A 57,671-nucleotide genomic window follows, 5' to 3' on the forward strand; every position below is an offset into this window, starting at 1 on the left:
TCATGGACACGATCATTCCCTCGTTCAACATCTCGGGCACGTCAGTCGTCATCGAGGCGGCCACCAAGCGAGGCATCGAATCGGGGCGCGCCACGGGCGCCGCCCTGCTGCGTCAGGTCTCGATCAGCGCCGCCTTCGTCATCATCATGATCGTGGGATTTGCCATCCTGCTCGTCATGGGAAAGCTCGAGACGGGTTGGCTCGTTCTCGGCATCGGCGCCGTCGTGGCCGTAGGCGCAATCGTCGCCGCCATGGCGCTCGCCGCGCTGCATCCACAGTTCCTGCTCAAGATCATCGCACCCGTCGAGCACGTCATCGACAAGATGCTCGCACGGCTACACCGCCACGATATCGACGCCTCAGTCAAGAAGCTCGTGAATACCTACTCGTCATCGGCCAAGGGCATGGTGCACAACATCTCGAGCATCGTTATCGAGCTTGTCTGGGCCGTGCTCGCCAACATCTGCGAGATCATCTGCTTCGCCTTCGTGGGACTCGCTTTCGGCGTGAACGATTTCACGGCCGTCATCTGCATCTACGTCGTCGTCACGCTCGCGGCAATGGCCTCTCCCATTCCCCAGGGCGTGGGTGTCGTCGAGGCAGCCGCACTCGTCGCGTTCACGATCTTCGGCATAGAGCAGGCAACTGGACTAGCCGTCATCATGGTCTACCGCGTCATCTGCTTCTGGCTTCCCTTCGTCCTGGGAGCCATCCTCATGCGAAAATGAGACAGGCGCCGAACCGGGCGTGACGGGGAGGACGGGGGTTCTGTCACGCCTTCCTGCCTGTCTTATCTCGAGCCACGTGGCTCGAGCCACGCCAGCCAGGCTTCGGCATCCTCTTGCGTCGCATCGATAAGCGCGTAGGTGGTACCGCCAACACCGGCCGCCGTTCGCGCCTTGATGGTCGCGGTATGCGCCATGCGCTGCAGCGGATTGGTCTTGGTGTAGCCATACTGGATCTTCTGACGCGGGAAGGTCACGGTCGACGTCGAGAAGCCGCCGTTGGTTACCTGCATAAAGCGGTGATTGAAGGCGAAGCTCGACGACCGTGCCCATAGAACGGCGCCGATGGCGCTCACGATCGTGATGACGACGGCGAGCACGTAGCAGATCATGCAAATCGAATTGCACAGCCCGTATACATCCATGGTTACGTATCCGCCGGGAACGTGCATGCGCACAATCCCGTCATCGAGCCAGAGCCCCATGGTGAGCTGGAAGACGGCCACGATGACGGCGAGCCAGAACCCGGTGCCCTGCACGACGCAACGTCGCGTGAGGGCGCGGCGCAGCGCGACGGGAGCGACCTTGCGCCGGTCGGTCGGGACGTCCTCGAATTCGGGGACGAGCCCGGCGAGAATCTGCGGGACCTTGGCGAGCTTCACAAAGGGATGGATGACGATGCCGCGCTTGGCCCGGGCGTTCTTGCCATCATCGCCCTCGACATTCGCATCGACTTTGGCAAGCGACACCTCGCAATAGCCAAAGAGCCTGCGAATGAACGACTGGGTGATCACGACGGCCTGAACGCGCTCGATATCGACGCCCTGAAAGGTGTGCTGCAACAGACCGTACTCGACCTCGATGCGACTCTCGCGGCGACGCGCCCTGAACCCACCGTAGCCAATGCACGAACCGATGACCGAAAGAATCCAGACGACGAGGATGATGCCGATGACGGTGGCGGCAAGCGCGAACATGCCCGACTGGATGACGTGCATGCCCGTATCCCGCACCATCGTCGAAAACACATCGACCTCATCAGCGGGCAAGATGTCGAGAGCCGAGCCGATGAGCTCGACGATGCCGATGACGATGCCCATGAGCAGAACAGCGAAGCTCGTGTTGTTGGAAAGCCCTGCCAGGACGAGCTCCTTGTTGGAAAGACCGTACTCGTAACTCACGCGCCCACCATCATAGGCCTCGCCGGCAAACACGCCGCCCAGCTCGTCCCATGCTTCCTGGCCTACGTCGAGTATGTTGCATCCCTCGCGTTCGTCTTGCGGTGGCACGGGGGCTTGCGGCTTCTGGGGACACGTCGCTTGCGTCTGGGGACGAACGGATTCCTGATAGCTCACTCCGCGAATCGAGGCATCCTTGCGGGCGAAGAGCTCGCTTCTGAGCCATTCTGCATCGTGTTTGGTGACGTAGGGAACGACGATGGCCTTGTTGTTGGCGCCGCCGGCCGTGTCGATGTAGAGTGTGCGCACGCCGGCGATACGCTGCAGAAGCGACGCCTTCTGGTCGACCGACTGCACCTTGTTGTACGGCACGTGCACGCGTTTCTTGGTGATGATGCCGCTGTAGAGATTGAACTCGTCGGGACCTAGGACGTAGTACAGGCGCTTGTAGGCCAACCAGTGAACGAGGAAGACTAGGCCGGTGAAGACGACAAACGCGGCGAACGAGATACCCGCCGTCACCGCGATCACGAAACCGACTTCGGCTTCCCCACCATGCATCCCTTCGGAAATGGCGCCGATGATGCTCGAGAACATCGAGATGACCACGGCGACGAACACGACGAGAACGACCCGCAACGTCCCAAGCCAGATATAGCTATGGTGCACCTGATGCCTGACGGGCTCCGAAGCCGTCATGGTGTCTTGGCTCTGCATATCCTGCTCGCCCATTACACGTCCTCGCGAGCCAGGCGCGCAAGCTCGGCGGCACGATCACGCAACGCCTCCGCGCTCTGGGTGTCCAAACCGGGAATCTCGTGCGACCCGGCTGCGGTGGAAACCGTGACCGAGGCGAGCCTGAAGGCCCGCAAGATGGGCCCTTGGCGCGTGTCGGTGTTCTGCACGCGAATGAACGGGATGATGTAGCGCTTGCGCCAGATGATGCCCTTGGCGATGTCGAGGTATTCGTCAGAGAGCTCGTAGCGCCAGCGAACGTAGCGAATCGGCGGCAGAATCACGAGGAAGATGACGAGCATGACGACAAGTGCGGCTATAAGCGCGATGCACACGGTAGCTACCCACCCTTCGCTGGGGTCAACCGCGGCGATGATCGCGAACGGGACGAAGCAGCAGAGAAACGCCAGAACGATCCAGATAGCGTCGTTTATACGCCAAACATTCTTGATTCTCGGATCCAGCTTCTGTTCTGGCAGCGCACGCATGATTTGCCCTTCACTCGACGACGGGATTGTTCATGAATCGAGAGTATAACAGGACGGGGAATGAGACAGGGGGCCAGACTGGTGACGCAGGGTGACGCAGGACGGGGATAATGTCACCTATAAACGGTGACATTATCCCCGTCCTGCGTCACCCTGCGTCACCAGTCTTGAGATTCAGCTCACTCAAACCTGACACGCCAATGAGACAAAAGTGCTCTGGCGCGTTTTGTCACATTACAGATTTCAATAACATTCTCATATTATTCCGTGAACGGATACAAATAGCCCATAAACGTGCTATTCTATCTATAGAATATATATGGCGAGAGAAGGAGGCTCCCCATGAATAAGGAAAGAATGCACGAGCTCGTCGAGGGCATACACATGATAGACGAGGTCGATCCCGCGGACTTCAAGACCATCAAAACAGACTTCGAGTTCGAGGAGCCACCCGCCGTCTCCATCTACATGCCCGTCCAGCACACCGAACGTGACATGCGCCGCAACAACTGGGATCGCATCGAGTTCAAGGACCTGGCAAAGGAGGCCAAGCGCCAGCTGCTCGCCAGCTGGGATGAGCGCGAGGTCAAGCCCATCCTCGAAAAGCTCGACTACATGTCCAAGCGTCAGGACATGGAGCTGTGGCTCGAGGCCAAGAAGGGCCTCGCCTTCTTCCTCAACGTCAAGACCTGCTACGTCTACAACATGGACATGACGCCCAAGGCCCAGGTCGTCGTCGGCGACGATTACGACTTCGCCCAGCTCAACGGCGAAATCATCGAGGACACGGCATCGCGTTTCAAGCTTCTGCTCCTCAACGCCGATTTCTTCGCCGTGCTCGACGGCAACGACCAGGGCGTGCACTTCGAGGAGTTCCCGGAAGACGTCAAGCACTACTTCGCCGAGACCTTCCCGGAGTTCGACGGAGAGGTCACGGCGCTTGACTACTACAGCCTCGAGGACCATCTGCCCCCCTATCACGGGTGGAAGTCTCGCAATGACGTCAAGCAAGAGGAAGCGCGCAAGTTCTTCCGCTATGTCGACAAGGTGATGAACGACGAGATCGTCCGTGACGAGACCGACATCCCCGTCATCCTCGTGACCGCACCGGAACATCTCCACGACTTCCGCGAGGTGTGCACCTTCAAGGCCCTGTACCCCAAGGCAATCGAGAAGGACCCGCGCGGCCTCACGGGCGGCGAGCTCGTCGCCGACGCGCTCGAAGTGCTCGGCAGCTAATTCGCGGGTAGGCAATCATGACGAAGGGCAAGGGCAAGCGCATCGCACTGTGGGCCATCGGCATCGCGGCGGGCGTGCTCGTCCTCGCCCTCGTCGTCATCAACGCGTACGTGCGCGTCGCGTACCACACGTACTACTCCGAGGCGCAGCGCGAGTTCAACATTCCCGGCATCCATGACGGGTTCGTGTGCCAGGACCTCGATTATTACGATGAGGGCAGCTGCTGGTTCTTCAGCGGCTATGACGCAAGCGGTGGCCCTTCGTATGTCTATCGTCGCGATGCCGATGGCACCGTCGCCCGTCTGCTCGTGACGCTCCCCGACGGCTCGATCTACGATGACCACGGCTCGGCCATAACGACGAACAGCCAATATGCCTTCCTGGCGAGCGAGGATGGCTACTTCGTCCTCAGTGCATCAGACCTCGCCTCGGCAAGCGCCGGCAGCGCGGTGCAGACCATCTCCGCAGTCGATCTCGACATCACGCCGGCCTTCATGAACATCGAAAACGACACGCTTTACGCGGGTACCTTCCACCTCATTCCAAGCTATCCCGCCCCTGCGGAGCATCACCTCATCGTGCCTGACGGCAGCGAGAATGCCGGGGTCATACTCGCCTATCCGGCAGATGCAAACGGCGCATTTGGCTACGCCACGCAGGCAGCCTACGTCTATTCCATCCCGGATGCCGTCCAGGGCATGGCAGTGCTTCCCGATGGCAATATCATGCTCTCGAGCTCATACGGGCTCACCTCCTCGCACCTGCGCACCTACGACGTGCACGATGCGCAGCAAGGTGCGGCCTTCCTCGTCGATGGGCGCGAGGTGCCTCTATACTTCATCGATTCGACCAACCTCGTGGCAGACCTCGTTGCCCCGCCCATGAGCGAGGGCATCGAAAGCCACGACGGGCGCATCTGGATATCGGAGGAATCCGCAGGTAACAAGTACCTCTTTGGCAAGCTCTTCGGTGCCGGCTCCGTGTACTCGATCCCGGCTCAACAGCTCTAATGCCCGATCTCGTCCTCGTAGAAGGCGAAGTGTCCCTTATCCAAGCGCTTGACCTTGTAGAGCGCTTCATCGGCCTGCGCGTATAGATCGGCAAAGCTAGCCTTGCCCTCCGATGGATCATGGACGCGAATGCCCACCGAAACGCTCACCGCCATGTCACCCGCAGGCAAATCGTCGATGCGTTCGAGGCTCTGGTCGATGCGTTCGAGAATGGCATGCAAGGTATCCTTGTCAGTCGTCCCGGAGATGGCAATGGCGAACTCGTCACCGCCCATGCGGCAGGCAATGTCGGAAGAGCGGATGACCTTGCTGAAGACCCTGGCAACGCTACGCAGGACCTTGTCCCCCATCGCATGACCATAGGTATCGTTGATACCCTTGAGATCGTCGAGATCGATCATGAGCAGGGCGAAGGGTTCCTCGCGCTCGATCATGGCGTTGACCTGCATCGTGAAAGCCTGGCGACGCATGAGATGAGTCAACTCGTCAAGATATAGACAGTCTGACCAAAAATGGTTGTAGACATCCCGCAGGGCGTAGCGGACCTGATGGACATCACGTACATCCTCGAGCGTAAGCACCTGTGCCTCGCAGCGCACCTCTTCGTCGAGCTTGCTCGGCATGGGCAGCGACTCGGGCATGGACGTCGTGCCCCGCCAGCGTGGCACCGGCAACACGAGCAGCACGTTATCGGTGAAGGTGCCGCACATGAAGCCACTGCCCGCATACGCGACCTGCTCGTTGACCGCCTTCATTGCGCGCACGACCTCGGATTCCTCGCCAAAGAAGAGGTAGCAGCCCAGTTTGACCTCGTCAGACTGGGCGATACGCTCCTGGAGCATGGTGCTGCAGGCCAGAAAATTGTAAAGCCCCGTCTTGGGCGAGATATAGAGACGCGCATCCTCCATGGTGACCATGAGCCCAATCATGATCATGACAAGACCAGGGCTCGTGATGAGGATGTAGGGCCAGATCACCTGCACGATGGCGACGGCGATGAGCACGAGGAAGGATGCGAGAAGCACGAGATTGTTGATGTGCCCGAGCACCGTGCGATAGCGCACAAGCAACACGATGAGCAGGATGATCGTATAGGCCACCATGATGTAGAGCACGTAGGCCTTGGGTCCGAGCGAATACGAGCCTTGTGGCGTGTCGACGTACTCGATGGGCAGGACAAGCTGCGCTGCGATGATGAGCGCGCAAATCACGCAGCTGAAGATGATGAGGTTTCGCTGGCTTCCCCCGCCCATGCGCTCGATGAGCATGAGCACGTAGATGAGCAGCAGGGCGCACCACAGCGCGAGCGTGACGAGGAAGACGAGATGCCATCCGTAGTTGAAGGCATCAGGAACGAGCGTACGATTGTTGACGGTGTACTCCGTCACCGAGGCGGCGCAGAGATTCGCGATGCTCACATAACCCATGCAGGAAAACACGCGAGACGCCTTCGTGGGCAGGCGGCGCTTGCGCAGGAAGAGCGGCAGGCAATAAAGCATGATGACGAGGCACGCCAAAGGCAGGCGAATCTGCATGTACATCCCGTGCCCCTCCCCTCGTGAACGCCAAGAGAATCAAGCGCAGATTATACCATCGCGGCCGCTCTACGCGCCTCGAGGGGAACGCCGACGCGCTGCCGTCATGCGGCGGCGGACTCGACCCTGATGCCCGGTGCCCCGAGCTTCACGAGCATGCAGGCCCCGGTGCCAAGCAGGCTCTCGATGCGCTCCACGAAGGGCTCGACCTTGTCATTGGGCACGACCACCTGGATGGTGCCGCCAAAGCCACCACCATGAATGCGTGCCGATCCACACAGCGTGCCATCGACGGGGACGGTGAGCTCCGCGAGCACGCGTTGACACAGGGCAAGCGTGACCATGGCGTCCTCGTGATCTCCGGGGAAACCAACGTTTTGCAGGTGTTCTGCCGACACGATGCTCGAGCGATTGGTCAGGTATACGAAACTTTGGGCATCATCGCGACGCAAGGCCTCGACGCGCCGCTGCACGAGACGAAACTCCTCGAAGAAAGCCAGGCCGCGCAAGGCAACGAGATCGCCGTACTCCGCACGAACGCGGCCGATGTCGTTGACATATTGGTCCATGGAGATGTCACGAAGCTGTGCGACGTCGAAGGCGTCAGCCGCATCCTGCATGTCCTGTGCGACGCTCGCGAAGGAGCTCGTCGCGTCCTCGTGCCCACTTCCGCAACTTACGAGAAGATAGGTATAGCCATCGCAGGAAGGCGGCAAGATGACTTTGCTTATCGCAGGATTCACGCGATTGGCGAAATCCATGAGAATGACGCCGCCAAACGCGCAGGCGATTTGGTCCATGATGCCACAGGGCTTGCCAAAGAAAGCCCGCTCGGCATGCAGGGCCATCTGAGATAGATGCAAGGGCGTAAGGCGCTTCTCGCGAATGTCGTCCTCGAGTGAGACGCCATCCCTGTGCGCGATGATGCGCCAGCCACCGATAACGGCAAGTGCGGCACCCACGCAAAGCTCGAAGGCAGCCGAACTGGAAAGCCCTGCCCCAGAAGGGATATCCGAATGGATATCGAGCGTACAACCTTGCAACTCGACGCCCTGCTGCATGAGCTGGGCAGCCATTCCGCGCACGAGCGAGACGGTCGTGTTGCGCTCACTTGCCCGCGAGGTCCAGCAATTGGGATCGGCAAGGTTGATGGAGCATTCTCCATGTCCGTAGGAACGCACGCGAATGCGGCTACCGGCATCCACATACGCATCGCAGACGATACGCCTGTCGACGGCCGAGGCAATGACACAGCCACCTTGATGATCTTGGTGGTTTCCTGCAACTTCGGTTCTGCCGGGAACGCTTACGCGACAGTGGTCGGTGAATCCAGACGCCTGATGGTGCTCGGGTGACACAATATCCATGGCCGGCCCTTCCACACGTATTTTGATTTTTGAATTGTTCGTCTGGCAAATAATCTATATCGCGTATGATTGTACCACCAGACGTTCCGAATTGCCTGCAGGCGAGATAAAAAGGATGGGGCACCAAAGATGTTCGATTTCAGACGCGCGCTCAAGAGCGCCCTGCAGACCCATCCCGATGACGAGCTCGTGCAGCTTCTCACGCCTTGGGGCGAGACACTTGACCCCCATGACCTGCTCCAGGAATATCCGCGTCCCCAGATGCGCCGCGAATCATACGCGAACCTCAATGGCTGGTGGGAATGCACGATACGCACGGACCAGCAAGAGGGAAACGAAGCCGACTCCGTCTATAGCGGGCAAATACTCGTTCCCTTCTCCCCCGAATCAGCGCTCTCGGGAGTGGGCCACCAGCTGCTTCCCCACGAGACCATCTGGTATCGCCGTAGCGTATCGATGCTCAAGCGCCCGGGCAAACGCTATCTCCTGCACTTCGGAGCAGTCGACTTCGCGTGCGAGTGCATCGTCAACGGACATCCTGTCGGAAGCCATCGCGGTGGCTACACGCCCTTCAGCTTCGATATCACGGACGCCCTGCAGGCCTTCGGCGACGCAGAGTCGGTCGCCACGATCGACCTTGCCGTACGCGACCCGAGCGAGACAGGCACGCAACCACGCGGCAAGCAGCGCCTCGACCGTGGCAGCATCTGGTACACCGCACAAAGCGGCATCTGGCAGACCGTCTGGATGGAAGAGGTCAGCGACCCGTATATCGAGAAGCTCGACATACGCACCAGCGAGGACATGCTGCAGCTGCGCGTGCACGTGGCGGGCAGCATCGACGATGCCGAGCGTGCGCTCTCGGTCGACGTCTTCGACGAAGGTGAGCTCGTCGCCTCTGCAAGCACACCCGTGCAAGGCATTGGCCCCCATGATATCGAGCTTGCGCTCGAGGACCCCCATCTCTGGAGCCCCGCTGATCCGCACCTCTACGACCTTGGCATCTCCTATGGCGAGGATGCCGTAGGCAGCTATTGCGCATTTCGCAGTTTCACCATCGAGCACGTCGAAGGCAAGAGCATGCCGGTCTTCTGCTGCAATCACGAGCCACTCTTCCTCAAGGGCGTGCTTGACCAGGGGTACTGGTCCGATGGCTTGCTCACCGCGCCAAGCGACGAGGCTCTGCGCTACGACATCGAAGTGGCTCGCAGCCTCGGCTTCAACATGCTGCGCAAGCACCTCAAGGTTGAGCCGGCACGCTGGTACTACCATTGCGACTGCCTCGGCATGATCGTATGGCAGGATATGGTCAACGGAGGCGCCCAGAGCTATCCCGCATTTTGGACCAGCCAGCTACCCACGGTCTTTCCCGGCATCGCACGTCATGTCGATGACACGAAGAAGCTCGCTCGCTTCGGTGCCGAAGACGCATCTGCGCGCGAACTCTGGCTTGAGCAGGCGCACGCCACCATCGAGAACCTGCGCAACTTTGCCTGCATCGCGAACTGGACCGTCTTCAACGAAGCCTGGGGACAGTTCGAAGCGAACAAGATGACGGACGCATTGGCACAGCTTGACGACACGCGCCCCTTTGACCAGGCAAGCGGTTGGTACGACCAAGGCGGCGGAGATTACGTCAGCGAGCACAACTACTTCCGTGATCTGCACCTGCCCAAGGGCCATGGATGCGATGACGAGCGTGCACGCGTCATATCGGAGTTCGGCGGCAGTGCGTTTCGCGTCGAAGGACATAGCGCGATCGAGCGATCCTACGGCTACGATACCCACGAAGACGCGGAAGAATTCGCCGCGGCCGTCAGACATGAGCTCGAAAAGGCCAATGCGCTTGAAGCCGAGGGGCTTTCCGGTTACGTCTACACGCAGCTCACGGATGTCGAGGAAGAGGTCAATGGGCTCATCACCTATGACCGGCGTGTCGTGAAGGCACGGCCCACATCCGTTGACGAGGCGTAACGTTTCGGGCCCGAATCTTGGGGCTATGTTTCAAAAAGTGTGTCCGGCGGGACATCACTGACGGTACCTCGTCGGCATGTGAAACTCGTTCCAGTCGATGGCCTTCCCATACCTCTCCGGGCTTCCATCCGAATGCCGGCCCTCGCCCGAGACGGTTGCGAAAAGCCCGTCGACGTCTTCGTCCCTCGGCATGCGGCGCAGGATCTCCGCCGGGCTCTCGGGCTCTTCGGTGTGCATGTAGCACCACCACATGACGGCCTTCACGCGGTGCAGCAGCGGCAATCCCCGATGCAGCCTGAGCATCTCCCTCAGTTGCGCGTTCAGGCTCTCGATCGGGTTGTTGGTGGAATCCCAGCGCCCGCCGCGCTCCCTTTGCATCTCGATGAATGTGAAAAGCGTCCCTTCCTTCACCAGGCGGTTGAGGCTTCCCCTGGCCCGCCGCAGCCTCTCGTGCGTGTAGACCCTCCTGCCGTCTTTCACCGTGAACTCCTTCAGGAACTCGCTCCAATCGGAGCACCACTGCGCGTAGTCGACGAGCCACTCCCTCATCGCGTCCTCGTCTTTGGCCCTCGTCAGGCGGTTCGCGATGCCCAGGAGCTCGCGGCCGCACTCGAGCTTGGGACTCTTGGTCGTGTAGCGCTTGACCTGGCGCGCGGCATGCACGACGCAGCGCTGTATCCTGGTGCCGGGCCATACGGTGCGCGCCGCCTTCGCGAGCCCGGTGGATCCGTCCGACACCACCAGCATCGGAGCGGGTATCCTCATCATCAGCGCCGCCCAGGAGCTCGAGCACTCCCTTTGCGCCAGGTGCCATGCGATCACGTGCTCCTTGGAGCGCGCGACGAGCACGACGGCGTCGTGGGAAAACCAGATGCCGTCGAGAAAGACCGTGTCGAAGACCTCGCCGGTGAAAGGGGCGATGGGCCAAAGCTCCCAGAACCCGGCGCACTTTCGCCAGAAGGTCGACCTGCTGTATCCGAGATCGGCGATCGACCTCTTGGAGAGGATCCAGGCAAGGAAGGCCCGGAGCAGCTTGGCGGCGTTGTCAATCCTTCTCGTCTTGGAGGCACCGCACGACTTGCACCGCCAGCGCTTGGTCCCTGCCTTCGTGTATCCGTTCCCCTTCATCTCGCTTCCGCAAACGTCGCATCTCGGGCTACTCAAGGCGTCATCCTGTCCACTAGGCAACTTTTCCCTTCGGAAAGCTTGCCTGAACAGGCACGTCAAGAGGAAAGCGGACACACTTTTTGAAACACCTTCGAGTTGGGCGATTCCAACTCAAGGACCTGATTTGCTTGTGTTCAACTGGGGTAACGGGTCTTATTCGGACACACTTTTTGAAACATAGCCCGAATCTTGGCTATCATAGGTAGTCACAATCCAATTTAGACGAATAGCAACGAAGGGCTGATGAAGCATGGCACTGGATGTGAGCAGAAGAGACATGGTAATGATCGGCGTGCTGCTGGCGGGCACGCTACTGGCGGTGCTTAACCAGACGCTGCTCTCCCCCGCGCTTCCCGCCATCATGGCAAGCCTCTCGGTCGATGCGACCACCGTGCAGTGGCTCACGAGCGGCTACTCCCTCGTCGCGGCCGTCATCATCCCGCTTTCGGCTTTCCTCATCGGACGCTTCACGACGCGCCAGCTCTTCAACACGGGCTTCGTCATCTTCGCCGTTGGTAGCCTCGCTGCCGCGCTCGCGCCCAACTTCTGGGTGCTGCTGCTTGGCCGCGTGCTGCAGGCCACGTGCACGGGCATGGTCATGCCCATGGTGTTCACGGTGATCCTGCTCGTCTTCCCTCGCGAGAAGCGTGGCACCGCCATGGGCGCCATCGGATTGATCATCGGCTTTGCCCCGGCCATCGGCCCCTCGGTTGCGGGCTTGCTCGTCGACTCGGTTGGTTGGCGCTGGCTGTTCGGCATCGTCACGATCCTGACCGTCGTCGTCCTCGTGCTCTCGCTCGTGTTGCTGCGTAACTACGGCGACTTCAAGCGCACGAGCTTCGACCCTCTCTCCGTCCTGCTCTCCTCCGCGGGTCTCATCTGCCTGCTCTATGGCCTCTCGACCTTCTCCTCGAGCGATAACCTCCTCGTGACGGGCGCGCTCATCATCGTCGGCCTTGTGCTCGTGGGCCTCTTCGTGCGCCGCCAGCTCAAGCTGCCCGTCCCGATGCTCAAGGTCGACATCCTCAAGACGCGCAAGTACGCGACGACCGTCATCATCATCGTCATCGTGCAGGCCGCCCTCATGGGCACGGGCGTCATCACGCCGCTGTATATCCAGGGTGTCTGCGGCTACTCGGCCACGATGTCGGGTGTCGCCATGCTACCCGGTGCGGTCATCGGTGCCTTCATGGGTCTCGTGAGTGGCCGCCTCTTCGATCGTTTCGGCGTGCGCAAGGTCGTCGTGCCCGGCTCCATCGTCGCGCTCTTCGGCGCTTTCTGCCTCACGCTTCTGGGTATGGATACCGACTTCATCTTCATCATGCTCGCCTACACGATTCTCACCATCGGCCTGCAGTTCACGATGACCCCGCTCAACACCTGGGGCGTCAACTCGCTGCCCAACGACGTCATCCAGCACGCGCAGGGCCTGTCCAACACGCTCAACCAGGTTGCCGCCTCGCTCGGCACGGCCGTTCTCGTGTCCATCTCGGCGCTCGCGCCCGTCTTCGCGCCTGATGCCGTGGGCATCGAGCAGATGTTCATCGGCGACCACATGGCGTTTACCACTACGGCGGCGATCATGGTCATCGCCGTACTCGTCATCCTCTTCTTCGTGCGTGACAAGGCGAGGGAGAAGGGCGCCGTGGAAGTCGAGGCACAGGCAGCCGGCGAGGAGACCGTCGATTATGCGGCCGGCTTTGACGGCGTGACGGTGGATGCCACGGCAAACGAGAACATCGCGGCCGAGGTTGGCAGTGACGCCTCCGGAGAGATGCAATATCACGTCTCGGACGCCATGAACCGCAATCCCCTTGCCGTCCTCGCCGGTACGACCATGGACGATGTCATCGAGTTCATGGCGGCACATGACGCGAGCGGCTTGCCCGTCATCGACGAAAACGGCAAGCTCGTCGGCTTCATTTCCGATGGCGATGTGGCCTCCTACCTTGGCAGCAACGACATCTCGTTGCTCGATTCGACGCTCAACATCTACCGTTTCGAGGATGACACCGCGCTCACCTCGCGCTTGGTCGACCTGCTCAACCTCGACGTCATGGACATCGCGACAAAACGCGTCATCTCCGTGCACGAGGACACGCCGCTCGACAAGGCAGTCCACACGCTCTCTGAAAAGCGCATCAAGAAGATGCCCGTCATAGACGGGGAAGGTAGGCTCGTGGGGGCCCTGAGCCGCCGCAACGTCATGCACGCCATCGCCGGCGCAATCAGCGAGCTCAAGAGCAAGTAAGGAATGACAAAGGGGGCGGCCTTGCGGCCGCTCCGGTCGAGATGACGCCTACCGGAAGCGCTTGAGCAGCAACGAGTTGCAGACGACGCTCACGCTCGACAGCGCCATGGCCGCACCCGCCAACGCCGGTGCCAAGATGCCCACGGCGGCCAGCGGAATCATGATGCAGTTGTAGATGAGGGCCCAGAAGAGGTTCTGGCGAATCTTGCGCATCGTCGCCTTGGAGAGACGCAACGCAACCACCAAATCACTCAGGTGATTGCGCATGAGCACGACACTGCCGGCATCCAAGGCCACGTCCGTGCCTGATGCCATGGCGATGCCCACGTCTGCCGCGGCAAGCGCAGGTGCGTCGTTGATGCCGTCGCCGACGAATGCGACGATGTTCTTTGCCTCGGCGTCTTGCACTCTCTTCGAAGCTGATTCGAGCATGCGCACGTCTTCGGCAGATTTCACTTCGAGTACGCGACTGGCCTTTTCAAGCGGTTTGACCCCCGCAAAGACATGGGCATCCGCGATGCCGACTTCGGAGGCGACAAGCCTCGCGGTCTTCTCGTTGTCACCCGTCACCATATACGAAGCGATGTCGAAGTCCTTCATGAGGGCATGCACCGTGGAAGCCGCATCCGATTTCGGCTCATCTTTGAATTGAATGTATCCCATAGGCTCGTCATCGATGCTGACGAGAACGCCCGACCCAGCACCACCTGGCGCAACGCTCGTGCCGACAAAGACGTCATGCCCGTCGACCTTGCCCCTCACGCCCTCACCGACGACAGCCTTGAAGTCGGTGACCTCGGGAAGGTCGCCAATACCTCGCATGGCGGCATAGGAGACAATGGCGTGGGCAAGCGGATGCTCGCTTTTCGATTCAACTGCAGCCGCCATGGCCAGCGCCTCGTCTGCGACATCGCATGTGACGACAGTGGGCTCACCCCTGGTAATGGTGCCGGTCTTGTCGAAGACCATGGCCGAGAGCTTCACGAGCATCTCGAGCACGGAGCCGTCCTTGATCAGAATGCCAAGCTGGGCGCCCTTTCCCATACCCACCATGAGGGCAGTCGGCGTAGCAAGGCCCAGCGCACAGGGACACGCCACGCAGATGACCGCGATGGCCGGCATCAACGCCTGCTGCAGGCGATGGGATGCCACGTCCGGTTCCACGAAGAAGAACCAGACGCAGAAGACGCAAAGCGCGATGATCAAGATGGCCGGCACGAAGATCGAGGCGATCTTGTCTGCGATGCGCTGAATGGGGGCTTTCGAGCCCTGGGCATCCTCGACCGCACGCACGATGCGCGCCAACGTGGAATCCGCACCCACGCGAAGAGCATGCACGGTGACAGATCCCGTGGTGTTCTGCGAACCTCCCGTCACCGCGTCTCCCTCGCTCTTGACGACGGGAAGGGCCTCTCCCGTGAGCATGGATTCGTCGACTTCGGTCGATCCTTCGATCACGACGCCATCGACCGGCATCTTCTCACCGGGAAAGACGACGACGGTATCACCTGCGGCAACCTGTGCCAGGGGGATCTCCTGCTCTTTGCCGCCGCGGATGACGCGGGCGGTGGGTGGGGTGAGGTTCATGAGGGCCTCGATCGCCTGGTTGGTGGCTCCCTTCGCCCTTCCCTCGAGAATCTTTCCCAGCAAGACGAACGTGATGAGCATGGCGCAGGTCTCGAAGTACGGCATGCCGTCGTTTATCTCCATGGCAGCACTATCAGGACCCCAGTCGTTGGTGATGACCGGCAGAAACGTGATGTAAATGGAGAATGCGAACGCAATGGTGGTACCCAGGGCGACCAACACGTCCATATTGGCGGAGCCGCCCCTGAGCGACCCCCATGCGCCTTTGTAGAACCGTGCGCCACAGCAGAACTGCACGGGAATCGTGAGCGCCATGAGCAAGAGATTGCAGGCAAACATCGACTGGGCATGCGTAGGATCTGCAACGAAGATTCCCGCAAGTGCGTCTCCCACGCCCATGTGCCACCCGGGAAGCATTCCGATGCAAAAGACGACGACGGTAAAGACACACGCCGTCACGAAGACCTTCGTGTCCCGTTTCGCACGCGCCATTTCTCTCGCACGGCGCTTCTCGTCCACGAGAGGGGCATCTTCGGGGATGATCTCGGCAGTGAACGAGAGGTTGTCGAACACGGCGAGCATGTCATCTACGCTTGCTTGCGAGGGATCGAACGTGACCTTGCCCGTGTTGTTTGCCAAATTGACCGCGACATCGACCACCCCGGGAGTCGCACGATAATGTTTTTCGATGTTGGCCGCGCAGTTCGCGCAATGCATGCCATCGATGGCCAGGCGTACGGTGCTTTGCATGAACGCCCCCTTTCGCGTCTTTTCTCTATAATCCTGAGCTTAGCATAAAGAATTCGACACATGAAAGAAAACAGGGTGGCTCCCCCATGGGGAACCACCCTGGAATTGTCGCAGATGCCTGCCTTACAGGCTCTTCTTGAAGTCCTCGAACTTCTGCTTGATCTCGGCACGCTTCTTCTCGATGGCTTCATGACGATCGGCCTTGCGCTGGGCGCGAATCTTTTCACGAGCCTGCTTGGCCAAGTCCTCCTGGATTTGCTCGGCCTGATCGACCTCATCGGCGATCTCTGCGGCATCCCAGTGCATGACCGCGCAGTCCATGCCCTCGAACTGCATGTCGAAATCCGCGGAATCGTCCTCTTGCACGAGCGCGATGAGGGCCGTCTGCCCCGGAAGCAGCGATCGACTGCTGTAGGCAAGCAGCGAGGTGTTGTCCGCAGCATCGCTCTCGTCGACGAGGCTTCCCGCGAGCAAGCCCACGCCACCGCCGAGCAGGATGCCGATGGGGCCTCCGAGTATGCCCACGGCTGCTCCGAGCAAGCCGCCCATCCACGTGTCGTCCGTCGTGTCCTGGCCCGAATCGAACCCGTCCTTGGGAACGACGTTTCCATCGACGTTCTTCACGATAACCATCTGGAGAATCGTGTAGGACGATGTGACCGGCTTGTTCTTGAGGTGGGAAAACGCCTCGTATGCCTGGCTCTCGACCGGGAAAGTTACCATCGTTACGTATTCCATGGCATAGCTCCTATTCTTTGCTACACAAATTGCATGTTACTAGTATACACCGTTAAACTATTAATACATGCCGTTTACCGAAAACTAGTTGTATCAATAAAGTACCAAGTAAGCCAAACAATCGATTGAACCTGACTTTAGGTCAAGCTATCATCACGCAAGGCGAAAGGAGAGCCTTCATGCAGTATTCCATCGGCGAGATAGCGGAGATGACGGGACTCTCGCCTTCGACGCTTCGCTTCTACGATAAGGAAGGCCTGCTTCCCGGCCTCGAGCGCCAAGGTGGTAAGCGGGTCTTTGACGAGGGTCACATCGAGACTTTACGCATCATCGAATGCCTGAAGCGCTCCGGCCTGGAAATACGAGACATACGAAAGTTCATGGAGCTCACGACCAAGGGCAGCGCAAGCTATGCACAGCGTCAGGAGCTGATGGAAGAAAGGCGCCTGAAGACCCTCGAGCAGATCGAGGAGCTGCAAAAGACGCTTGCCGTGCTCGAGTACAAGTGCTGGTATTACGATGAAGCTCTCTCGCGGGGCAACGAGGATTTTGCCCAAGGTGCTCCCGACAGCCTTCCCCAAGAGGCTCGCGAACTCTACGAGCGTGCGTTTCTCCAAAATGCGAACCATCTGGAAAGGGAATCGGAATGATCGGAACCATCGCGAACACTGCGGCCATTGTCCTGGGAAGCTCGATTGGGGCCGTAGCCAAGCGCGGCCTCGGCGAGAAGTACCAGGACGTGCTTTTCCTCGCCATGGGTCTTGCTGCCGTGGGCATTGGCGTCAATTCCATCGTCAAGGGCATGGGGCAGAGCGTTTATCCGGTTCTCTTCATCGCAAGCCTCGCCATCGGCGGCGTCATCGGCACGGCGCTTGACATCAACGGCCGCTTCGACCGCTTCGTCGACAAGCGTTCCAAGTCGGAGTCAAACCTCTCCCAAGGGCTCTCCACGGCAATCATGATCTTCTGCTTCGGGGCGCTCTCCATCATCGGCCCCATTAACAGCGCCCTCTACGGTGACGAGACCTTCCTGCTCACGAACGCCACCCTGGACCTCGTGACCTCGATGGTGCTCGCCTCGTCCTTCGGCATCGGCATCGCACTCGCGGCCATCGTGCTCTTCTGCTGGCAGGGCGCGATATTCCTACTCGCCGCCCAACTCCAGCCCTTCCTCACGGCAGATCTCATGGCAGAGATCACCATCGTGGGCGGCTTTCTCATCCTGGCATCGGGCCTTGGCATACTCAAGGTCAAGGAAATACCCGTGATGAACCTGCTGCCGGCATTGCTCGTCCCGCCCCTATGGTTCCTCGCCATCCAGTTGCTGGCGCCCTTCCTGTAGACCACCAGCGTCCTTGCCTCATTTCACGACGGTAAAGTCAACGAGAAACGGATTGACGCTGTTCATGAATTCCTTGCGATGGGCCACGGTTGCCTGACCTTCGGGAATAGTTTTGAAAGCATTGGCAACTTCGGATGCCTCGCTGAAAAACAGCTCGAGTATCCCATCAAACGGGAGCCTGTCATGAGTAACATGACGACCATTTATCATACGGTCGATAATGAGATGCTGGTTATACCCGTAGAAAATGTCAGTAGGCATCTTCGCCATGCATCCCGAATGAACGACAAACCATTCGCGAGTGAAGTCCTCAAATGACACATCCGGCACCGTGCGGCCCAGCAACGTCATCTTCTTCTGGCATCCATCCTCAACGCGCAGGGGAATGGACACGTTTTCAAGGCAGACGTAGGTCTCTTCGTACATCACCGCGTTTACGCGCTCACACAAAACCGCTGCATATGCATTGGATCTTCTAGCCTCCTCGTATGCGTCGAGATCGACATAGCGCTCGATGGTAAACGCATCGGCAAGAATCGCTTCAGAAGAGGCGTCACCGCGTTCCTTGGCAGTGACCCGATCGAACTCGAAGGATTCGAGCTCGGGGATTTGAAGACACAGGGGTGCATAGACATCGTGCAGAAATGCGTCAAATTCGCTGTCTGAGATAGTCGGATCTTTGCGTAAGAGGTTAATGCAGGAAATCATAGCACCTGCCCTTTCTATTTGAAAAGTGCCTACATCATAAAGACCTTGTAGGCATTGGCGGTGTTGACACTCATGTCAATCGCTCCTTACAAGAGGCTGAATCCGCCCTCTTCGTAGATGGTCTCGCCGGTGATGAACGAGGCATCATCCGAGGCGAGAAAGAGAGCAACGCTTACCATCTCCTCGATCTCGCCGTAACGACCAAACGGCATCTTGGCCAGGAAGGCGGCGTTGCGCTCCGGATCGAACCTCGTGCCCTCCGTGATGCGGGTCTTCGAGGTGCCCGGGGCAACGGCGTTGACATGAATGTCATATTTTGCAAGCTCAAGCGCCATGACCTGCGTGAGCATGCTCACGGCCGCCTTGGAAGGACCGTAGGGCGTGATGCCGCCGATAGTCTTGCGTGCGCTATTGGAGCTCGTGTTGACGATATATCCCTTGATGCCCTTGTCGACCATCGTGCGTGCGACGGCCTGACCCACGTAGAAGACGCCGTTCAGGTTCGTGTCCATGACATCGAGCCAGCCCTCCTGACTGCACTCGAGGAAGGGCTGACGATGGGTGATGCCCGCGTTGTTCATGAGGACGTCGATATGGTCAAACTCCTCGATGACCTTGGCGACGCTCTCCTGCACTTGACCATAGTCGCGAACGTCGCAGTGCATGCAATACACGCGCTCGTTATCGGCATAGACCTCTTCCATGGTGTCGTCTTCGATATCGAAGACGATGACCTGGGCGCCTTCCTTCACGAGCTGCTCGGTCATGCCACGGCCCAGACCATTGGCACCACCGGTTACCAGTGCGATCTTGTCGATGAATCTTTGCTTTTCCATGGGTGCTTCCTTTCGGTCCTATTGCTTGTCAGCCGTTGCCAGATGAAGATAGGTTGTGGCGCCGCCATCGGCGGCGATGGATTCGCCATTGATGAAACTGGCGTCATCGGATGCAAGGAACAGCGCGACCGAGGCAATCTCTTCGGGAAGCGCATAGCGCTTCATCGACGACGCTTCGCTGAGGCCCTTGCGGTTCTGTCCCCGGGGTAGTGTCATATCCGTAAGGATGAGCCCGGGGTTCACCGCATTGACACGCACCCCGTAGGCCCCCAGGTCGGTAGCTGCGGCACGGGTTGCGCCCAAAGCCGCGGCCTTGGCCATCGCGTAGCCGATAAGATTGCCAGGACCAAAGTGATTGCCCTGGTAGGAGCAGGTATTGACGATAGCACCACCACCTGAGTCGATGATGGCCTGGGCACAGTAGTGCATGCCGTTGTAGACACCCCAGCAATCGACGTCCATCATGCGCTCGAGATCCTGGCGGGATGCCGTGAGAACCGACCCGTTCACGCAAATGCCGGCATTGTTCACGAGCACGTCGAGATGTCCTTGCTCGTCGAGTATCTTCTCGACGAGCTTCCGCCAGGCGACCTCGTCGACGACGTCCATGGGAAAGACCACGGCCTCTCCCCCGTCATCCCTGATCTGCGCTTCCACACGCCTGAGCCCGTCTTCCTTGACGTCGGTCATGTAAACCGTCGCGCCTTGCTGAGCGAACATCTTGGCTTCCATCTCGCCTTGGCCGCCAGCGGCACCGGTCACGATAACCACCTGGCCCTCGAACTTCCCGGAGCCCTTCTCGACCCGAGGCCAGCGCTTCGCTTGCTCCTCGCCATAGACCTTCTCCTCGAACTCCGCCTGACCAGGCCCCGAGAGGATGACGTCATCGAAAAATTCCGCGCGCTTTGACTTCATGGTTCTCTCCATTCAGGAAAAAGCGGCCGCATCGAATTCCATATCCGATGCGGCCGCATGAATCGACTAGTCTTCCAGTTCGACAGGAACCGCTTCGACAAAGTAGGTCGTCACCGTTCCGATGAACTCGGCGGCATGGACGCTTGCGCGCTTCTTGAAGCCCACGCTGCCATAGCATTCGTCGAAGGCTTCCATGTCCTCGAACCAGAACTCGACCATACCCTCGACCGGGAGATCCTTATAGTGGACCTCTTCGTCACCGATGCAGCGGTCGATCACCAGGTTCTGGTTGTAGCCGCAGCATCCTCCCATCAGTTCCACCAGTATGGAGTGGACGTACCACCACTCGAAGTGGAAGGTCATGGCATCGACGCCCTCGGCGCGGTCGCAGAACGAGACGCGCTTGATGATGTCGCGACCCTTGAGGTACTCGGGGACGAGCTTGTCGAATTTCCTGACCGTGACAAGCGCGGAGATTGGCTCTTCCACGATGGGTTCGAGCACGTCGCGAAGGGCATCGCCGGCCTGGGTCATGCACTTTGCCATGTCCCCGTAGCTGTCGAAGATCATCTCTATGAAACCGTCGATGTCAATCGCCCCGCGACCCAGATGCGAACGCTGCTGCTTATCGGTCACGAAGTTGATCTCGCACTTGCGCAGCAGGGGCATCTTGGCGATTACGTCACGCGCCTCCCCCATCATCACCGCGCGGAATTCCTCTTCGGAAATTCCCTCCTTGCACTTGAGTAGATTAATTCTGGAAATCATGACTACTCCCCTTCTTCAAGGTTGTTTAGTTCTCGGCATTCTTGGCTTCCATCATGGCAGCATCGCGAGCCTTCATCTTGTTGTAGATCGGCAGACCGATTGCAAGCAGGATGATTGCGATGATGCAAAGGACGCCCAGGATGGGAAACGCCGTGCTATAGCTGCCCGTTGCGGCGAGCGTGTTGGCGGAGAGCATGGGGCCGATGACGGCCGCAAGCGCATAGCCCCAGTACATGAAGCCGTAGTTCTGGCCCATGTTGGCCGGGCCAAAGGCATCGCCGGTAAGCGAGGGCATGATGGCCATGATGCCGCCAAAGCACATGCCCAGGACGATCGACTCGATGATGAAGGGCATCGTGGAATCGGTGTTTCCATAGAGGAACAGGTGAATCACCGCGGTGATGCCGATGACGATGAACAGCGTCTGGAATCGTCCGATCTTGTCGGAGAGAGTGCCAAAGCCAAAGCGTCCGGCGGCATTGGCAACGGCGAAGATGCTGACCATCATGGCGCCCGTCGCGGCATCCATGCCCGCTTGCGTCTGGCCGACGAGGGATGCGGTACCGAGCATGAACACGCCCGTGCATGCGGTGAGCGCGAATACGATGACCATGATCCAGAAGAGCGGGGTCTTCATCATCTCGGGAGTGGTGTAGCTCCTGCGGTTCTTGGCCTCCTCGTCAACGGGAGGATTCCAACCCTCGGGCTGGTAGTCTGCAGGCGGCAGAACGTAGCAAAGCCACGAGAAGATGAGGAACATGACGATGCTGAACGCGCCCACGACCATGAACGAGGGCATGGGACCGATTGCCTGCACGATCATGTTTCCGACCGGGGCAGTCCACAGCGGCCACAGGGCCATCGTGGCGAGCGAGATACCGTTGACGAGGCCCTTCTTGTCCGGGAACCAGCGCGTGGTCAAGGCCAGCGACGTGTTGTAGATAATGCCATCGGCAAAGCCGACGATGATGCCGAAGGTGATGAGCAGCATGATGGGATTCGTGGAAAAGCCCGTGAGAATCCAGCCGATGCCAAAGACGATACCACTGACGAGCATGATCTTGTGAGCCGCGAACTTGCGCTGGAACCAGCCGCCAACGGGGCCACCCGCAAAACCAATGACAACGATGGCGAGCGTGTAGGCGAGTGCCACGATCTGCGGCGACCAGCCAAACTCGGCCATCATGGGTTTCTGAAAAATGCTGTAGCAATTCAATGATGCGGTGGTCGCTCCGCACATTGCCGCGCCGACGAGAACCACCCAGCGCGATTTAGGCTTCATTGCCATGTGTTCCTCCAATATAGCTTCCGAAAGATTACGTGCATGCGAAAGGCATCGCCTTTCCCCCAAACCGAGACCCCTCCTCCTTTCGTTTCGACGTGCAAACCGTTCTATACGCACATGATTCCGATGCTGCGATACGTGCTGATGTGCCGGAGTCAATTGATGCCGAAACTGGACTAGATCCTCACCGCTGCGTTGCGGTTCATGCCAAGAAGCCAGAGAAAACAATGAGGAAGATGACCCCACTTGCCTTGAAGGTATCCCTCCTCACGAGATGTATGCTATGAGGGTTTCAAGATGACCTCAATAACGCACTTAAAAGTAAGAAGCTGCCGTATACGTAAGTACGACAGCCAAATTTGGCTACAGAAAGCCAAGTCCTCTCATGAGCATGACGCTGGCGATGAGAAGGGCTGCGGTGATGACCGCATAGGGCCCGTTCCACTTGAGACTCGCCTCCATGGGAGATGCCTGCACCATGTCCGCAACGGCGATGACATTTGCCGAGGCGGGGCAGATCGTATTGCCCAACGCCCAGCTCATCGATAGGACAAGCGCAAGGTACGCAGCCGATATTCCGCACAGCGCAGGGTCAATGGCACCTCCTATGACGGCCGTTGCCACGATGGGATGAATCCCCGCCGCACAGGTAAGCAAGACGATGATGACGATGGCCGTCGTCAGAAGCAGCACGCTTTGACCGGTGGTGAGCACGAGGGCTTGCGCGATGACATCCCCGATGCCCGAATAGCCGATGCTCTGGGCGAGCATGCCCGCTCCCGCGAAGAGGACGATCTGGTTCTTGGCACCGGGAAGCTTCTTCTCGAAATACGCGTTCTTGAGCTCCTTGCGATACAGGGAAAACCGCCTGATGACGAGCATCCAGACAAAGGGCCACACCAGCGATGCCATGGCGACGACGATGATGGCCGAAAGGCCGAAGAGTTGGGAGACCAGGGCGATGAAGACTATGAGAAGCACGGAGAAGACGGCGAGCTCCGCCACTTTCGCTTTGTCGATGCGTCCGGAGACGTCCTTGGATGCACTCGCGCCATCGTCCATCGCGGGAGCATTTCCGCCCTTCTTGCGCGAGAACACCGTCATCAGGATGCCGACACCCTCTGCGACAAGGGCGCAGACGATTGCACAGGGAGCAAAGCTCACCCATTCTGCGCTTGTCACCGAAACGACCAGGGCGATGGTCGCCGACGTGGGCGCCCATATCATGCACGTGACGAACCCACGCGCAAGGGCCGTCCCCAGGAGCCTCTTGTTGGCTCCCAGGCGGCTTTCACGCGACATCTCGAACGTGAGCGGTACGGCGGCGATGCTTATGAGCGCACCGGCCACGGCCGCCATGCCGCTTACGAGCGAATAGTATCGTCCCTCTGAGTTGGCGTATCGCGCAAACAGGCTCCTCAGCGATTCGTTATAGCCTCCATGTTGGACGGGTATGCCAATAAGCGGAATCAGGATGAACATGACGATAAGGTCGGCGTTCTTGCGAAGCGCACGCACCCATTCCTCGGCCGGTGCCTGGGCATAAAGCAGCAACCCGACGCTTATGGCAATGAGGATAATGCCGATGAGCCGTGACGATCCTGTCGAGACGAAGACGCTCATCACGAGCACCACGACCATGAGGATGATGTTCACATCATCGAGCAGCGGAGCATGCAGAAAGACATTGATGATGTAGCACACGGCGAAGCACAGGGTGATGACGCTGCGCACGGTACGCACGGCAACGGGCTCTTTCATCGAATCCTCTCCCTTGAAAAGGCAAACGAGAACTGTATGGGCGCAGGAGGACGTTTCCCCCTGCGCCCATATGACGGCGCGAGACGAACCAATCTGCGGCAGAGCTAGCTATTGACCGGCGTACCATCCTTGCGGTAGTAGCGCTTCATGAGGAAGATCGCGACCACGATTGAGACGACGTCAGCGGCGATGATGAAGAAGGCCAGGGAAATGGCATTTCCCGTCCCCGCAATAATCGCCGTCGCAATGGCCGGAGCCATGCCGCCGAAAACGGCGGCTGCGAGGTTATAGGCAAGGCCGACACCGCTGTTGCGCGTTTCGGTGGGGTACACCTCGGATGCCGCCGTCGCCACTGCCACCGCGTTGAGTGACTGGAAGGGAAGCAGGCATGCAAGGGCGCAGATCATGATCATCACGGCATGCCCGTTGATGACGGCCCAGAAGACCGGGTAGGCAAGCACGATGAATCCCAGGCACGCGATGATGACGGACTTCCTGCGCCCGAACTTATCCGCGAACATGCCCGCAAACGGGCAGAGGACCAAATATACGGCAACGACGGCGGTATTGACGATAAAGCCCTCGAGCATGGTCCCGCCGACGAACTCCTTGATATAGGTAGGCAGGTAGGTCACCAACAGGTAGTAGGAGACGCTGGTGCCGGCAAGCAGGCCGATGTTGGTGATCATGGCGACCCAGTGCTTCTTGAAGAGGACCTTGACGGGCGTGTGATCTTCCTCGGCGGCCTTCTTCTGCTCCTTCATCTTCTCGAACTCGGGAGGCTCGGGCACGCTTTTGCGCAAGTAGACGCCATAGATGGCAACGACGATGCCGATGAGGAACGGAATGCGCCAACCGCAGGCGTAGAGGTCGGGCTGGGATAGGACCGACGTGCAGATCAGACCGGTGATGGATCCGATGAGCATGCCGACGCCGACGCTGAACGGCTGCCAGCTGACGAGGAAGGAGGTGTTCTTGCCGTTGTTGAACTCGGAGATGAACGTGAGGGCGGATCCGAATTCGCCACCAGTCGCCAGACCCTGCAGCAAGCGCAGGACCGTGAGCAGGATGGGCGCCATGATGCCGATCTGCTCATAGGTCGGCAGACACCCCATGAGCATGGTGCATATGCCTATCGCCATGATGGTGACGGTGAGCGACTTCACGCGCCCGTGCTTATCCGCGTAGGCTCCCATGATGAGGCCGCCAATGGGACGCACGACGAAGCCGACGCCAAACACCATGAAACTCATGAGAATGCCGACAACGGGATCTTCGGACGTGAAGAACTCCGCGGAAATGACAACCGCAAAGTAACCGTATAGGCCATAGTCGTACCATTCCAGGACGTTACCCAGGCATCCAGAGAGTATCGACTTGAAAAGCGATGCGTTCTTCTGGGCGGGTTGAACTTCTTTTGCCATGCGTGCTCCCCTTTCGTGAAGACCTCCATGCGCCCCAAAACAAGCTGCTCCATGTGCGGGAGTCCGGTATCGCGAGGCGCCTTCCCATCTGCATCTACGCCCGTGCAAAGCATTGCGATCGACACGATCGGGCTACGGGAAGATGCATGTATCCCATCTAAGGGAAATGGTATGGCCGGCAGGGAACGGCGCTCAATAACGCACAAATAAGTTAGTCCTTACCAAAAGGTAAGATATGGAGGGAAAAGGCTTCCCGCCTCGACCAAAACGGGAAGCCCTCGAGCAATGGTTCGAGCGACTAAATCCGGCATGCAGCCTCTCTGCCATCGATGATGGCGTGCTTGACGAACGCGTTATCGCCTCCCAGCGTGGAACCAATCTCCACGACCTCGACACCCGCGTTCCTGAGCTCATCGCAAAACGTGGCATCGCGCTTCTCGGGAAGCATGACGAGAACGCTGTCGCAGCCAAAGGTGCGCTCCCTGCCATCCACCTCCGCAATGACGAGACCCTTGCGGATCTCCTTGCATGTGGCATTGTGCACGACCTCGACGCCGTTTTCCTCGAACCAGGGCTCCAAACGCACCTTGTATGGCACGGGCACCAATCCGCCGATGTCATCGTCTTCCGAGAGCAGCGTGACATCCTTTCCGCAGTGGGCCATGAACGTTGCGCACTGCGCACCCTCGGCACCGGCACCCAAAACGACTATCTTCTTGCCCACGGGCATGAAATGCCTGCTCGCCTTATGTATGAACTCGGGGCTGAAGAGCTTGAGCGGGAGTTTCGCGAGCTTCGAAAGACCGGGGATGGTGTACACGTTGCCGCCGTCGATACCGGGAATATCGGGAATCAGATATGGCGAGCTGTTGGCGAGAATGACCACATCGGGTCTCTCTCGCCTGACGAGCTCTGCCGAGGCCTCCTCGTTGAGATGCACCCGCACGTCGGACTTGCCCACCATGGTGGTGAGGTAATCGTAGATGGGCATGATGTCCTCGACCTTGTTGCCCTTGATCATCGATGCCAGCTTGAGCCTACCACCTAGCTCGCCGGACCTCTCGTACAAGTCCACGTCATGGCCGCGAGCCGCCGCGTCAATGGCCGCCTGCATGCCAGCAGGACCTCCGCCGATGACCATCACCTTCTTCCTTTCACTGACAGGCGTAAGGGCGAGCTCCTTCTCGCGCCCGAGCGCGGGGTTCACACGGCAGATACGCGGTGAGACGAGCGGGTCCTGGCACGACCCGCAGCGATTGCACCGGCGAATCTCGTCGATGCGTCCCTCCTTCACCTTGTTGGGAAACTCGGGGTCTGCCCACAGGTAGCGACCAAAGCCGATGATATCGGCATAGCCTTCCTCGAGCGCGCGCTCGCCCTTGACCTCGTCCATGCGACCGACGCACACGACAGGCACCTTGACGGCATCGTGGATGTACTTTGCCGCCGGAAGCAGCAGTCCCATGTCCTCGTAGTCCTTCATGTAAGGACGCATGTGGGGCTCGGGGTCGGGATACGGAAAGTAATCCGGAATGAAGCGGAACGGAAGCTCGCCATAACCATATCCGGTCACGCTGATGTATTGGTATCCAATCATCTCGAGCGCTATGGCGGTGTCGCGCGCCATGTCGGGCGTGATGCCGTTATTTCCCGTCAAGGGCGAGAACTCGATGCCGTTGATGCGCGTGCCGATGAGAAAGTCGGGACCGCATGCCTGCCGAATCATCTGGTAGAGCTCTGCCATGACACGCGTACGATTGGCCACGTTCTCGAAGGCATACTCGTCATCACGCTTGTTCCATATGGGGCTGAGGAAGCTGTTGAGCAGGTATCCATGTGCGGCATGCACCTCGACACCGTCAAATCCGGCCTTCTTCATGCGCACGGCGCCCTCGACGATGAGCTTCTCCTTCTCGTGAATCTCCTCGACCGAGAGCCCGCGTGTCGCGCGCCCCTCGGGTTCGGGAATGGGAAGGTCCTCGGTCTCGATTGTCGACGAGCTGAAGGGTCGCCCTTCGCCGAGTACGGCCGCGGAAGGCCCACCATGGTGAAGCTGGCCTATGATATAGCTATCGTGACGATGCACGGCCTCCGCGAGCTCGGTCAAGCCCGGGATGAACTTGTCATCCCAGACGTTGCAGTAGCGCCCGGGCATGTCATCCCACATAACGCCACCGATGACCACGGCCGCCGCGCCGCCTGCGGCGATGCTCTCGTACAAGCCGATTGCCGCGCTTCCATCGGCGGTGCCGTCATCGTTCCAGCGAAACGTTGACTGGCCCGTCTTCATGATGCGGTTCTTGAAGATAATCTTCGGCGTGATCTCCAGCGGAGACATAAGTTTTTCGAAGCCACCCATGGATTGATTCCTCCAATGTCCTAGAACAGCGTAAAGCCGCCATCCTCAACCAAGGTCTCGCCGGTAACGTAGGAAGCGTCGTCACTTGCCAGGAACAGCGCGACGTTTGCGGCCTCCTCGGGAGCGCCATAGCGGCCCATGGGAATGTTGGCGAGAAACTGCGCGTTACGCTCGGGGTCATTCCTCGTGCCCTCGGTGATGCGCGTCATGCTCGTGCCCGGCCCGAAGGCATTGACGCGGATTCCATGTTCGGCAAGCTCCAGGGCGAGCCATTTGGTCAGCTGGGACACACCCGCCTTGCTGGCGGCGTACGCGCCGGTGTTCTTGGAGACCGTGCGCGACGTGCATGAGCTCGTGTTGACGATGGCGCCCTTTATTCCGCGTTCGATCATCGACTTCGCCACGGCCTGGTCCATCCAGAAGCAGCCATTGAGGTTGATGTCGATGACGCGCCGCCATTCCTCCTCGGTCGTGCTCTGCACGCTCCCGCGTCTGATGACGCCTGCGTTGCTGAAAAGGATGTCGATATGCCCGTATGCCTCGAGCACCTCGTCAACCACCTTGTTGCACATGGCGTAATCGGCAACGTCGAGGGGATAGATCGTGATGTTCTCGTTGCCCTCGAATTCGCGTGCCAACGTGTCACCCTCGATATCGAGCGCCGCGACCTTGGCACCCTCTTCGAGAAGGCGGCAGACAATGCAATGGCCAATGCCGTTTGCCGCGCCCGTCACCACGGCCACCTTATCCTCGAACCTCTTGCCCATCGTTTCTCCTTATCTTTTACTGGTCTATTCTTCTGCCTCGTCCTCGTCACACGCGGTGTCGAAGTACCAGACAATGTGCTCGCGCGTCTTGTCGATCTTGCCGTCCTCACCCACGGTGCCGTATTCGAGCTTGCCATCGTTGAGGAAGCCCTTCGTTTGCTTGAGTGCCTCAACCGAGAAGTTACGGTGCACGACGCCCCAATCGCGAATGAGATACAGGAGGTTTGCCATGCTGATGCCGTCTGGCGTGAGGAGATAGTCGACCCACAGGGGCTTGTCTTCGACCACGACGCGTTCGAGCATGCCCGTCTCCTCGAGCTCGTTGAGATGCTGCGAGAACATCTTGTCCGATATCTTGTACGGGATGATCTTCTTGAGCTCGCCGTAGCGCGCACGTTGATGAGGTTGCAAGCTCAGGTACCAGATGATGAACGGCTTCCACTTGCCACCCAAGATCTTTGTGAGGACCTGCGTGAGCATGCATGAGGTTAACCTGTCGATACTGTTAGGATCCATCACAATCGCCTCCCGAGCCACGCCATTACCTCGACCGGCCTCTGGTCAAAGACACTCACGGATTCCCTGCGCAATGGAGATGCAAGGAGATTATTATTGCCCCCCCCCCTGAAAGCAATCACAGAGCCAGGGGGTTTGTGGTAGATACGGGACCGAAGATATGTCCTCATCGACGCCTGCCTCCCCCGCCTATAACGACATGGGGCCGGACTCGTCGAGCCCGGCCCAAACCACCACACTTCAAGCTAGGTTCGCTATCTGGCAATGGCAAGCTAGAGTATGTCGTGCACCTCGGTAAGATACGTGTTAATCGCACCGATAAACTCGCTGCCATGCTGCGACGTCCTCTTGAACTCGGGAGAGTCGTAGCATTCGTTGAAGGCATCCATGTTCTCGAACCAGAACTCGACGACGCCCTCGACAGGAAGCTCGTCATAATGGACGGAAACGCCGTTGACGATGCGATCGATCACGAGATTCTGCGCATAGCCAACGTAACCCGGCATGGTGTGCACCATTTCGGTGTGAACGTCCCACCACTGGTACATCCACTCCTCGGCGCTCACGCCCTCGGCTCGACCCATGAACGACACGCGCTTGATAAGCGGCTTGTCGCCATTCAACAAGTATTTGGGAGTGTGTTTCACGAACTTCTTCACGCAAACGAGAATGGGATTATGCGGGTCAGCGAACTTCGGAACGTCATCGGCACCCTTGCCGTCTAACGACATGACGCCCTCGACCATGTCGCCATAGCTATCAAACTGCAGCTCGGAATAGCCATCGATGATGATGGGACCCTGGCCCAAGGGATGACGATGCTCGTTGTCGCATACCGCATGCTGAGAGTAATGGCGCAGGTTCTTCATCTCTGCGGCGATGGGACCATGGACGTTGAGCCAGTAATCCTTGAACTCTTCTTGCGTCGTGCCCTCTTTGCGCTTCAAGAGACCCATTCTGCTAATCATGTGTGACCACTCTCCTTAGACACCTTCATGTAGTCCTGCCTTCTCCCAAGATTCTAGAAACGGGATTACGCCGAAACAATTACGCACTTAAAAGTAAGAGGAGACATGGGAAATCCCCCGTCATCTCATCGAAGGCTGCGTAGAAGCGCTAACAATAAAGTGCGTACTTGGAATGCCCCTATCACGCTCCCTATGATGACAGCCGCACGAACGCATAGTCCCGTGTTGGCCGTCGAAAGAGGATATGATGCAAGAATTCGAACATCTCATGTCACCCATCGAAATCGCTCCGAGCTTCAAGATGAAAAACAGGATCATGAAGGCGCCTCAGTCAACGTGGAGGTGGAATCTCGACGGTACCGCCGATGGCAGCGCGGGCATTGATCTGTACGAAAGCATGGCCAAGGGCGGTGTCGGTGCCATCGATATAGCCGGCATCAACTGGGAACCACCAGTAGGTGGTGGCATCTACCTCTGTGCCTACGATGACAGGTTCATCCCTGGCCTCACCGAGCTTGCCGAGCGTCTGCACCAGTACGATTGCCGCGTAATCGGCCAGCTCCATCATGGCGGCCCGCTCGCCCCCGTGCAAGGCGGCGGCAGGCCCATCTGCGCCTCGACGCTCGAAGTCGAAGACCTTCCCACCCCTCCTCCCGAGGGCCTCGCGACCCATGGTCTCACCCACGACGAGCTCGTCGAGAAACGCCAGCTTATCGTCGATGCAGCCGTGCGATTGTGGAAGGCCGGTTTTGACGGCGTGGAAATCCACGCGGCCCACGGCTACTTCCTCAATAGCTTCCTCAGCCCCATCTGGAACCACCGCGATGACGAGTACGGCCCCCAGACGGCCGAGAGCCGCACGCGCATCATGAAGGAGATCCATGACATGGTGCGCGACGCATGCGGGCCGGACTTCGTCATAGGCACGCGCATCAACGGCCAGGAATGGTCTCCGCTCGTCTCGGGCGGCATCACGCCCGAGCTCGCCGTCGAGAATGCCAAGGCCCTCGAATCCTATGGTTACCAGTACATAAGCGTATCGGGATATGGATACGGCAAGCTCCCGTTCCGCTACTGTCCCGACTACTTCCCCTACCCCGATCCCGAGCCCTTCATGGCACCCTATATGGAGGATTTCAACGATCTTGGCATCCTCATGCCGGGAATCCGGGCCGTCAAAAAAGCCGTTGACGTTCCGGTCATCGGTGTCGGCCGCATGGATGAGGTCAAGGGCGAACGCGTGCTGCGAGAAGGGTATGCCGATATCATCGCCTACGGACGCTACCTCTGGGCCGATCCCGAGTTCGCCAACAAGGTCAAGGAGGGTCGTATCGACGAGATTCGCCGATGCAATCGCTGTGCGAGCTGCGAGGACCCCGTCACGTCCCCTCGCATCTGCCGTGTGAACCCCGCGCTCGGACGAGAACGCGAGCTTGAGCTCAAACCCGTCGAGACAAGCAAGAAGGTCATGGTAATCGGCGGTGGCACGGCGGGAATGCAATGCGCGCTCGATGCCGCCGAACGCGGATTCGACGTGACGATATACGAGAAGAAAGGCGAGCTCGGAGGCCGCATCAAGCTTGCCTCCATGATAAAGGGTGACAAGGACGAAGATGTCATGCCGCTTTTCGATTACCTCACCACCATGATCGAGAAGTCAAATGTCACCGTCAAGCTCAAGACCGAGGTGACGTTGGATCTCGTGAAACGAGAGAAACCGGACATCGTCGCGCTCGCAGACAGCTCGCCCTACTTCATTCCCGACATCGAGGGCATCGATCGAAAGAACGTCTTTACGATACCGGCGATGACCAAGCTCGCCTCCATCCCCATGAAGATGTTTGGTCCCAGGAAGCTCGCGACCATGAGCGAGAAGGTCTTCCCCGTCGGCAAGAAGATCGTGATTCTGGGTGCCGGCGCCGAGGGAGCCCAATGCGCGACGTTCTTGGCTCATCGCGGCAAGGAAGTCGTCCTCCTTGCCGCGACCGAAGATGTTGGCGGCCTCGTGCCCCAAAAGTACAAGGTACGCCTCGTTCCGTGGTTCGAGGAGCATGGCGTGCGAATCGTCTATAACTCACGACTGCTGCGCATCGAGAAGAAGTCGGTGACTGTCGAGGTCGATGGGAAAGCCGAGGAAATTGCCTGCGATAGCGTGATGGTCATGCTTCCGGAGCAACATGACCCCAGCTTCTACGAACAGCTTGCGCAGATCGTGTCCGAGGTCTACGAAATCGGCTCGACCTTAGGCGGAGACAACGCCTTCCTGAAACATGCGATGCTCGACGGACGCTTGGCGGCCGTGAAGATGTAAATGCGCTCGGTCTGGGACATATAAGGGCGCAGCGTCCCAAGAGCATAGGCGCCACAGGTGTTGGCCTGCCAGCCAGCACGTCACTCCGGGCGGGTGAGGGTCCCTCCTCCTCACTCGCCTCCTCCTTTGTGGATGAGACGCATTGGACAGGTACATCTGTCTCATCGGATCCGATGAGACAGATGTACCTGTCCAATGCGTCTCATCGGGCCACTTTTACCAACCTACTGTGCGCTTGGAGCCATCCGCCAGGGATTCGAAGGTCGCCGTCGCGTTCTTGAAGTACAGAACGATGGTGTTGTCGTCGTTCTCGTCGTACATGCCACGCAGCGCAGGATAGTTGTCGAGCATGTGCTTCTTGGCCTCCACGCGGTCATCGGGCACGAGCTCGCCGGAAAGACGCAGCCACTCAGGGCCGACACAGGCGCATATCTCGACCTGCGGATGATCCATAATCTGCCGGTAGACCCTCTTGTTCTTGCCCGTCTGGATATAGAGCTTCCCCTCGAAGAGGTCGACGGTGCCGAAAGGCCGCACGCGCGGGTCGCCGTTCTCGACCGTTGCCAGGTAATACGTAGGTGCCTTTTCCTTGAGAAACTCGTAGACCTCGTCCATGGAATGCTCCTTCTCATGTTTGCTCGCTGCAATCATGCCGCCAAAAGGGCGGCGCGCAGATGCAGTATAGCGCGATGAGTGAGACAGAGGGCCACACCCAATGGCTCATTATGTCCCCGCTTCGCAAAAGCGGACCGGGAAGCCTCGGAAGGATTCCCGGTCCGCCATGTTCGACATGGACTCTACGACGCTACTTGCCCTGATGGCAATGGCCGTGATGATGCTTGTGACCATGATGCTTGTGGTCATGCATGTGATTGCATCCTCCGTTGCCCTCGAAGACGAAGACATACTGGGGGGAACAGTGATGACATCCGTGACCGTGATGATGCCCGCACCCATGACCCTTGCCATGATGCCTCTTGCAGAACTTCCTGCCCTGCTTCTTCTGGACCGTGGAATAGTCCACGCCCATGTCCTCGGCGGTCTGGCAGATCTTCTCGCACAGCTGCGTCAACTGTGCCTTTTCCTCGTCAGAAAGCCCCGCCAGAATCTCGTCGGCGGCCTTGTCCTCCGCCTCGAGACGCTTGGCGATGACCTCGCGTCCCAGGTCGGTCAGGGTCATCTGGAAGCCGTTTTCGGGCTTGTCGATGGTCAGATAGCCGTTATCGGCGGCCTTCTTCGCGACAAACCGCACGTCGCGTCCCCTCCAACCGAGCACCTTCTTGGCATCGTCCTTGGAAAGCGTACCCTCTCCGGCCTTGTAGATGACCTTGATCAGGGCGCCTTGTCCGCGCTTGAAGCTGTGTGGACCGTTCTTGCGCATTGCCAGCTTCATGTAGTTGCTGGCCTTCTTGAGGCTCGCTATGGCCTTTGTCGATTCAGACATGATTCCTTCTTTCCTAGAGGTCTTGTTGTTTTATCTACAATCTTAATAATAGTCGCTTCAAGCCTCATGGGAAAAGTTACACATGATTAACATTTTTCGCTGCCACGGCATCCTGTCATTCCAGAGCCTGCTGCAAGCGCAGTCTAGCCCACGAGGGATATGAGATCGCTTGCAAGCTTAATGGCAAAGAGCACGATGACCACGAGCATGATGGGGCGCGTGATTGACGAGCCCTTCTTGTGGAAGAGTGTCGCGCCAATCCAATTGCCCGCGATGTTGAAGAGACCGGCCACGAGTCCGAGAACGACGATGGCGTTTCCGCTTGCCAGAAAGACCACGAGCGCGGCAAAGTTGGTGGAAAGGTTAATCGCCTTGGTTGTTCCCTGTGCCTGTTCGAGCGGGAGATGCGCAAGCGTGGTGAGTAGCAGGATGAGGAAGGTGCCCGTCCCGGGTCCGTAAAAGCCATCGTATATGCCGATCGCGAATGCTACCACTCCCGTAAGCGCGAAGGTCCTCGTCCGCGAGAGCGGCCTATCGGCAAACTTATCCAAATCACGCGTTCGAAGCACGATATAGGCAATCAAAGGTAGCGACACGAGCATGAAGACCATGAGCACCACACTGTCGGCCACGAGGGCGAGGTTTGACCCTAGAAACGAGCCGAGCAGCCCACAAGCGACGCCGAGAACGACGAGCCACTTCACCATGTAGCCGTACATCACGTACCGAATGGTGGCAACGGTCGTGCCCATCGTGCTCGAGAGCTTGTTGGTGGCAATCGCGTTGTGGACGGGAAGGCCCGCGAAGAAGTAGGCGGGAAGGGAAATCAATCCCCCGCCACCGGCTATGGCATCGACAAGGCCCGCCAGAAAGACGAGCGGACAGACGATCAGGAACTCCATTGCGTTGCGTAAGGAGCTGGCTCGCGTCAAGCGAGCCGACGCTTCTTCGTGACGGGACAGACAAGATCCTTGCCCTGCCTGATAAAGTGGATGAGGAAGCCGATACCCGCGAGGGCCAGCGCGATGCCAAGACCCGTATAGAAGAACGCGACGAACCAAGTCGGAACGATACCGAAGCTCCTCAACGAAATGCCGCCACCCATCATGACGGCCATGATGATGTACCCCTTCACGTCGAAGAAGCGGAGCACGTGCATGCGGTTTTCGCCGTATCCCCTGATGCGATCGGCATGTTTGCCAACGAGCTTGCTGAACATCATGTGAAAGAGGACCCAAATGACCGGAATTCCGACGATAAGCATCCAAAGAGGCGTCGTTCCCTCCCCAATCGCAAGCACACCGAGACGGGCGATGTTCACACCAGCGATGAACCAGACGGCAGCAGCAATAAGCAGCAAGTACTTCGAGCGAACCTTAAACACGACCGAGCCTCCCACATGCGCGCGAGAACATAATGATACGCGTGTGATTCTACACCTCGCGGACATGCACCGCGACTATTCGGCATAGTCAGGTTCAACAACATCGCCGGGCGTCGCATCAGCCTGCAGCCGCACATTCGTTTCGGGACACAACGGTGCGACGAGCGTATGTGCGGCCGGTGGAATAACCCAGGAAAGACAGGAGCCTATGCGGTCGACGAGACGCACCATTGGTCCGACAAGCAGCGCAGAAATAATAGTACCCTCGCGCACCTGGTAGAGACCACCGAGTGCAAGTAGCGAAATGAGGGCGGCCAGGCTCATGAGCGAAACGTCCCAGAAGACCTTGCAACGGCTGAAGCGCTGTCGCGATACGTATGCAAGTACCTGTACAGCCGCATCACCGGGCGTCATAAGCAAATCTGCAGCGAGCTGCACCCTAATGCCAAATCCCAGCACGGCGATGGAGGCAAGCAGCCAGACGAGCTGTTGCGTGTAACCTTCGGGAGCCATCGGGCCAAATGTCCCGAGCCAGACGTCCACGAATACGGAGAGCACGAAAAACAACGGAATCTGCAGGAACTGGACGGGCTTGAACGCCCGGCGTAACAAGGCAAGTTCGAGCAAGAAGTAGCTCAAATTGAAGACAAAGGTCCACATGCCCATGGTCATAGACATACCGTAGACCTCACTCACCTCGGTCATGACAGCCGGAACGCTCGAAATAGGTGAGGTTCCCATGGTCGCGAGCTTGGCAAGCGCTATGCCAAGTGCAATGCAGATGAGCCCGACAAACATGAAGGTGATGCGTAGCGCGAGATTAGCTGCAGATCTTGAAAAAAAATGCTGCCAGGAAATCACGAATGTGTTTGTATTGACGTTCACATGCATTATAGATGAGCCCTTTCGAGCTCGATATTCTAGCCCAATTTCGCGCTCGACAGACAATAATATGACGGCTGTTCGGGGTGTTATCGCGGTAGGCGGATGGTGAAGGTGGTCAGCCCGCCTTCGCTGTCCGCCCTGATCTCTCCCCCATGGGTCTCGACGATTTCCTTGGTGATCGCAAGACCCAGGCCGGCGCCACCCGTCGCCTGCCCACGAGCCGCATCGCCTCGGTAGAAGCGATCGAATACATGCTCGAGGTGTTCGGGGGATATCTCCTTGCCCTGATTGCTCACGGACAGGATGATGACATCGTCGTCTTGTCCGTCTTGCATCGCCCGTATGGTGACCGTGCTATTGGCACTCCCATGTACCATGGCGTTCTTGAGGACGTTCTCGAGCACGCGTCCCATGCGCGACGAATCCCAGAAGGCGGTCAATCCCACCGGGGCATCGACTTCGATGGCGAGATTGCGCGACTGCGCCTGCGGATAGAACTCCTCGGCAATCTGCTGACACAGCAAGCCAACGTCAAGGTTTTCGCGCTCTATGGGGATGTTCTGCATGTTGTAGCGGGTTATCTCGAAAAGCTCCTCGACAAGGGACTCGAGGCGGTCGGCCTTGAGCAGTGCCCGGCCGGCAAACTCCCGCTGACGCTCGGCACTCATCCCATCGGCTTCGCTGATGAGCTCGAGATACCCGCGCACCGAAGTAAGCGGCGTGCGTATGTCATGGGCCAGGTAGGTAACGAGCTCGTTCTTGCGCTCCTCCGCGGCCTTGGCCGCCATTTCGTCACGAACGATGCGCATCTGCAACAGCTCGAGCTCGGACTGCGTGGACTTGAGGTTCTTGGGTAGCTCGGCGGCATCACCTTTCACCAGGCCCGGATCCGCAAGCACACCTGCGATGCTATCGACGGCACGCACCGGCCTGCGCATGAAGAGCAAGGTGATGATGAAGAGTCCCAAGATGTAGAGCACGATGGCCACGAGCGGTTTGAGCACCTTGAAGTCGTTGTAGGTGCTCAAGTCGCGATACGCGACGATGGGAGTCCCCTCGACGGAAAGACCCTTTTCCTGGAGAATCTTTTGCTTCTCGTCTTGCGTCAGGGTGCTCGCATCGTCCTCAAGGCCCAAGCCCTGATCCGTTGATGCCTCGCCCGACACGGCAGAACCGTTTTGCGCCGATGCGCCGATACCTAGCGTATCCCGGTAGTTGCTATAAGGCCCTAGCTCGATGACCTGCAGATTCGAACTGTTGAGTTGGCCGCTCGTCATCAGGTCGTTGAACTCGTCGACCGACACGTAATGCCATTCGGATGTCGAATCCGCAATGTAATTGCCAAGGGCTCTGGAAATCCCGCTGCCCAACGTCACGAGCATGACCGCGTAAATGACCGTGAAAACGACGAGTGCAAGCACGTAGCGGATGACCAGGCGCGTCCACATGGAACGCGCCTGTTCGGTCTTGAGCCTAGCCATCACGCGACTCCCCACGCTCGACCTCGAGCTTATAACCCACGCCAAACACGGTCTTGATAAACTCCCGTGACGAATCGATCTGGGACAGCTTCTTGCGTATGCGCCGGATATGGACCATCACGGTATTGCTGTCGAACGAATTGTAAGGTTCGTCCCAGATGTCCTCGAATATGTCCTTGATGGCAACGGGGCTGCCCGCATGGCGCGCAAGCAGCGATAGCACCCCGAACTCCTTGGGAGTGAGCTTGAGCTCCTCGTCATGTAAGGTCACGACATGGCGCCTGACGTCGATGAGCAGGCCATCATGATCAAAGATACCGAGGTCTCCGGCGCTGGCCGGATTCTGCGTTGTCTGCCTGCGGCGTATGCGCGCGCGAACCCGTGCCACGAGCTCACGAGGCTTGAAGGGCTTGACGATGTAGTCGTCAGCGCCGAGCGAGAAACCGAGCACCGTATCGGACTCCTCGTTGCGCGCCGTGAGAAAGACCACGGGCACATCCGAATCCTCGCGGATACGCTGGCAGGTCTCAAAGCCATTCATGCCCGGCATCATGATATCGAGGAGGACAAGGTCGAAACCGCCGTCGGACAGCGCGGCAAGGGCCTCCTGCCCCGAAAGGCATTCATGCGTGGCAAAACCCTCGGCCTGCAGCACCTCCCGGAGTAAGCCGGTGATTGCCTCGTCATCATCCACGATCAGTATCTTGGCTTGTGTGTTCATGGCGACAATTCTACTTGCAATCGAGTCGCATCACGTCCGCATTTCCCATCCTTACTGCATCGTAAGAAATTCTTAAGGCTTTGCTATGGGCATCGACATGGGGCCCTTGCGCATCATGGCAGCATCGAAACGCGAACCCACTGCGAGGTGATTGCCGTGAACGACGAATTGATGCGCTACAGCCGCTACTCCTCCTCGTACACCAGCCGCTCGGCCAACCCCGCCATGAACTCGATACGCGTGGGACGGACGAGCCGGCGCAGGAGTAGCTCGGGCATTCAGGTGCGCAGGATACCCGCTCGCTCGAAACGCCGCGGCCTCTCCCATCGCAAGGGCAAATTCATCGTCGTCGGCATGCTCGTGCTTGGCTTTCTCTGCGCGTCATATTTCGCGAGCACCTCGATGGAATCCATGATTCCGTCACTTGGCGGCAAGAGCGGTGCCGGTGCGACGGCAATCGCCAGCACCCCGAAGTCCGAATGGAAGCGCGGCAGCACACCCGCCCTCTACCAGACCGATGCCCAATGGGCTAGCACGCGTTATGCACGCGACACGCTTGCCCAGAGCGGTTGCGGCCCCACCTGTCTGTCGATGGTCTACATCAACCTGACCGGACGCACGGAAATGGATCCGCCCAAGATGTGTGCGTATAGCGAAAACGGTGGCTACGTCGACGCCGGCGCAACGAGCTGGGAGTTCATGACAAGGGGTGCGCGGGGCCTGGGATTGAACGCCGAGGAGCTTCCCGCCGACAAGAACATGATCAAGGGGCGTGTCGGAGCCGGTCATCCCGTCATCGCGATCATGGGTCCCGGAGATTTCACGACAAGCGGACACTTCATCGTGATTTGCGGAATCGACGAGAACGGACGAGCCATCATCCGTGACCCCAACAGCGAGGAAAACACCAAGAAGGCGTGGGACCTCGACAGGATCATCTCGCAGGCACGCAACTTCTGGGCCTACTCGGTGTAAAGAGCGCGACTGTCATCTCGAGCGAAGCGAAGCGACCCTTTCTGTCATCTCGAGCGGAGCGAAGCGGAGTCGAGAGATCTCTCCATTACGCGGCCTGGCGGCCGCTCCAGTCGAGATGACAGCAGGAACACGCGTCCTCCCCTCCATCCCAGACACCGTCGAACCCACGAAGACGGATGCGCAGCAGAGGGGCGATGCATGACCAGAGCGAATGGGTTTCTGAGCTCTGGCATGCATCGTCCCCTGCTTAAAGCCCTAGCCAATGATCTTCGTGGATTCGACGGTGCGCACGTACCACTTCATGAACTTCTCGAAGGGCTTGCGCAACGCAAAGCCGATGAGCGCCGCCGGAATGAGAAAGAGCGCGAGCTCGCCAAGCTGAATCCAGAAGTCCCCGTTGTAGATACCGAACATCGCCGCACGCATGGCATCGACCGTGTGCGTTGCCGGCAAAAACGGGCTCACGTTTTGCACGAAATCGGGCAGAATCTGCAATGGATACGAACCCCCGCAGCCGGTTATCTGCATGATGAGCAGACAGATCGTGAGGGCCTTTCCGAGATTGGCAAATGCGAGCACGAGGACGTATATCAGGAACGTGAAGACGAGTCCTGAGAACCATAGGTCGAGCATCAGGAGCCACGGATGCACGACCTGCACCTGCAAAAAGAAGATGTTGCCGATGCCGATGAGCGTCGTCTGCGCGAGCGAAATGCACGCGAGTGAGAGAAAGCGCCCGATCAGCATCTCGCGCGGCTTGGGATTGCGAAGGTTTGCCTGCGCGCGATTCGAGACGCTTGGCTTGACGACGACGAGTATGAGCAGGGAGCCAATGAAGATGGCAAGCGTCGTGTAGAACGGTGCCATGGCCGAGCCGAAGTTCTCGGATGGGAACACGGCGATGCGGTCGATACCCACGGGCGCAGACAACGCCTGTGCCATGCTTTCCGCGTTTGCGCCGAGTATGGCCTGCAATGCCGCCGGATCGCCCATCACGAGTGCCTCGGAGATACTCGTCGCGAGTTCGTGTAGCGAGTCAGCCGAGGAGCGCAGGTCACCCTCCACCGAGGCTATCTGGGAGACGGCATCACCGAGTATGCCCTGGGCCGAATCCGTTGCCGCCGCGATACCGCTCTCGGCAGCTGCCATGCCATCGAGAGCCTGGGATGTATCGGCTCCCAGCCCGCGTACGTCCGAGACGAGCCGGTCGAGGTCGGGCTTGAGTGTCGCATCGTAATCATCGCGTACGGCCTGAATCTTTGCCTGCGCATCGGCAATCATCTGGTCGATGCGCTGCTGAACCGCCAGATCAACGAACTGCGTAAGCTCGGAGCTCGCGAACTGCTGGCGCAGGGCATCGAAGCTCGTCTGCGCATCGGAGAGGGCCGCATCCATCTTACCCTTGGCGTCCTCAACCTTGTCGGCCACCGATGACAGCTCGGCCGCGCCATCGCTTGCCGTCCCCATCATGGTGCGAACCTCGTCTTCGGCCTGGCGTATGAGCTCGGCTCCCGAATCGAGCAGCCTTTGTGCCGATTGCAACGTACCGGCATACATCCCCACGACATCGGCAACGCGATTGATGTCTCCCGACATCGAGTCGACGTGCTCTGCCAGAGCGGCGACTTGCCCATGCACGTCCATGTCATCGGCATAGCGCGAGACGGATTCCGCGACCGAGAGCATCACCTCGGAGATGGACTGCGCGAAGACGGTGTTCACCTTCTCCGAAACAGTATCAGCTCCGGTCATCGTGATCTTGGGCGAGATGGCGTTCTTCTTCTCGTTGGAGTAGTAGGTGATCTGCGCGCGTTCGGAATCGTCCATGTAGAAGCGCAGCATGTCGCGACTGAAATCCTTGGGTATCACGACCGCGGCGTAGTACTTGCCGCTTTTCGCGCCATCGACCGCCTCCTCCTCGCTCACGATACGCCAGCCGATCTGGTCGTTGGCACGCAGCTCCGAGACGAGCATGTCACCCACGTTGACGCGTATCGGCACGAGGTCGCTTTCGTAGCCCTCGTCCTCGTTGGCAACCGCGACGGTGAGATGGCCCGTGTTATCGAAGACGTCCCAGCACGCGATCAGGTTGTACCACGCGAATATGGACGGCATGACGACCAGACCGATCGTGATGATAATGCTCACGACATTGGCGAAGAGGTGTCGCAAGTCGCTCTTAAACAGGGTCCATATGTTATGCATCGCGATCACCGCCCGATGCCGAGTACCTGCCGCCCTGCGGCTGCGACGGAGACTCGTCTTCGTCTTCGTCTTCGTCTTCGTCTTCGTCTTCGTCTTCGCTCTCGTCGGAGTCCGACACCTGCGAATCGGTCGCGTCGTGGACGATATCGGCGTGCTCGAGATGGTTGCGTGACAGATAGAGTTCGCGTAGCTGCTCGTCGCTCATCTTGTCGAGACGCATCTGACGCTCGAAGCTCGAGCGCAGGCTCTCCACCACGATGAGGAACACGAAGACGAACGCGGTCCATCCGAGGAACAGCGTGAGGAGCACGACCTTGCCCGTCATGCCAAGCGAGAACAGCACGAGGACAATGATGGGCACGGCGATGCCGACGATGACAGCACCGCGTATGAGCCGCGGATATATCCGCTGGAAGCGAGTGTAACGCCGAATGAGCGCCTTGCGATACTCGTCGCGATCGGCAAGCGCGCGTAGCACCTGCGAGAAGCGGAAGCGTCGCATGGGCACCTCGACGCTCTCGCCGTTGAAGATGCCACTTTGCTTTATCTCACGTGCGACCAGGCGGTTGACGTTGGAGAGCCAAGGGCGCACGAGTATGCCGAAGGCCATGGACACGGCGAGGAAACCCAACAGAATGCAGATGTCACGCAAGTAATGCAGCCCGTAGAAGCCGCAAATGGCCTCACGCATCGCGTTGATGCCATAGGTGAACGGAAACAGCGGGTAGATCGCCTGGAAAAACGGCGATGTCATCTCGATGGGATACAGACCAGTCGCGGCCGGTATCTGCACGAAGACGAGGACGATGCAGATGCCCTTGCCCAGATGTTGCAGGGTCACCGAAAGCGCGTAGATGATGCTGAGATAGGACAGCGCTGCGACGATTGACGCGAAGAACAGCGCCGGCAGGTTGACCACGTGCATGCCGATGACGGGCAGGCCCGCACAGCAGACGACGGCCTGCAAGATCACGAGCATGGCGTAGAGCAGGAAGCGCCCGAGATAACGCTGCGTAAGCGTGAGCTTGCGTATGCCACTCGAATCGACCTCCTGGCGCAGCACCACCATCAGCATGAAGGCACCAATCCAGAAGGTGAGGTTCATGAACAGCGGTGCCATGGCCGCGCCGTAGGTGTCGACTGGATAGAGCTGCACGGTATCCAGACGCGTCGGCGCGCTGATGAACTCGGCGACCTTCTCCGCGTCGAAACCATCCTCGCCGATGAAACTCGAGAGCGCGTCCGAGCCCGCAAGCATCAGGGCGTCGGTATGCACGCGGTCGATTTCGCCAACGAGCCCGTCGAGGAGCGCGCGGGTCTGATCGAGCGAACCTGCTGCCGAATCGAGCATCGCAACCATATCGTCGATGACATTTTCGGCCTGTGCGATGATGAACTTCTGACCCGCAATGGATCCTGCCGCCTTCGAGGTGGCGCCTGCAAGCGCGCCGAGCTTCTCGCCGAGCACGGGGGCGATGTCATCGGCCAGTATCTGGGAATAGAGGTCGGCCTTGGCATTCGCGTCATCGGCCGATGCACGCAGGCGAGCAAGCAGCTCTTGAGCCTCCGGAGTCTGTACCGGCAGCTCGCCTATCACGCGGGCTGCCTCGGCATAGGCATCGGCCGCGTCCTTCATCGCGCCCGTCACGAGCGGAACGCTATTGGCCGCAAAACTCATGTAATCGCCCTGCAGGGTCGAAGCCACGTCCGATACGGAATCCATGGCATCGGAGGCGTTGTCGATGGCGTCGCGTGCGATGGAAAGCGAGGATTTGGCCTCCTGTGCCCGTCCCTTGGCCTGCTGCGCCTGCTCGGCAAGTGACGCGATGGAGGATGCCGCACCTTCGAGCTTGTCCTTGGCCTCCTGCACGCGGGCAGAGGCGAGCGACTTGGCACCATCGACGCGCTCATCCGACTTCTCTATCGCCGCATTGAGTGCCTCGGTTGCCTTGAGGCTCACGGTTTCGACGAAGGTTGCGTTTACCGTCGCGTCAAGCGTGTTGGCACCGGCATCGGTGATCTTGGGCGCGATTGGGCCAATCTTCTCGTTCACGTAATAGTCGATGTCGGGCTTTTCGAAATGCCCGGTCGTGAGCGTAAGAAGCTTTTCGGAGAAATCCGCGGGGATGATAAAGGCCGCGTAGCTTTCCCCCGACTTGACCTGGTCCATGGCCTCGTCGTAACCGACAAACTGCCAGTCGAGTTGGTCATTGCCATGCAGCTCGTCGACGATCATCTGACCGACGTCGATATGGCCGGTAAGCTCGCTGTCGGCACCCTCGTCCTCGTTCACGACGCAAACGTGCAAATGCCCCGTGCTCTCGTAGGGATCCCAGAATCCAAGCACGTTATACCAGGTATAAAGAGACGGCAGGACGAGCAGCGCGATGATAACCACCATCGCGGGAGGAACCTTCAACAGGCGCAAGATGTCGCGTTTGAGTACGCGGAATACGTTCTTCATGGCCTACGCGTCGGGCACTTCACCTCGTTTCGTCTGCATTTGTGCCGATAGCGTATGGAGAAATGATACTACAAAGAGTATTGACGCAGAAAGGGAATGCGTCAGGCAAAAAAAGGTGCCAGCGCGATTGACCGCGCATGGCACCTTTTGACGCTAGCTTTCCCGACGCGTGCGTCGCAAGGCGAAGGCGCCTGCGAGGGCAAGTGCCGCAAACGCGCTTGCCAGCAACAACCCAGCCATGCCATCATCGGCTGTCTTCGGAGCCGGGCTTGACGGTATCTCATGGGAAACCGGCGTCAGCTCGACGGGCACGCGCGGATTCTCGGGCACCGCCGGCTTATCGGGAACAGTCGGCGTGTCGGGCTCGTCGGGGTTGTCGGGAACGTCCGGGTTATCGGGATTGTCCGGGTTATCGGGGACATCTGGATTATCGGGGTTGTCCGGATTATCCGGGTTATCGGGTTCATCGGGCGTTGCGAAGGTGTTCACGAAGGAGACCTCAGAGGTCTGGCCATCGCGGATAACGCTCGTGGGACCACCCTGCGTGGCGCTCGGGGCAACCGTGAAGCCGTCCTGGTTGGCATCAAGCTCGGTGACGATATAGTAGCTGCCCGCAGGCAGGTACAAGATGAGCGCCGTCTGGCCATGACGCAGCGGCAACACGTCGCCACTCTCGATGTATTCGATACCATCGATATTGCTCACCGCATAGCGTCCGGTAAGGACATTCCCCGCCGCATTGAAAAGCTCGACCTTGAAATTGAAGCTGCGTTGCAATGCCTCTGCGGGAAGGCCCTCACCCGTGACCGTCTTGCGGATGAGCAGGTTTCCGAGCTGGGGGTCGGTGCGCGTGTTGAGGAACGAGGCAAGCATCTGCTGCTGCGCGCTCTTGACGACACCCTGCGCTACGCTGGCCTCGATCGTCACGCCATTCTCGTCGGTGATCGTGCAGAAGAAGCCGCCCTCGTTGGCATCGAGCTCGGTCACCACGTAGCGGCTGCCGATGGGCAGGCCCTGGATGACCACCGCCTCGTCATGATGAAGCAGCAGCACATCACCGCTGCGCAGCGAGCCGGAGCGGTCGGTGCCGTAGAAGGGATAGGATGCCGCCAGGGCATTCCCCTGCTCGTCGAGGAACTCGACCTTGAAGTGATAGGGTTTGAGATAATCCGCCTCCGCAAGTCCCTCTCCAGCGATGGCCTTGCGAATCATGAGCTCGCCATCGTCGACCACGATCTTGCTTCTATCGGTCACGACGACCGTGTTGATGAGGCTGAAGAGGCCCGTGATGTCCAGATCGCCCAGATTGTCGGCATTGGCATCAGAATAATCGGGGTCGGTCGGGTCATCGTGTGCATGGAGGTTTTGCTGGACGCGCGTACGCAAAAAGCCCTCGTCGGTGACGAAGAAGGGCTCGTAGTTCGCACCGCCGTCAGCATCGGAAAGACCGTAGTCGACGACCGCGTTCTTGCCGTAGTGGAGGTTCATCTGGCGCACGACGGGCTCGCCATCCGTCCCCTGAAGGGTGTCGTCGACCCAACCTCTCAACGCAAAGCTGCCCGACGGCTGCGTTTGGGCAAACGCGGTGATATCGCGCAAGGTGATGTTCACCTCGCCGTTGGAGGCGTATTGAATCATGGTCTGGGTCAATTTGCCGACACCCGCCATGACGCTCACGTCATCATCGGCAGTGCCCGCATCGGCATAGATGGAGTAGACGCCGACCTTGACCGGAATGATCGTGGGATTGAGTTCGTAGCCGGCAGGCGCCGAAATCTCCCTCAAGAAGTATGTCGCCGCATGCTCCTGGGAGAAGTCGCTGAAGGGCCAGGCCATGTCCGCATAGCCGGGAAGCATCCCACCCGAGCCCGTGTCATGGCTTTGATGGGGTTCGAAGATCAGCATACCGTCCTTGCCGTTGACCGTGGCGGTATAGCCACTAGCTGCATAGTCACTCCCACCGGCCGCTGCCTTGGCCTCGCTGTTATACAGCGCGAACTGCACCCCGTTGATTGGCGTGCCGTTCTGGTCGATCTTCATGACGCGCAACTGACGCTGCTCGTTGGGGATGTAGAGCACCGAACGGAAGTTGCGTACGAACTCGCGGGCGTCAAGGGGCGTGTAGCCGCGCTGGTCGTGGGTGGAGCCGGACGTCCCCACGCCGATAGCGTTATTGACCAGGTTCTTGAATTCCGTGCCGGTGAAACCACCGCGCTTGATGGCGTCAAGGGCAACGGCACCCAGGCGGTTGTATCTCTCGTCACCCGTCATGGCCGCGACGTCGTCCTCGGACACGCCAAGTGCCCTGGCCAGGGCCTCCTGGGCGATGATTCCATAGAACATGCGCATGTCGCCGTTGGGGTTGACATGCATGTAGCGGTCGGCTCGACCAGGCAGGTCGTGCAAGGTTCCCGTCAGACGCTGGTATTCGTCATCCCAACTCAGGTGCCATCCCTCTCCCGTGCCATCTGCGTAGAGCGCCGCCTGTTGCAACGCCGCACCCAAGGTCAGGCCGCGCATCACGAGGCGGAACAGGGCGGGATCGGTAAGGTCCAGGTTATTGGTGTTGCCCAGCGTGGTGAAACCCGTCAGATTGTCCCCGATGAGCGGAAGCCATGTGAGCCCAGAGGCGTCTTTCGCCTTCTTCAGCATGGGAACCGCCACCACGAGACCGTTTTCCTGAACACTCGCGGGTACCGGGTCCGTACCCGGTATGCGCGTCACCAGACCGCCGTCCTCGCCGATCTGGCCGTAGTAGACGGAGCCCGTGATGCCGTTGACGTAGCTGTTGAAGCTTGCGTATGAGCCTGCCTGATAGCGATTGTTGACCGCCAGCATGGTATTGGTGGGATCGAAGCGCAGCAACAGGTCGCTCGACAAGGGCTTGTAGCCATCGGGTGCCTTGGTCTCGCGCAGGATGTAGAGCAGACCGGCATTCGTGTCGGCGTTGTAGCGATCGGAGAAGTTGAAGGGCTGCAGCTGGCCATCGATGGAAAGCGCGGTGCTCATGAAGCGCGCCTCGCCGTTTGCGTCGGTCACGAGCTTGGCAAGGGGCGCGCCCACGGGCTGCACGTCGTCCAGTTGCACGTCGGCGACGTTGCCCAGCGTGACGCCGGCGGGCGTGTCGACCTGGTAGAGCTCGAACTCGGCGTTTTGGAGGGGCTTGCCGTTTTGGTCGACCTTCTTGATCTGCTGGTACAGGGCGGGCTGCAAGTTGAAGCGCATCATGAGCGAGGAATCGTAGTTGCCGCGCTCGAGGTAGAACATCTTGAGCGTATGCGAGGTGCTCGACGCGAAGGTGTTGCCGTTCCACTGCGTCGAATCGGCGAGACCGGCCTTCTCGAACATGTGCTTGATGGTCGTCTTGATGACGGGCTCGGTAATGTATGTGGGATTGCCATCGGCATCGTAGATGATGTTGCCGTTGGCGTCGGTCTGGTAGATCTCGCCATTGCTGTTGAAGGCGGTGCCGAGATTGACCTCGCCGGTGGCGAAGTTGATGGTGCCGTAGATCTCGGAGTGGATGCCACCCAGGTCGAGGACAAGCACGTCATCGACGAAGACCCAGACGTCGTCGTCTCCCAGAAACTCGAAGTTCATGTCCTTGCCGGCAACCTTACCATCGATGGGCTGGCGGAACTGCGTCTCGACGGTCATGCCAAGGTGGTGGTCGGCCAGGGGTCCCGTATTGCCCGTGCCGTAGTTATTATCAGCGCGTAGCTGGTTGACGAGCTTGCCATCTTCGACGTTGAAGACCTCGGTGGCCTTGTTGAAGGGAAAGAAGCTCCCGACGCTGTTCTCGGCATCGGTACGCAGGCCACCCGGAGCATCATAGAGCACGAAGTGACCATCACTGCTGCCTTGCTTGTCGGCCACGAACTCCGCGAAGTTCTTGCGCATGTTGTAGTAGAAGTAACCCTCGTTATCGATTTGGAACAGGCCGGTCACGTCCGTATAGGACTGTTTGCCGTTATGGGTGACGCTGGGATCGAAGAGGTAGCGCAACGAGAGCTGGTCGGCCGTCATGTTGTAGGTGCCGCCCTCGCCGTTATTCGTACTCGGCAAGCCGGGATTCTGCACGCGGGCAAGCACCGCCTTGGCGATGTTCTCGGCTTTGACGGGATCAAACCTGGGGTTGCCAACTGTTCCGTTGCCGCTTGTCGACCAATCCGGTCCTGCGTTGAAGTAAACCATCTCGTCATATCCGGCAGTGACGGCACCCACGTGACGCACGGCTTCGGAATAGAGCGCCGGGTTGCTGCCATAACCACCGACCACGGCAGGATTATCGACGTTTGGGCCCAAGGTGGTATCGATGAGGGTCGAGCCCTCCGGAGCCTCCCCTTGCGTCAGATAGACGTTGCCATCCGCATCCATGTAATAGGTACCGGCATTGATGGAAGGGAAGCCTGCATCGTCGAGCCAGGGCGACGCAATGCCCTGCATGCCGGGACGTTCCGTGGCGATATCCCCGTAGGATTGGACGATGCCCTGATTCCAATAGCCCAGATGGCGCATGCCATCGCCAAAGGTGAGCATGTGGCCGTAGTTGATGCTATCCGGATTGTTGAGCCAAGTCTGGTAGTTAATCGCGGGGGAAGCAGATCCCGTATTCCCGTTGATATCGCCATTGGCCGGATTGGCATCGGGCTTTTCCGCGCCCGTCGTCTCGTCATAGCCCGTCGCGCTGTAGTTGAAGAGGTTAACGGTGGTGTTCTCGGGGTTGAGACCAGAGACCACATGGCCCTCGAGCTCGTCGGGGCTGGCCTGAGGCTCGGTCGAGGGACCGGTAGCATCCTGATTACCCGACGCCTGTCCGTCCTGATTGCCGGCACCTTCGCCCATCTCAGCCGGTGCAATCTGAACGGGAGCCTGTGATGCATCCGCGCCCTCAGCTGCGGGTTCAATCGTCTCGGTGACGGGTTGCGCGGCAGCCTGAGCAGCTGCCTGCTCCGCCTCGTAGGCCCTCTGGGCGGCGGCACGAGCGGCACGCTCCTGAGCAGCGCGTTGCTCGGCAGCGCGAGCGGCCGCCTCTTGACGTGCTTGCTCCTCGGCTGCGGCACGGGCGGCTTCCTCGGCTTCGCGTTGCTGGTAGATCTGCGCTCCCACCGAGACGACAGCGGCAAGATGGCCGGGGACGGCATTGGGCTCGGCACCTTGTTGGCTAGCGGAATCGTTGGAGATGGTCGTGGCGAAGGCCGAGAGGGCGCCGCCGCCGACGCTCGACAATGCCAGAACGACGGACATCGTCGTGGCTATGAAAGCCGAACAAAGCGAACGACCAACACCTCTTCTGCGTTTCGGGTTTCTATTTCGAGGTATCGGCATGTTCATTTGAATCCCCTCCCCTTCGCATACCATATGAAGGGTTGAATCGTCAGTGAGGACGCACTGCTTCATTGTTCGTTCTGGATTTTATCACTGTCCCATATATGGGTATATAAAAAACCGTGCCTTGTAACAAATGGAAGGCCTCTGGAATCGCGGAATTCTTGATAAACTGCTGTATGTTGCATTAGACATCTTATCTGGTTATTGCGTCTATTTTATATATCGATATGGGAAATACGTTTGAACTTTCCATATTTGTCGCGCACGATACGCAAAAACCGCGGAAGTCTAGGATGCAGGCCTGGGGCGAATCCTAGACTTGCGGCAAAAGCGCGCACACACTGCCACTGACAAGCACAACGTGCGCAAAAACGTTGGAAGTCTAGGCCCTTAAGAATCCGTAAGGGAAACAAGTCCTAGACTTGCGCGGTTTCTGCGCGCGGCTCTCGACATTTTGCTCAGCAAGCTAAAAATCGCTTGCTCGTGTATTATGTTTATCAAAGTATAAATATGCACGACATTGCCGCAAAGCTGCGGCAATACGCACTCGGATGGGATGAACCATGCTCGTCATACTCACCGGCCAGATACAGACAGGCAAAACCCGCTGGTTGCAGCGCTTCGTTGAAGACGCCCGAGGCAAGGGATACGTGGTAAAGGGAGTCCTCTCCCCCGGCATATGGGTGCCAGATGGCGACGGCGGCTTCGACAAGATTGGCATCAGTTCCCACCTTCTTCCTGACGATGTGGAGATGCCGTTTGCCTCCAAACGAGAGCTCGATGACGAAGCCCATGGAAAAAGCAGGCAAGCCGACGCCGCAAAGCTCGGATGGCGTATCTACGATGATTCCATCCAGAGGGTCAATGACCACTTTGACGCGCTCGAATCCGATGGTTTTGATTCCGATGACATCATCGTCGTTGACGAATTCGGCTCGCTCGAGCTCATCCGCAATGCCGGATTTACGTCGGCGCTGCGGATTCTCGAAAACCCGGCTGTCGCTGCCAAAGAGCCCAAGGTCGTCATCATAGTCCGACCTGACCTCGTACCACTCGCCATCGAGCGCTTCGAGCCCGTCTGGAAAGACGTACGCGTGCTCGACCTAAACGTTGAAACCGATTCCTATCCTTTGATCTTGAAGTAAGCCGCCAGGTCATAATCCTGCGGACGGATCTCGACTTCGATCATGTCCCCTTCCTTGGGCGGCACATCATCTGGACCCGAGCCAAGCATGTAGACTCCCCGATACCCAGGTACCTTTCCTCCTCCATGCCCTGGCAACGGGGTCGCCTCCAGCGCGCCATCGACATCCTCGAGGATGACATTGCGGATCGACTGGAACGTGGAGCCGGACTTGGTCGCTTCGGGCGGACGCTGCTCGCCGGACAGCTTCTTCTCCTGCGCTTTCTTGGCGAACTTGTTGGGGCCGAAATCCCCTTTGAGCCGGGCAGTCACCGTCTTCAAGGACGTATCAAGCCCGAACCACGCGCACATGACGGGGTACAGGTAAAAACCGAGCGTCTGGAACGCTCCACCCGGAGGACCCGAGATGCCGATGACCGGCGTGCCCTCGACGATGGCGGCGAAACTGTGATGGCCAGGACCATGACTTACCTGGTGATAGACCATCTCCCCGATTTCGTCGAGCACTTCGACTGACCAATCATCAGAGCCTTTGGACGATCCTGCGTTGAGGACGACGATATCCGAAGTGGCAACCGCCTCGAGAAGAGTCGCCTTGATGGTCTCGTACTCATCAGGGACGATGTCGAACAGGGAATAGGTGCCACCCCAATTCTCGACAAGACCCCGCGTGAGAATGCTGTTCGATTCGAAGACATGACCGTAACCGGCATAGAAGTCTGGGTGAGTCTCGGAGAACGGCAGGTTGGCCGGAACGAGCTCGTTGCCGGTGGGGAGAAAGGAGACACGGGGTTTCTTGACGACGAGCACGCTCGAATAACCGGAACTCGAGATCGTGGCGGCATAATCGGCATCGATGACAAGGCCGGCCGGAAGGCACAAGTCACCGCGCTTTGCTTTTGCGCCTGGCTGGCGTGTGCCAGCGTACCGCTCGGAAGGCGCGGCAAGGATCTTGATGTGCTGCTCATCATCGGATACCTCGACGTGTTCGATGACAATCGCGGTGTCGAAGCCTTGCGGCATGGCAATGCCCGTGTTGGCAAACTGCCAGTCAACGCCACGCACCCATGTGGAAGTATCGGGAATCTCGCCTTCGTCCAGGTCCGCGAAGTCATCCCAGTGCAGCGCCACCGAGTCCATGCAGCAGGTGAGGACGTTCGGGATGTCGGTCTTGGCATAGATGTCTTCGGCCAACACGCGACCAAACGAATCGCCCAGAGCCACGCGCTCGCAGGAAGCAGGCCCTGCCTCGGCGAAGGCTCCTGCACGTAGTCTATCGAGCATCTCGGCAATGGCCTCATCGCGGCTCAGCTGGATGTGCTTGGAATGATCTCTCATGACGTTACCCTTTTCCTTTTATCTCAGACGATTCGAATCAATCGCGACGTCTCCTCTTGCCGCGAAATTCGTTCGTCTGCCGGTCATGGTACGGACTTCTCACACAAAATTGTCCTTCTAGTAGAATAGACTTATCATAGTATAGTTTTTTATGAGAAACAGATATTGATTCACTGGAAGGACTCTTTCGCATGCTGAGTAGACAGGCGGCGGATGACGCGGCAGCCATCCTCGAGAGGTTGGCGGACAACGTCGAATCCATCATTGTCGGAAAACACGAGGTCGTCGAACTTGTCATCATGGCACTCATCGCACAGGGTCACGTGCTACTCGAAGACCTCCCCGGCACGGGAAAGACCTCCCTTGCCTCGGCGCTTGCCAAATCAATCGACTGCGGGTTTTCGCGCATCCAGTTCACGCCCGATATCATGCCTTCCGATGTCACGGGCTTCTCCATCTACAACCAGAAGACGCACGATTTCGAATTCAGGCCCGGCGGCGTCATGAACAATCTCGTGCTCGTCGACGAGATCAACCGCGCAAGCGCGAAGACGCAATCGGCATTGCTCGAGGCCATGGAAGAGCGCCAGGTCACGGTCGACAACAACACCTATGACCTCGAAGAGCCCTTCATGGTGTTGGCAACGCAGAACCCCATCGAGCAATACGGTACCTATCCCCTGCCCGAAGCCCAGCTCGATCGCTTCATCGTCAAGCTCTCCGTGGGATATCCTCTCGTCGATGAGGAGGTCGATGTCGTTCTCAAGACAAAGGCGGCGAAGGCCGCCATCAAGCCCGTCGCCACGAAGCAGACGATTCTCGCGCTCAGGGAAGCCGCCGAGCAGGTCGAGGTCGACAGGTCCATCGCGCGCTATGCCGTGCAGATAGCAACCGCCACCAGAAGCGCAAAGGATTGCGCAATCGGCGCTTCGCCCCGCGGCTCCATAGCGCTCATCGCCATGGCAAGGAGCAACGCACTCATGCGCGGTCGTACCTACGTCATGCCCGACGACATCAAGTACCTTGCGCCGTACGTGCTCGGGCACCGTATCGCGCTTGCCAACGAAGCCCGCATACACGGAATCGAGCCGCGTGACGTAATCGAGGGTATCATCGACTCCGTCGCAGTGCCCATGCCCGCGGCATCCTAGATACGCCAGAACTGCACCAACCAGCGCGGGGTGCCCATGTAGCGGTGGGCGTTATTGAAAAACGCGCGATAGTATCGCTCGACCTTCGCGTAATCCTCGGCCGAGATCTCCTCGGCGCCATAGACCGCCCGCTGGTAGATCAACGTCACCTCGACCAGGTCCACCTTGCCCGTCTTCCGCGTGAACGGCACGAGCTTCTTCCTGGAGTCAAAGGCGAACTCCAGCGGCGTCGATGTCTCGGGTTTGCCGAGCTTCAGGCGCTTGAGACGCGACAGGAGGAAATCGTAGAGAAAGACCACGCGCTCGGCATAGGGCTTCTCCCGCAATCTCTTGAGCCTGACATCGCGCCGGCGCATTCGAAGGATCACCAAGACAAGCAATGCCACGATGACGAGCACGAGGGCTATCGGAATGCCAACTTGCAGCCGGTCGTAACTGACGGAATCGAACGATTCGGTCCAGTCGTCCTCGCTGAAGATCGTCATGCTCTGCAGGAATCGCATGAGCGGACTGGAGTTCGTCTCGGTCTGCTCCTCGTCGGGAACGGAGCCACCGCTCGCGTTCTGGCTCGTCGCATCCTCCTTTTCGTTGAGCAGACCCGTGAAAACGTCCGGGTTCTCGACCAGGTACTCGTCATAGGCGCCCGTGTAATCGACGACAGGCGGTATGATGCGATGCTCGAAGGGCTTGAGCACGGGCGTCTGGAGATTGAGGGGCATGATGATCAGGGCAAACAGCGCCGCCGCGATACCCGCCGTGATGGCGCAGACCCCCAGGCCAAGCGCAAAGGTCTGGGCAAAGGCGAGACGCGCATGGTGGTCCGTCTTGGTGACCCCTATCACGTAACGGCGGTATATGACGAGCATGACCGAGACAACGAGACATGTCACGAAGACAATGAATCCGCCTTCCTCCGATATCCACTCGGGAAAGAGGTATTGGACGACACCGCAGCTGAACACGGACAGAAACGCCAGCACCAGAGCGCCTGCGCGGGAGCGCGACAGAAGGTAGACCAAGAGTCCCACCACGATCAGCACCATGACGAAGATGGCATGGTTGCCCTCGACGTCGTTGACGGTGCCGTCAGCAAAGGGCAACGCCTCGGGCGCGGTGAGAAAGAGCGCGACGGCCATGGCGGCAACGGCGTAGACGATCGCGCCCACGATGGAGACGGCACGGGCTCCTCGCGACCAGCCGCCGGCATAGAGGATGAGCAGCAGGCCGCCGGTGACCAGAGCCATGAGCCCGACGTTCGTGCGCATGACGAGAGTGGACTCGAAGCCGGACAGCACGGCATAGCCCAGGGCAAGCGCAAGGACCAGCGTCATGAGAAAGTCCAGGGCGCTCGACTTCGCGAAGCGTTTGAACTGCTCGCTCATGAGAGATCACGTCCCTGCAAATCATCCGATGCCGAGATGACCTGGTAGCCGATGCGATAATCATCGAGAGCGCCGAGCTGCGCGACATGGCGCTCGAGATCGCGATCCACGAGACGATGGGGCACGGCGCACACCATGAACGGGTTCTTGCGCGATTGCCTCGCCATGATGACGGTTCCCACCATGTCAGCGCCCACGTTTGCCGTGCATACGACGACATTGTTCTGCGCCTGCCTGTTGAGGGCAATCTGCTGGACATGCTCGATCGTCTGCTGCTTTACGAGTTCGTCACCAGTAGCCTGGGGCATCTCGGCCACGAGGTTGAGCAGCGCCGCCTCGTCCCAAGCTCCCAGGTTTCGCCTCTCGCCAAAGCGGTTGGTATAGCAAATCTCGGTGTCCAGCCCCTTGGAACGGGCGTAGTCCGCAACGCAGAGCGCGCTTTCGATCACCGCGTCCCTCAGCTCCATGGACTCGTCGACATCCTGACCGGAAACGTGGAAATCCATGACCACGATCACGCCCGGACTGATCGTCTTCTCGAAGAGGCGCGTCAGGTATTGCCCGGATCGCGCCGAGAGCTTCCAGTGAATGGTCTTGAGAGGGTCTCCGGGCTCGTAATCCCTCACGTAGGCGTAGTCGAGAGAGTCGGCAAGCGCCGTCTTGAGCATCTTGAAGTTCTCGACCTCGGAATCGTCGGAAAACTCGAGGGAACCGAGCTTGGGAACCCTGGGCATGACGCAAATGTGGGTGGTCTTCTCGACCACCGTCTTGCGTTCGAAGAGCCCGAGGAAGTCCGTGATGACAATGCGCCTCAAGCCGGCCTGGAACATGCCCACGTGTTCGAGGGGGACATTGAAGGGAACCTCGCATTTGGCATGGGGGCCCAAGGTGAGCGATGTCGTGCTCGTCTGGGCAACATCGCCGTTGACATCAGAGACGAACAGTTCGATCGAGACGTTGAGCAAGACGAGCAGGCTGCGGTTCTCGAACTCGACGGAGAACGGAACGCTATCTTCACGCGTGCAGTAGGTGGTATCCGCCATCTCGTAGAACCTGAGGGAGCGCTGGGCAACGGAGACGTAGGCAAACGCAAGCGCGATGAGGACGATGACGCTGAACAGCGGCATCCATCCCAGCGCCGTCGCGTGATGCTCGTCGTCACCGATGACGAGCGCCATGAACAGGCAGGCCGCGAGAACGAGGACGCAGACGGCGACCTTGATGATCTTGCGCCTAAGCAAGGTCACCACCAAACTCGGGAGCGCAGGTGCGCATGATCTCCTGGTTGTCGTGCGTGAACTCCACGAGCTTCACGTTGACGCCATAGGCATCCGAGATGTTGCCACGCGTGATCACGTCGTAGGCGTTCCCGAAGACCATGGGCTTTTTCCTCATGAACAGCGCGACGTTGGCCTTGGTCATGAACGCATGGTCGGGATTGTGCGTGACCATCATGACGCCGTAACCCGATGACGCGAGTTGCCTGATCTTCTCGATGACGCGCACGGCGTTGCCGTAGTCGAGCGCCGCCGTGGGCTCGTCGAGAATGAGCATGGCGGGCTCCTGGGCAAGGGCACGCGCGAACATGACGAGCTGGAGCTCGCCTCCGGAGATGTCGACGTAGGGAACATCCCTCAGATGGCGGATGCCCATCTCCTCCATCGCGTTCTCGACGATGTTCTTGTCCTTGCGCGACGGTTGTCCTCCCAGGGCGCGTACCTTGCCCGACCGCCCGAGCATGACCACTTCCTTGACGAGGAACGGAAAGGGCTGCTGATGGTTCTGGGCGACATAGGCCACGCTCTGGGAGAGCTTCTTGGCATCCCAGCGGGTCATGTCCTCGCCATCGAAGAGAATCGACCCGGCCTTGAGCGGATTGAGACCGAGTATGGTCTTGATGAGCGTCGATTTTCCGCAGCCGTTGGGCCCGAGCACGCAGCAGACCTCCCCTCCCGCCACGGAGAGGTTCACCCGCGTCTGGAGAGGATCCATGCGCGGATACCCTATGGCAGCATCCCTCACGACTAGTTTCATAACTCGTCCTCCATGCGTCTTTGCTGCAGCGCCACGACCAAGAGAAAGATGGGAAGCGCGACGATGCTCACGACATTGCCGATGGCGATACCATCACCGACAAAGGGTATGAGGTCGGCAACGTCACGGCATACGACCAGGAAGATGGTGCCGATGCAGAAGTTGCCGGCAAACTGGTGGGCAAACGAGCACCCAAACCACCTGCGCGTGAGGAACGGGATGATGAGCGTCACCAGCCCGACGGCTCCGGTGTGTATCTGCGCCGCCAAGACCATGATGGCACCGCAAATGAGGGCCACCGACCTCAGGCGGGAGTAGTTGAGCCCCCAGAGCTTGATCTCGTCTTCGTCGAAGGGAAGGGCGTTGAGATGATGGCGTAGGAGGTAGACGGGGACGATCGTGGCAACGGTCGCGATGCCGAGACAGGCCCACGAAAGCGGTGAGGTGTCCACGACGAGCATCTCCGAGATGGTGAAGTAGGTCTGATAGGCCGACTCGTCCATGACGAACAAGGTCACGTAGCTAATGACCAAGCCAAAGAGCTGGCTCATGATGGAACCTATGAGAAGCATGCTGACGACATCGAGGCTTTTCGCGGGACCGGACATCTTCTTGGCGATGAGCAGGACGAAGACGAGGATGATGATGCCAAATCCATAGCAGAGCAGGTAGCGTTGCCCGATCATGAGCGGCGCCGCCGAGCCGTAGACCAAGACGAGGACCATGACGCCGAATCCCGTGCCGGTCGACACGCCCAGAAGACCGGGGCCGGCAATGGGATTGCGAAAGACGCTCTGGTAGAGCATGCCCGATATGGACAGGAGCATGCCGCAGATCATGGTGACGGCCAGCACGGCGGCGCGCTCGGGTATGGCCCAGTAACCCGCGACGTTGTCGGTGAGCCATTGGTTGCTATCGGGGGCGATGAAATGCGTCGCCTCGGCGACGAAGTTCTTGGCATGGTAGAAGAGCACGCGCAAGACCTCGCCGGGATTGTAGAAGCCGTATTCGTGGGCGCCTACGTAGTA

General features: G+C 59.0%; 44 protein-coding genes (2 of these 44 running past the window's edge). 11 read left to right on the forward strand and 33 right to left on the reverse strand.

All coding sequences use genetic code 11. The annotated features are described in order from the left end of the window. On the forward strand, positions 1 to 728 hold the 3' portion of the coding sequence (locus OIM11_06245) for a flippase-like domain-containing protein (protein HJJ00725.1). Its footprint begins 259 nt before the window's first position; only the last 728 of its 987 coding nucleotides appear in the window; its start codon lies off the left edge, out of view; it ends in the stop codon at positions 726 to 728. 62 nt (positions 729 to 790) lie between these two features. Here the strand turns inward: OIM11_06245 and OIM11_06250 are convergent, their stop codons facing one another. Both OIM11_06250 and OIM11_06255 read right to left on the reverse strand, forming a co-directional pair. After that, complete coding sequence (locus OIM11_06250) at positions 791 to 2,635, reverse strand: PH domain-containing protein (protein HJJ00726.1); 1,845 nt, start codon at positions 2,633 to 2,635, stop codon at positions 791 to 793. Then, on the reverse strand, positions 2,635 to 3,126 hold the full coding sequence (locus OIM11_06255) for a PH domain-containing protein (protein ID HJJ00727.1): 492 nt from the start codon (positions 3,124 to 3,126) through the stop codon (positions 2,635 to 2,637). The genes OIM11_06250 and OIM11_06255 overlap by 1 nt, the downstream gene beginning before the upstream one ends. Positions 3,127 to 3,468: 342 nt before the next feature. Between OIM11_06255 and OIM11_06260 the strand changes: the two genes are divergently transcribed. Next, positions 3,469 to 4,365: a hypothetical protein gene (locus tag OIM11_06260; GenBank protein HJJ00728.1), complete on the forward strand. Its 897-nt coding sequence runs from the start codon at positions 3,469 to 3,471 to the stop codon at positions 4,363 to 4,365. Positions 4,366 to 4,382: 17 nt separating this feature from the next. Further along, the gene (locus OIM11_06265) at positions 4,383 to 5,375 is read left to right on the forward strand and encodes a hypothetical protein (protein ID HJJ00729.1); all 993 of its coding nucleotides are present in this window, start codon (positions 4,383 to 4,385) and stop codon (positions 5,373 to 5,375) included. On the opposite strand, the gene OIM11_06270 is transcribed toward OIM11_06265, so the two are convergent. Next, positions 5,372 to 6,916, reverse strand: a complete 1,545-nt coding sequence (locus OIM11_06270) for a GGDEF domain-containing protein (protein HJJ00730.1) — start codon at positions 6,914 to 6,916, stop codon at positions 5,372 to 5,374. The two genes, OIM11_06265 and OIM11_06270, sit on opposite strands and share 4 nt — an antisense overlap. A gap of 98 nt (positions 6,917 to 7,014) precedes the next feature. Then, positions 7,015 to 8,277, reverse strand: coding sequence for a hypothetical protein (locus OIM11_06275; GenBank protein HJJ00731.1), 1,263 nt, complete (start codon positions 8,275 to 8,277; stop codon positions 7,015 to 7,017). Between the two features lie 129 nt (positions 8,278 to 8,406). On the opposite strand from OIM11_06275, the gene OIM11_06280 reads away from it, so the two are divergent. Beyond that, entirely contained in the window at positions 8,407 to 10,251 is a 1,845-nt protein-coding gene (locus OIM11_06280) for a glycoside hydrolase family 2 (GenBank protein HJJ00732.1), read from the forward strand. 54 nt (positions 10,252 to 10,305) lie between these two features. On the opposite strand, the gene OIM11_06285 is transcribed toward OIM11_06280, so the two are convergent. Next, the gene (locus OIM11_06285) at positions 10,306 to 11,493 is read right to left on the reverse strand and encodes an IS1249 family transposase (GenBank protein ID HJJ00733.1); all 1,188 of its coding nucleotides are present in this window, start codon (positions 11,491 to 11,493) and stop codon (positions 10,306 to 10,308) included. A 202-nt stretch (positions 11,494 to 11,695) separates the two neighbouring features. Between OIM11_06285 and OIM11_06290 the strand changes: the two genes are divergently transcribed. Next, positions 11,696 to 13,669, forward strand: a complete 1,974-nt coding sequence (locus OIM11_06290) for an MDR family MFS transporter (protein HJJ00734.1) — start codon at positions 11,696 to 11,698, stop codon at positions 13,667 to 13,669. Between the two features lie 48 nt (positions 13,670 to 13,717). Here the strand turns inward: OIM11_06290 and OIM11_06295 are convergent, their stop codons facing one another. Together OIM11_06295 and OIM11_06300 are read right to left on the reverse strand one after the other, a co-directional pair. Beyond that, positions 13,718 to 16,006: a heavy metal translocating P-type ATPase gene (locus OIM11_06295; GenBank protein HJJ00735.1), complete on the reverse strand. Its 2,289-nt coding sequence runs from the start codon at positions 16,004 to 16,006 to the stop codon at positions 13,718 to 13,720. A 123-nt stretch (positions 16,007 to 16,129) separates the two neighbouring features. Continuing rightward, positions 16,130 to 16,744 carry a hypothetical protein gene (locus tag OIM11_06300; GenBank protein HJJ00736.1) on the reverse strand — a complete coding sequence of 205 codons (615 nt, stop codon included), beginning with the start codon at positions 16,742 to 16,744 and terminating at the stop codon, positions 16,130 to 16,132. A gap of 179 nt (positions 16,745 to 16,923) precedes the next feature. Between OIM11_06300 and OIM11_06305 the strand changes: the two genes are divergently transcribed. Further along, entirely contained in the window at positions 16,924 to 17,394 is a 471-nt protein-coding gene (locus OIM11_06305) for a MerR family transcriptional regulator (protein ID HJJ00737.1), read from the forward strand. Further along, entirely contained in the window at positions 17,391 to 18,086 is a 696-nt protein-coding gene (locus OIM11_06310) for a DUF554 domain-containing protein (protein HJJ00738.1), read from the forward strand. The genes OIM11_06305 and OIM11_06310 overlap by 4 nt, the downstream gene beginning before the upstream one ends. Positions 18,087 to 18,104: 18 nt before the next feature. Here OIM11_06310 and OIM11_06315 read toward each other — a convergent pair whose 3' ends face one another. The 11 genes from OIM11_06315 to OIM11_06365 all read right to left on the reverse strand — a co-directional run bounded on the left by OIM11_06315 (position 18,105) and on the right by OIM11_06365 (position 30,393). Beyond that, a complete protein-coding gene (locus OIM11_06315) occupies positions 18,105 to 18,794 on the reverse strand; it encodes an EthD domain-containing protein (protein ID HJJ00739.1) in 690 nt (229 codons plus the stop codon). Between the two features lie 86 nt (positions 18,795 to 18,880). Next, positions 18,881 to 19,630 carry a glucose 1-dehydrogenase gene (locus OIM11_06320; GenBank protein HJJ00740.1) on the reverse strand — a complete coding sequence of 250 codons (750 nt, stop codon included), beginning with the start codon at positions 19,628 to 19,630 and terminating at the stop codon, positions 18,881 to 18,883. Positions 19,631 to 19,648: 18 nt separating this feature from the next. Beyond that, positions 19,649 to 20,545 carry an SDR family oxidoreductase gene (locus tag OIM11_06325; protein ID HJJ00741.1) on the reverse strand — a complete coding sequence of 299 codons (897 nt, stop codon included), beginning with the start codon at positions 20,543 to 20,545 and terminating at the stop codon, positions 19,649 to 19,651. Positions 20,546 to 20,611: 66 nt separating this feature from the next. Further along, positions 20,612 to 21,313, reverse strand: a complete 702-nt coding sequence (locus OIM11_06330; protein ID HJJ00742.1) for a hypothetical protein — start codon at positions 21,311 to 21,313, stop codon at positions 20,612 to 20,614. Between the two features lie 25 nt (positions 21,314 to 21,338). Continuing rightward, positions 21,339 to 22,601, reverse strand: a complete 1,263-nt coding sequence (locus OIM11_06335; protein ID HJJ00743.1) for an OFA family MFS transporter — start codon at positions 22,599 to 22,601, stop codon at positions 21,339 to 21,341. A gap of 360 nt (positions 22,602 to 22,961) precedes the next feature. Then, a complete protein-coding gene (locus tag OIM11_06340) occupies positions 22,962 to 24,359 on the reverse strand; it encodes a hypothetical protein (protein ID HJJ00744.1) in 1,398 nt (465 codons plus the stop codon). A 104-nt stretch (positions 24,360 to 24,463) separates the two neighbouring features. Beyond that, complete coding sequence (locus tag OIM11_06345) at positions 24,464 to 25,783, reverse strand: MFS transporter (GenBank protein ID HJJ00745.1); 1,320 nt, start codon at positions 25,781 to 25,783, stop codon at positions 24,464 to 24,466. A gap of 298 nt (positions 25,784 to 26,081) precedes the next feature. Then, positions 26,082 to 28,142: an FAD-dependent oxidoreductase gene (locus OIM11_06350; protein ID HJJ00746.1), complete on the reverse strand. Its 2,061-nt coding sequence runs from the start codon at positions 28,140 to 28,142 to the stop codon at positions 26,082 to 26,084. A 20-nt stretch (positions 28,143 to 28,162) separates the two neighbouring features. Beyond that, complete coding sequence (locus tag OIM11_06355; GenBank protein HJJ00747.1) at positions 28,163 to 28,909, reverse strand: SDR family oxidoreductase; 747 nt, start codon at positions 28,907 to 28,909, stop codon at positions 28,163 to 28,165. 24 nt (positions 28,910 to 28,933) lie between these two features. Next, entirely contained in the window at positions 28,934 to 29,425 is a 492-nt protein-coding gene (locus tag OIM11_06360) for a helix-turn-helix transcriptional regulator (protein HJJ00748.1), read from the reverse strand. Positions 29,426 to 29,697: 272 nt separating this feature from the next. Next, a complete protein-coding gene (locus OIM11_06365) occupies positions 29,698 to 30,393 on the reverse strand; it encodes an EthD family reductase (GenBank protein ID HJJ00749.1) in 696 nt (231 codons plus the stop codon). A 247-nt stretch (positions 30,394 to 30,640) separates the two neighbouring features. Here OIM11_06365 and OIM11_06370 point away from each other — a divergent pair, with 247 nt between their 5' ends. Then, complete coding sequence (locus OIM11_06370; protein HJJ00750.1) at positions 30,641 to 32,704, forward strand: FAD-dependent oxidoreductase; 2,064 nt, start codon at positions 30,641 to 30,643, stop codon at positions 32,702 to 32,704. A 216-nt stretch (positions 32,705 to 32,920) separates the two neighbouring features. Here OIM11_06370 and OIM11_06375 read toward each other — a convergent pair whose 3' ends face one another. The 7 genes from OIM11_06375 to OIM11_06405 all read right to left on the reverse strand — a co-directional run bounded on the left by OIM11_06375 (position 32,921) and on the right by OIM11_06405 (position 38,619). After that, positions 32,921 to 33,319 carry a pyridoxamine 5'-phosphate oxidase family protein gene (locus tag OIM11_06375; GenBank protein ID HJJ00751.1) on the reverse strand — a complete coding sequence of 133 codons (399 nt, stop codon included), beginning with the start codon at positions 33,317 to 33,319 and terminating at the stop codon, positions 32,921 to 32,923. Positions 33,320 to 33,509: 190 nt separating this feature from the next. Then, positions 33,510 to 34,148 carry a hypothetical protein gene (locus OIM11_06380; GenBank protein HJJ00752.1) on the reverse strand — a complete coding sequence of 213 codons (639 nt, stop codon included), beginning with the start codon at positions 34,146 to 34,148 and terminating at the stop codon, positions 33,510 to 33,512. Positions 34,149 to 34,291: 143 nt separating this feature from the next. Next, positions 34,292 to 35,050, reverse strand: a complete 759-nt coding sequence (locus OIM11_06385; protein ID HJJ00753.1) for a TSUP family transporter — start codon at positions 35,048 to 35,050, stop codon at positions 34,292 to 34,294. Positions 35,051 to 35,076: 26 nt separating this feature from the next. Next, a complete protein-coding gene (locus tag OIM11_06390) occupies positions 35,077 to 35,532 on the reverse strand; it encodes a hypothetical protein (protein HJJ00754.1) in 456 nt (151 codons plus the stop codon). Between the two features lie 75 nt (positions 35,533 to 35,607). Further along, positions 35,608 to 36,330, reverse strand: a complete 723-nt coding sequence (locus tag OIM11_06395) for a DUF6198 family protein (protein HJJ00755.1) — start codon at positions 36,328 to 36,330, stop codon at positions 35,608 to 35,610. A gap of 173 nt (positions 36,331 to 36,503) precedes the next feature. Beyond that, on the reverse strand, positions 36,504 to 37,898 hold the full coding sequence (locus tag OIM11_06400) for a HAMP domain-containing histidine kinase (protein HJJ00756.1): 1,395 nt from the start codon (positions 37,896 to 37,898) through the stop codon (positions 36,504 to 36,506). Further along, complete coding sequence (locus OIM11_06405) at positions 37,891 to 38,619, reverse strand: response regulator transcription factor (protein ID HJJ00757.1); 729 nt, start codon at positions 38,617 to 38,619, stop codon at positions 37,891 to 37,893. Before OIM11_06405 ends, OIM11_06400 begins: the two co-directional genes overlap by 8 nt. Positions 38,620 to 38,775: 156 nt before the next feature. On the opposite strand from OIM11_06405, the gene OIM11_06410 reads away from it, so the two are divergent. Next, positions 38,776 to 39,594 (forward strand): C39 family peptidase, encoded by an 819-nt coding sequence (locus OIM11_06410; GenBank protein HJJ00758.1) that lies wholly within the window; start codon positions 38,776 to 38,778, stop codon positions 39,592 to 39,594. Positions 39,595 to 39,849: 255 nt separating this feature from the next. Here the strand turns inward: OIM11_06410 and OIM11_06415 are convergent, their stop codons facing one another. From OIM11_06415 to OIM11_06425, 3 genes are all read right to left on the reverse strand, one after another. Then, on the reverse strand, positions 39,850 to 41,799 hold the full coding sequence (locus OIM11_06415; GenBank protein ID HJJ00759.1) for a YhgE/Pip domain-containing protein: 1,950 nt from the start codon (positions 41,797 to 41,799) through the stop codon (positions 39,850 to 39,852). Next, complete coding sequence (locus OIM11_06420; protein ID HJJ00760.1) at positions 41,792 to 44,263, reverse strand: YhgE/Pip domain-containing protein; 2,472 nt, start codon at positions 44,261 to 44,263, stop codon at positions 41,792 to 41,794. The genes OIM11_06415 and OIM11_06420 overlap by 8 nt, the downstream gene beginning before the upstream one ends. Before the next feature lie 153 nt (positions 44,264 to 44,416). Further along, a complete protein-coding gene (locus tag OIM11_06425) occupies positions 44,417 to 49,510 on the reverse strand; it encodes a DUF5979 domain-containing protein (protein ID HJJ00761.1) in 5,094 nt (1,697 codons plus the stop codon). Positions 49,511 to 50,157: 647 nt separating this feature from the next. On the opposite strand from OIM11_06425, the gene OIM11_06430 reads away from it, so the two are divergent. Next, positions 50,158 to 50,739 (forward strand): hypothetical protein, encoded by a 582-nt coding sequence (locus tag OIM11_06430; protein ID HJJ00762.1) that lies wholly within the window; start codon positions 50,158 to 50,160, stop codon positions 50,737 to 50,739. On the opposite strand, the gene OIM11_06435 is transcribed toward OIM11_06430, so the two are convergent. After that, on the reverse strand, positions 50,718 to 52,076 hold the full coding sequence (locus OIM11_06435; GenBank protein ID HJJ00763.1) for a molybdopterin-binding protein: 1,359 nt from the start codon (positions 52,074 to 52,076) through the stop codon (positions 50,718 to 50,720). The two genes, OIM11_06430 and OIM11_06435, sit on opposite strands and share 22 nt — an antisense overlap. Before the next feature lie 191 nt (positions 52,077 to 52,267). On the opposite strand from OIM11_06435, the gene OIM11_06440 reads away from it, so the two are divergent. Then, complete coding sequence (locus tag OIM11_06440; protein ID HJJ00764.1) at positions 52,268 to 53,227, forward strand: MoxR family ATPase; 960 nt, start codon at positions 52,268 to 52,270, stop codon at positions 53,225 to 53,227. Here OIM11_06440 and OIM11_06445 read toward each other — a convergent pair. The 4 genes in view from OIM11_06445 to OIM11_06460 are tightly spaced (each overlapping or abutting the next) and all read right to left on the reverse strand, a layout consistent with a single transcriptional unit that may run on beyond the window. Then, entirely contained in the window at positions 53,224 to 54,609 is a 1,386-nt protein-coding gene (locus tag OIM11_06445; protein HJJ00765.1) for a hypothetical protein, read from the reverse strand. The genes OIM11_06440 and OIM11_06445 overlap by 4 nt on opposite strands. Next, positions 54,606 to 55,850 (reverse strand): DUF58 domain-containing protein, encoded by a 1,245-nt coding sequence (locus OIM11_06450; protein HJJ00766.1) that lies wholly within the window; start codon positions 55,848 to 55,850, stop codon positions 54,606 to 54,608. The genes OIM11_06445 and OIM11_06450 overlap by 4 nt, the downstream gene beginning before the upstream one ends. Continuing rightward, positions 55,843 to 56,643, reverse strand: a complete 801-nt coding sequence (locus OIM11_06455; protein HJJ00767.1) for an ABC transporter ATP-binding protein — start codon at positions 56,641 to 56,643, stop codon at positions 55,843 to 55,845. The genes OIM11_06450 and OIM11_06455 overlap by 8 nt, the downstream gene beginning before the upstream one ends. After that, positions 56,640 to 57,671, reverse strand: the 3' portion of a protein-coding gene (locus OIM11_06460) for an iron ABC transporter permease (GenBank protein HJJ00768.1). 363 nt of this gene lie beyond the right edge of the window; the window shows 1,032 of its 1,395 coding nt (coding positions 364-1,395); the start codon falls outside the window, past its right edge — the gene reads right to left on this strand; the stop codon is at positions 56,640 to 56,642. The genes OIM11_06455 and OIM11_06460 overlap by 4 nt, the downstream gene beginning before the upstream one ends.

The sequence above is a fragment of the Coriobacteriaceae bacterium genome, assembly GCA_025992705.1.
Classification (GTDB): Bacteria; Actinomycetota; Coriobacteriia; order Coriobacteriales; family QAMH01; genus QAMH01.

Coding starts and splice junctions, on each gene's coding strand:
- OIM11_06415 (HJJ00759.1), bottom strand. CDS start 41,799: ATGCATAACATATGGACCCTGTTTAAGAGCGACTTGCGACACCTCTTC.
- OIM11_06440 (HJJ00764.1), top strand. CDS start 52,268: ATGCTGAGTAGACAGGCGGCGGATGACGCGGCAGCCATCCTCGAGAGG.
- OIM11_06385 (HJJ00753.1), bottom strand. CDS start 35,050: ATGGAGTTCCTGATCGTCTGTCCGCTCGTCTTTCTGGCGGGCCTTGTC.
- OIM11_06270 (HJJ00730.1), bottom strand. CDS start 6,916: ATGTACATGCAGATTCGCCTGCCTTTGGCGTGCCTCGTCATCATGCTT.
- OIM11_06395 (HJJ00755.1), bottom strand. CDS start 36,330: ATGTTTGTCGGGCTCATCTGCATTGCACTTGGCATAGCGCTTGCCAAG.
- OIM11_06320 (HJJ00740.1), bottom strand. CDS start 19,630: ATGGAAAAGCAAAGATTCATCGACAAGATCGCACTGGTAACCGGTGGT.
- OIM11_06265 (HJJ00729.1), top strand. CDS start 4,383: ATGACGAAGGGCAAGGGCAAGCGCATCGCACTGTGGGCCATCGGCATC.
- OIM11_06405 (HJJ00757.1), bottom strand. CDS start 38,619: ATGAACACACAAGCCAAGATACTGATCGTGGATGATGACGAGGCAATC.
- OIM11_06430 (HJJ00762.1), top strand. CDS start 50,158: ATGCTCGTCATACTCACCGGCCAGATACAGACAGGCAAAACCCGCTGG.
- OIM11_06255 (HJJ00727.1), bottom strand. CDS start 3,126: ATGCGTGCGCTGCCAGAACAGAAGCTGGATCCGAGAATCAAGAATGTT.
- OIM11_06335 (HJJ00743.1), bottom strand. CDS start 22,601: ATGGCAATGAAGCCTAAATCGCGCTGGGTGGTTCTCGTCGGCGCGGCA.
- OIM11_06315 (HJJ00739.1), bottom strand. CDS start 18,794: ATGATTTCCTGCATTAACCTCTTACGCAAAGATCCGACTATCTCAGAC.
- OIM11_06365 (HJJ00749.1), bottom strand. CDS start 30,393: ATGATTAGCAGAATGGGTCTCTTGAAGCGCAAAGAGGGCACGACGCAA.
- OIM11_06370 (HJJ00750.1), top strand. CDS start 30,641: ATGCAAGAATTCGAACATCTCATGTCACCCATCGAAATCGCTCCGAGC.
- OIM11_06375 (HJJ00751.1), bottom strand. CDS start 33,319: ATGGACGAGGTCTACGAGTTTCTCAAGGAAAAGGCACCTACGTATTAC.
- OIM11_06380 (HJJ00752.1), bottom strand. CDS start 34,148: ATGTCTGAATCGACAAAGGCCATAGCGAGCCTCAAGAAGGCCAGCAAC.
- OIM11_06260 (HJJ00728.1), top strand. CDS start 3,469: ATGAATAAGGAAAGAATGCACGAGCTCGTCGAGGGCATACACATGATA.
- OIM11_06400 (HJJ00756.1), bottom strand. CDS start 37,898: ATGGCTAGGCTCAAGACCGAACAGGCGCGTTCCATGTGGACGCGCCTG.
- OIM11_06345 (HJJ00745.1), bottom strand. CDS start 25,783: ATGGCAAAAGAAGTTCAACCCGCCCAGAAGAACGCATCGCTTTTCAAG.
- OIM11_06350 (HJJ00746.1), bottom strand. CDS start 28,142: ATGGGTGGCTTCGAAAAACTTATGTCTCCGCTGGAGATCACGCCGAAG.
- OIM11_06330 (HJJ00742.1), bottom strand. CDS start 21,313: ATGATTTCCAGAATTAATCTACTCAAGTGCAAGGAGGGAATTTCCGAA.
- OIM11_06280 (HJJ00732.1), top strand. CDS start 8,407: ATGTTCGATTTCAGACGCGCGCTCAAGAGCGCCCTGCAGACCCATCCC.
- OIM11_06445 (HJJ00765.1), bottom strand. CDS start 54,609: ATGAGCGAGCAGTTCAAACGCTTCGCGAAGTCGAGCGCCCTGGACTTT.
- OIM11_06435 (HJJ00763.1), bottom strand. CDS start 52,076: ATGAGAGATCATTCCAAGCACATCCAGCTGAGCCGCGATGAGGCCATT.
- OIM11_06325 (HJJ00741.1), bottom strand. CDS start 20,545: ATGAAGTCAAAGCGCGCGGAATTTTTCGATGACGTCATCCTCTCGGGG.
- OIM11_06275 (HJJ00731.1), bottom strand. CDS start 8,277: ATGGATATTGTGTCACCCGAGCACCATCAGGCGTCTGGATTCACCGAC.
- OIM11_06300 (HJJ00736.1), bottom strand. CDS start 16,744: ATGGAATACGTAACGATGGTAACTTTCCCGGTCGAGAGCCAGGCATAC.
- OIM11_06425 (HJJ00761.1), bottom strand. CDS start 49,510: ATGTCCGTCGTTCTGGCATTGTCGAGCGTCGGCGGCGGCGCCCTCTCG.
- OIM11_06340 (HJJ00744.1), bottom strand. CDS start 24,359: ATGAAAGAGCCCGTTGCCGTGCGTACCGTGCGCAGCGTCATCACCCTG.
- OIM11_06455 (HJJ00767.1), bottom strand. CDS start 56,643: ATGAAACTAGTCGTGAGGGATGCTGCCATAGGGTATCCGCGCATGGAT.
- OIM11_06290 (HJJ00734.1), top strand. CDS start 11,696: ATGGTAATGATCGGCGTGCTGCTGGCGGGCACGCTACTGGCGGTGCTT.
- OIM11_06305 (HJJ00737.1), top strand. CDS start 16,924: ATGCAGTATTCCATCGGCGAGATAGCGGAGATGACGGGACTCTCGCCT.
- OIM11_06360 (HJJ00748.1), bottom strand. CDS start 29,425: ATGGATCCTAACAGTATCGACAGGTTAACCTCATGCATGCTCACGCAG.
- OIM11_06355 (HJJ00747.1), bottom strand. CDS start 28,909: ATGGGCAAGAGGTTCGAGGATAAGGTGGCCGTGGTGACGGGCGCGGCA.
- OIM11_06250 (HJJ00726.1), bottom strand. CDS start 2,635: ATGGGCGAGCAGGATATGCAGAGCCAAGACACCATGACGGCTTCGGAG.
- OIM11_06420 (HJJ00760.1), bottom strand. CDS start 44,263: ATGAAGAACGTATTCCGCGTACTCAAACGCGACATCTTGCGCCTGTTG.
- OIM11_06295 (HJJ00735.1), bottom strand. CDS start 16,006: ATGCAAAGCACCGTACGCCTGGCCATCGATGGCATGCATTGCGCGAAC.
- OIM11_06310 (HJJ00738.1), top strand. CDS start 17,391: ATGATCGGAACCATCGCGAACACTGCGGCCATTGTCCTGGGAAGCTCG.